The organism is Pseudomonas syringae CC1557 (assembly GCF_000452705.1).
GTDB lineage: Bacteria > Pseudomonadota > Gammaproteobacteria > Pseudomonadales > Pseudomonadaceae > Aquipseudomonas > Aquipseudomonas syringae_F.
On the sequence record NZ_CP007014.1, the window covers coordinates 3541891 to 3595000 of the forward strand.

At 57.5% G+C, this 53110-nt stretch carries 45 protein-coding genes, 2 tRNA genes, 2 rRNA genes and 1 pseudogene (1 of these 50 cut by a window edge); 30 read left to right on the forward strand and 20 right to left on the reverse strand.

What is annotated here, in order from left to right; all coding sequences use genetic code 11:
* Positions 1-147, forward strand: the final stretch of a protein-coding gene (locus N018_RS15575; RefSeq protein WP_025390170.1) for a glycosyl transferase family protein. It extends 855 nt beyond the left edge of the window; only the last 147 of its 1002 coding nucleotides appear in the window; its start codon lies off the left edge, out of view; the stop codon is at positions 145-147.
* Positions 148-255: 108 nt separating this feature from the next.
* Positions 256-1254 carry a glutathione S-transferase family protein gene (locus N018_RS15580; RefSeq protein WP_025390171.1) on the forward strand — a complete coding sequence of 333 codons (999 nt, stop codon included), beginning with the start codon at positions 256-258 and terminating at the stop codon, positions 1252-1254.
* Positions 1255-1307: 53 nt separating this feature from the next.
* On the opposite strand, the gene cysG is transcribed toward N018_RS15580, so the two are convergent.
* The 6 genes from cysG to ftsK form a co-directional block, all read right to left on the reverse strand.
* Positions 1308-2702 carry a siroheme synthase CysG gene (gene cysG, locus N018_RS15585; RefSeq protein WP_025390172.1) on the reverse strand — a complete coding sequence of 465 codons (1395 nt, stop codon included), beginning with the start codon at positions 2700-2702 and terminating at the stop codon, positions 1308-1310.
* Positions 2703-3983, reverse strand: coding sequence for a serine--tRNA ligase (gene serS / locus N018_RS15590; protein ID WP_024646600.1), 1281 nt, complete (start codon positions 3981-3983; stop codon positions 2703-2705). It abuts the gene before it with no gap.
* Between the two features lie 16 nt (positions 3984-3999).
* The gene (gene crcB, locus N018_RS15595) at positions 4000-4374 is read right to left on the reverse strand and encodes a fluoride efflux transporter CrcB (RefSeq protein WP_024646601.1); all 375 of its coding nucleotides are present in this window, start codon (positions 4372-4374) and stop codon (positions 4000-4002) included.
* Entirely contained in the window at positions 4374-5696 is a 1323-nt protein-coding gene (locus N018_RS15600) for a replication-associated recombination protein A (protein WP_024646602.1), read from the reverse strand. The genes crcB and N018_RS15600 overlap by 1 nt, the downstream gene beginning before the upstream one ends.
* A gap of 18 nt (positions 5697-5714) precedes the next feature.
* Positions 5715-6338 carry an outer membrane lipoprotein chaperone LolA gene (gene lolA / locus N018_RS15605; protein ID WP_024646603.1) on the reverse strand — a complete coding sequence of 208 codons (624 nt, stop codon included), beginning with the start codon at positions 6336-6338 and terminating at the stop codon, positions 5715-5717.
* Between the two features lie 75 nt (positions 6339-6413).
* Positions 6414-8819, reverse strand: coding sequence for a DNA translocase FtsK (gene ftsK, locus N018_RS15610; RefSeq protein WP_024646604.1), 2406 nt, complete (start codon positions 8817-8819; stop codon positions 6414-6416).
* A 467-nt stretch (positions 8820-9286) separates the two neighbouring features.
* Here ftsK and aat point away from each other — a divergent pair, with 467 nt between their 5' ends.
* The 3 genes from aat (at position 9287) to infA (ending at position 11054) form a co-directional block, all read left to right on the forward strand.
* The gene (gene aat, locus N018_RS15615) at positions 9287-9976 is read left to right on the forward strand and encodes a leucyl/phenylalanyl-tRNA--protein transferase (RefSeq protein WP_024646605.1); all 690 of its coding nucleotides are present in this window, start codon (positions 9287-9289) and stop codon (positions 9974-9976) included.
* A gap of 51 nt (positions 9977-10027) precedes the next feature.
* On the forward strand, positions 10028-10735 hold the full coding sequence (locus tag N018_RS15620; protein WP_024646606.1) for an arginyltransferase: 708 nt from the start codon (positions 10028-10030) through the stop codon (positions 10733-10735).
* Between the two features lie 100 nt (positions 10736-10835).
* Entirely contained in the window at positions 10836-11054 is a 219-nt protein-coding gene (gene infA, locus N018_RS15625; protein WP_002553999.1) for a translation initiation factor IF-1, read from the forward strand.
* A gap of 116 nt (positions 11055-11170) precedes the next feature.
* Here infA and clpA read toward each other — a convergent pair whose 3' ends face one another.
* Together clpA and clpS are read right to left on the reverse strand one after the other, a co-directional pair.
* The gene (gene clpA, locus N018_RS15630) at positions 11171-13444 is read right to left on the reverse strand and encodes an ATP-dependent Clp protease ATP-binding subunit ClpA (RefSeq protein WP_024646607.1); all 2274 of its coding nucleotides are present in this window, start codon (positions 13442-13444) and stop codon (positions 11171-11173) included.
* Positions 13445-13474: 30 nt separating this feature from the next.
* The gene (gene clpS, locus N018_RS15635; protein WP_004884680.1) at positions 13475-13837 is read right to left on the reverse strand and encodes an ATP-dependent Clp protease adapter ClpS; all 363 of its coding nucleotides are present in this window, start codon (positions 13835-13837) and stop codon (positions 13475-13477) included.
* Positions 13838-14057: 220 nt separating this feature from the next.
* Here clpS and cspD point away from each other — a divergent pair, with 220 nt between their 5' ends.
* Positions 14058-14336, forward strand: a complete 279-nt coding sequence (gene cspD, locus N018_RS15640) for a cold shock domain-containing protein CspD (protein WP_080265794.1) — start codon at positions 14058-14060, stop codon at positions 14334-14336.
* A 624-nt stretch (positions 14337-14960) separates the two neighbouring features.
* Positions 14961-17183, forward strand: coding sequence for an NADP-dependent isocitrate dehydrogenase (locus tag N018_RS15645; RefSeq protein ID WP_024646609.1), 2223 nt, complete (start codon positions 14961-14963; stop codon positions 17181-17183).
* Positions 17184-17337: 154 nt separating this feature from the next.
* On the opposite strand, the gene N018_RS15650 is transcribed toward N018_RS15645, so the two are convergent.
* Positions 17338-18219 (reverse strand): alpha/beta fold hydrolase, encoded by an 882-nt coding sequence (locus N018_RS15650; protein WP_024646610.1) that lies wholly within the window; start codon positions 18217-18219, stop codon positions 17338-17340.
* 297 nt (positions 18220-18516) lie between these two features.
* On the opposite strand from N018_RS15650, the gene N018_RS15655 reads away from it, so the two are divergent.
* The 22 genes from N018_RS15655 to nuoN all read left to right on the forward strand — a co-directional run bounded on the left by N018_RS15655 (position 18517) and on the right by nuoN (position 42826).
* The gene (locus tag N018_RS15655) at positions 18517-19422 is read left to right on the forward strand and encodes a LysR family transcriptional regulator (protein ID WP_024646611.1); all 906 of its coding nucleotides are present in this window, start codon (positions 18517-18519) and stop codon (positions 19420-19422) included.
* A gap of 73 nt (positions 19423-19495) precedes the next feature.
* Positions 19496-19942: an NUDIX hydrolase gene (locus N018_RS15660; protein ID WP_024646612.1), complete on the forward strand. Its 447-nt coding sequence runs from the start codon at positions 19496-19498 to the stop codon at positions 19940-19942.
* Between the two features lie 60 nt (positions 19943-20002).
* A complete protein-coding gene (gene mnmA / locus N018_RS15665; RefSeq protein ID WP_024646613.1) occupies positions 20003-21133 on the forward strand; it encodes a tRNA 2-thiouridine(34) synthase MnmA in 1131 nt (376 codons plus the stop codon).
* Positions 21133-21753, forward strand: coding sequence for a high frequency lysogenization protein HflD (gene hflD / locus N018_RS15670; RefSeq protein ID WP_025390173.1), 621 nt, complete (start codon positions 21133-21135; stop codon positions 21751-21753). Before mnmA ends, hflD begins: the two co-directional genes overlap by 1 nt.
* Positions 21754-21884: 131 nt before the next feature.
* A complete protein-coding gene (gene purB, locus N018_RS15675) occupies positions 21885-23255 on the forward strand; it encodes an adenylosuccinate lyase (protein WP_024646615.1) in 1371 nt (456 codons plus the stop codon).
* A 60-nt stretch (positions 23256-23315) separates the two neighbouring features.
* Positions 23316-24482: a ribosomal protein uL16 3-hydroxylase gene (locus tag N018_RS15680; RefSeq protein ID WP_025390174.1), complete on the forward strand. Its 1167-nt coding sequence runs from the start codon at positions 23316-23318 to the stop codon at positions 24480-24482.
* Positions 24475-24897: a GNAT family N-acetyltransferase gene (locus tag N018_RS15685; RefSeq protein ID WP_024646617.1), complete on the forward strand. Its 423-nt coding sequence runs from the start codon at positions 24475-24477 to the stop codon at positions 24895-24897. Before N018_RS15680 ends, N018_RS15685 begins: the two co-directional genes overlap by 8 nt.
* A 180-nt stretch (positions 24898-25077) precedes the next feature.
* Complete coding sequence (locus tag N018_RS15690; RefSeq protein WP_024646618.1) at positions 25078-25815, forward strand: secretin N-terminal domain-containing protein; 738 nt, start codon at positions 25078-25080, stop codon at positions 25813-25815.
* A 274-nt stretch (positions 25816-26089) separates the two neighbouring features.
* Positions 26090-27415: an isocitrate lyase gene (gene aceA, locus N018_RS15695; RefSeq protein ID WP_024646619.1), complete on the forward strand. Its 1326-nt coding sequence runs from the start codon at positions 26090-26092 to the stop codon at positions 27413-27415.
* 458 nt (positions 27416-27873) lie between these two features.
* Positions 27874-28287: an NADH-quinone oxidoreductase subunit A gene (locus tag N018_RS15700; RefSeq protein WP_005892671.1), complete on the forward strand. Its 414-nt coding sequence runs from the start codon at positions 27874-27876 to the stop codon at positions 28285-28287.
* Positions 28288-28297: 10 nt separating this feature from the next.
* Positions 28298-28972 carry a NuoB/complex I 20 kDa subunit family protein gene (locus N018_RS15705; RefSeq protein WP_024646620.1) on the forward strand — a complete coding sequence of 225 codons (675 nt, stop codon included), beginning with the start codon at positions 28298-28300 and terminating at the stop codon, positions 28970-28972.
* 74 nt (positions 28973-29046) lie between these two features.
* A complete protein-coding gene (nuoC, locus tag N018_RS15710) occupies positions 29047-30828 on the forward strand; it encodes an NADH-quinone oxidoreductase subunit C/D (protein WP_024646621.1) in 1782 nt (593 codons plus the stop codon).
* 2 nt (positions 30829-30830) lie between these two features.
* A complete protein-coding gene (gene nuoE / locus N018_RS15715; protein WP_024646622.1) occupies positions 30831-31328 on the forward strand; it encodes an NADH-quinone oxidoreductase subunit NuoE in 498 nt (165 codons plus the stop codon).
* On the forward strand, positions 31325-32683 hold the full coding sequence (gene nuoF, locus N018_RS15720; RefSeq protein ID WP_024646623.1) for an NADH-quinone oxidoreductase subunit NuoF: 1359 nt from the start codon (positions 31325-31327) through the stop codon (positions 32681-32683). Before nuoE ends, nuoF begins: the two co-directional genes overlap by 4 nt.
* A gap of 137 nt (positions 32684-32820) precedes the next feature.
* Complete coding sequence (gene nuoG / locus N018_RS15725) at positions 32821-35538, forward strand: NADH-quinone oxidoreductase subunit NuoG (RefSeq protein WP_024646624.1); 2718 nt, start codon at positions 32821-32823, stop codon at positions 35536-35538.
* Positions 35535-36542: an NADH-quinone oxidoreductase subunit NuoH gene (nuoH, locus tag N018_RS15730; RefSeq protein WP_003411662.1), complete on the forward strand. Its 1008-nt coding sequence runs from the start codon at positions 35535-35537 to the stop codon at positions 36540-36542. The genes nuoG and nuoH overlap by 4 nt, the downstream gene beginning before the upstream one ends.
* Before the next feature lie 11 nt (positions 36543-36553).
* A complete protein-coding gene (gene nuoI, locus N018_RS15735; protein ID WP_024646625.1) occupies positions 36554-37102 on the forward strand; it encodes an NADH-quinone oxidoreductase subunit NuoI in 549 nt (182 codons plus the stop codon).
* A 10-nt stretch (positions 37103-37112) separates the two neighbouring features.
* Positions 37113-37622, forward strand: a complete 510-nt coding sequence (gene nuoJ, locus N018_RS15740; protein WP_024646626.1) for an NADH-quinone oxidoreductase subunit J — start codon at positions 37113-37115, stop codon at positions 37620-37622.
* Positions 37619-37927, forward strand: coding sequence for an NADH-quinone oxidoreductase subunit NuoK (nuoK, locus tag N018_RS15745; RefSeq protein WP_003380111.1), 309 nt, complete (start codon positions 37619-37621; stop codon positions 37925-37927). The genes nuoJ and nuoK overlap by 4 nt, the downstream gene beginning before the upstream one ends.
* Entirely contained in the window at positions 37924-39777 is a 1854-nt protein-coding gene (gene nuoL, locus N018_RS15750) for an NADH-quinone oxidoreductase subunit L (protein WP_025390175.1), read from the forward strand. The genes nuoK and nuoL overlap by 4 nt, the downstream gene beginning before the upstream one ends.
* Before the next feature lie 39 nt (positions 39778-39816).
* Entirely contained in the window at positions 39817-41349 is a 1533-nt protein-coding gene (gene nuoM, locus N018_RS15755; RefSeq protein WP_024646628.1) for an NADH-quinone oxidoreductase subunit M, read from the forward strand.
* Between the two features lie 7 nt (positions 41350-41356).
* Positions 41357-42826 (forward strand): NADH-quinone oxidoreductase subunit NuoN, encoded by a 1470-nt coding sequence (gene nuoN, locus N018_RS15760; RefSeq protein ID WP_024646629.1) that lies wholly within the window; start codon positions 41357-41359, stop codon positions 42824-42826.
* Between the two features lie 56 nt (positions 42827-42882).
* Here the strand turns inward: nuoN and N018_RS15765 are convergent, their stop codons facing one another.
* The 7 genes and pseudogenes from N018_RS15765 to N018_RS15790 all read right to left on the reverse strand — a co-directional run bounded on the left by N018_RS15765 (position 42883) and on the right by N018_RS15790 (position 48511).
* Positions 42883-43947 carry an AI-2E family transporter gene (locus tag N018_RS15765; RefSeq protein WP_024646630.1) on the reverse strand — a complete coding sequence of 355 codons (1065 nt, stop codon included), beginning with the start codon at positions 43945-43947 and terminating at the stop codon, positions 42883-42885.
* Between the two features lie 157 nt (positions 43948-44104).
* Positions 44105-44947, reverse strand: coding sequence for a methyl-accepting chemotaxis protein (locus N018_RS28650; protein WP_418903484.1), 843 nt, complete (start codon positions 44945-44947; stop codon positions 44105-44107).
* A gap of 15 nt (positions 44948-44962) precedes the next feature.
* Positions 44963-45784, reverse strand: a pseudogene (locus N018_RS28655) (cache domain-containing protein); the annotation flags it as partial.
* A 126-nt stretch (positions 45785-45910) separates the two neighbouring features.
* Positions 45911-47230 (reverse strand): sensor histidine kinase, encoded by a 1320-nt coding sequence (locus tag N018_RS15775; RefSeq protein ID WP_024646632.1) that lies wholly within the window; start codon positions 47228-47230, stop codon positions 45911-45913.
* Positions 47227-47895 carry a response regulator transcription factor gene (locus N018_RS15780; protein WP_025390177.1) on the reverse strand — a complete coding sequence of 223 codons (669 nt, stop codon included), beginning with the start codon at positions 47893-47895 and terminating at the stop codon, positions 47227-47229. Before N018_RS15780 ends, N018_RS15775 begins: the two co-directional genes overlap by 4 nt.
* Positions 47895-48203 carry a PepSY domain-containing protein gene (locus N018_RS15785; RefSeq protein ID WP_024646634.1) on the reverse strand — a complete coding sequence of 103 codons (309 nt, stop codon included), beginning with the start codon at positions 48201-48203 and terminating at the stop codon, positions 47895-47897. The genes N018_RS15780 and N018_RS15785 overlap by 1 nt, the downstream gene beginning before the upstream one ends.
* Positions 48203-48511, reverse strand: coding sequence for a PepSY domain-containing protein (locus tag N018_RS15790; protein ID WP_024646635.1), 309 nt, complete (start codon positions 48509-48511; stop codon positions 48203-48205). The genes N018_RS15785 and N018_RS15790 overlap by 1 nt, the downstream gene beginning before the upstream one ends.
* 313 nt (positions 48512-48824) lie before the next feature.
* Here N018_RS15790 and queD point away from each other — a divergent pair, with 313 nt between their 5' ends.
* Positions 48825-49181, forward strand: coding sequence for a 6-carboxytetrahydropterin synthase QueD (gene queD, locus N018_RS15795; RefSeq protein WP_005886646.1), 357 nt, complete (start codon positions 48825-48827; stop codon positions 49179-49181).
* 237 nt (positions 49182-49418) lie between these two features.
* On the opposite strand, the gene rrf is transcribed toward queD, so the two are convergent.
* From rrf to N018_RS15815, 4 genes are all read right to left on the reverse strand, one after another.
* Positions 49419-49534: ribosomal RNA gene (gene rrf / locus N018_RS15800) — 5S ribosomal RNA — on the reverse strand.
* A gap of 156 nt (positions 49535-49690) precedes the next feature.
* Positions 49691-52584: ribosomal RNA gene (locus N018_RS15805) — 23S ribosomal RNA — on the reverse strand.
* Between the two features lie 242 nt (positions 52585-52826).
* Positions 52827-52902 (reverse strand) — tRNA-Ala (locus N018_RS15810).
* 128 nt (positions 52903-53030) lie between these two features.
* Positions 53031-53107, reverse strand: a tRNA-Ile gene (locus N018_RS15815).
* Between the last annotated feature and the right edge of the window lie 3 nt (positions 53108-53110).

Sequence of the window (53110 nt, forward strand, 5' to 3'; positions counted from 1 at the left end):
TTGTGGCGCGGCGAGCTTGAGGACAGCTATCCGCAACTGGCATTGATTTCAACCATGGCGCTTGCACTGCGCGGCCTGGGCGTCGCTCGCGACGAGGCTTTCCAGCAAGCTCAAACGTTCTGGGATCGCCGCGACAAGACCTTATGATCTATCGGCTGTGGCGATAACCAGCGTCCATAATCTTGCGCTTTTCAAATCGAACCGACGCGCCTGAACTGACCTCCAAGTTCTATCACTCAGCAACGGGAGTCAGACATGGGCCTTCTGGTCGAAGGACGCTGGCAAGACCAGTGGTACGAAAGCAGCAAAGACGGTGCATTCCAACGCGAGAGCGCACAGCGTCGCAACTGGGTCACGGTCGACGGGCAGCCTGGGCCATCCGGCGAGGGTGGTTTTACTGCTGAAGCAGGTCGCTACCACCTTTACGTGTCGCTGGCGTGCCCGTGGGCGCATCGCACGCTGATCCTGCGCAAGCTGAAAGGCCTGGAAGACCTGATCGATGTTTCAGTGGTCAGTTACCTGATGCTGGAGAACGGCTGGACTTTCGACCAGCAGAAAGGCTCTAGCGGGAATGCGCTGGATGGTCTGCAGTACCTTCACCAACGCTACACCGCGGATGACCCTGAATACACAGGGCGCGTAACGGTGCCGGTGCTATGGGACAAGCAACAGCAACGCATCGTCAGTAACGAGTCGGCGGAAATCATCCGTATGTTCAACTCTGCTTTTGACGAACTGACCGGCAACACGCTGGATTTCTATCCCAAGGCGTTAACACCGAGCATTGACGAGCTCAATGAGCAGATTTACCCGAACGTTAACAATGGTGTGTATCGGGCAGGATTTGCGACGTCGCAAGGCGCTTACGAAGAAGCATTCGACGATGTATTTACCGAGCTGGATGCGCTGGAAAAGCTCCTGGGAGAGAAGCGCTACCTGACTGGCGAACACCTGACCGAGGCCGATATACGCTTGTTCACCAGCATCGTGCGCTTTGATGCGGTTTATTACAGCCATTTCAAATGCAACCTGCGGCGTATTGCAGACTATCCAAACCTGAGCAACTGGCTGCGCGAGCTCTACCAATGGCCGGGCGTCGCCGAGACCGTGGATTTCGAGCACATCAAAGGTCACTACTACGGCAGCCATCGCACCATCAACCCGACCGGAATCATCCCCAAGGGGCCAGCGCTGAATCTGCACGCTTCTCACGATCGTGAGCGTCTGTCCGGCAAAGGCGTCTGGAAGCGGTAATCTGTTTGTTTGTAACGAGATGGATAGCCCGAGCGGGCTATCCGCCTTCAAACTCAGACTGTCGCCTGAGCGCCCTCGAACCATGCCAGTTTTTCACGCAGCTTGACCACTTCTCCGATGATCACCAGCGTCGGTGCATGCACCTCATGCTCGGCGACCATTTGCGGAAGGTTGGCCAGGGTGCCGGTGAACACTCGCTGATTGACAGTCGTACCCTGCTGGATCAACGCCGCTGGGGTATCGGCAGAGCGACCATGTTTGATCAGTTGCTCGCAAATGACCGGCAGACCGATCAGCCCCATGTAAAACACCAGCGTCTGAGCAGGCGCTACCAGATCAGACCAGGGCAGGTCTGTCGTGCCGTTTTTCAGATGGCCCGTGATGAAGCGCACGGATTGCGCATGATCACGGTGCGTCAGCGGGATGCCCGCGTAGGCGGCACAGCCACTGGCCGCGGTGATGCCCGGAACGACTTGAAACGGGATGCCGTGTGCCGCCAGTTCTTCGATTTCCTCGCCACCCCGGCCAAAGATAAACGGGTCGCCGCCTTTCAGACGCACCACCCGCTTGCCCTGTTTGGCCAGTGCAACCAGTTGCTGGTTGATCTGTTCCTGAGGAACCGCATGTTCCGCACGCCGCTTGCCGACATAGACACGCTCGGCATCGCGACGGCACAGATCAAGAATCGTCGGCGCAACCAGACGGTCGTAGAGCACCACATCCGCTTGCTGCATCAGGCGTAGCGCGCGGAAGGTCAACAGGTCAGGATCACCCGGACCGGCGCCCACCAGGTAAACCTCTCCGGTTTCCGCAGGCGGCTCGCCTGCGATCTTGGCGATCAGCATGCGCTCGGCCTCCGCGCCCTGCCCGGCCAGTTGGCGATCGGCGATGGCCCCCTGAAAAACTTCCTCCCAGAACGCCCGACGCTGCTGCACGTTCGGAAACAGGCCTTTGACCTGATTGCGAAAACGAGCGGCCAGCCCGGCAAGCTGGCCGTAAGAGGACGGAATCCAGGTTTCCAGCTTGGCACGGATCAGGCGCGCCAGCACCGGCGCATCGCCGCCACTGGAGACAGCAATGACCAAGGGTGAACGATCGACGATCGCCGGAAAGATCACCGTACACAGCGCAGGAGCATCCACCACATTGACCGGCACACAGCGCAGCCGGGCGTCGTGGGAAACTTGCGCGTTGAGCGGTTCGTCATCCGTTGCAGCAATGATCAGCACACAGCCGTCCAGATCACTTTCGCTGTAACCGCGCAAAATCAGCTCACCGCCGCTTTGAACGACCAGCTCGCGCAACTGGGTTTCGATTTCCGGCGCAACCACCCGCAGCACAGCGCCTGCGTCAGCGATCAGACGAGATTTGCGCAGGGCGATTTCACCGCCGCCGACCACCAGCACGCGGCTGCCACGCAGGTTATGGAACAGCGGCAGGAATTCCATTTAACCAATAACCTCAAGGCCGCCCATGTACGGCTTGAGCACTTCCGGCACGCGAATCGAACCATCCGCCTGCTGATAGTTTTCCAGCACCGCAACGAGTGTACGCCCCACCGCCAGACCCGAACCGTTGAGGGTATGGACCAGTTCCGGCTTGCCGGTTTCCGGATTGCGCCAGCGCGCCTGCATACGCCGCGCCTGGAAATCGCCACAGTTGGAGCACGAGGAGATTTCCCGGTACTTGTCCTGGCTCGGGATCCACACTTCCAGATCGTAGGTCTTCACTGCACTGAAACCCATGTCGCCGGTGCACAGAGCCAACGTACGGTAAGGCAGCTCGAGCAATTGCAGAACCCGCTCGGCGTTGCCGGTCAGCGACTCCAGAGCGGCCATGGACTCATCAGGTGCAACGATCTGGACCATCTCGACCTTGTCGAACTGATGCTGGCGAATCATGCCACGGGTATCGCGCCCCGAGGCACCGGCCTCACTGCGGAAGCACGGTGTGTGCGCCACAAACTTGAGCGGCAGCTGTTTGGCATCGAGAATTTCCCCCGACACAATATTGGTCAGCGACACTTCGGCAGTTGGAATCAGGTACAGATCAGCTTCGCCTTCGCGGGAAATCCTGAACAGATCCTCCTCGAACTTGGGCAACTGACCGGTGCCTTGCAGTGCAGGCGCCTGAACCAGGTACGGCGTGTAGGTTTCTTCGTAGCCGTGCTCGTTGATGTGCAGATTGATCATGAACTGCGCCAGCGCACGGTGCAGACGCGCGATCGGGCCACGCAACAGCGCGAAACGCGCACCGGACAGCTTGGCGGCGGTCTCGAAATCCAGCCAGCCGAATTTTTCGCCCAGCGCAACGTGGTCCTTGACCTCGAAATCGAACGCAGTCGGCGTGCCCCAGCGGCGAACTTCGACGTTGCCTTCTTCGTCGGCACCCACCGGCACCGACTCGTGCGGCAGGTTCGGGATGTTCAGCAGCAGCGCATCCAGTTCGGCCTGAATCGCGTCCAGTTCAACCTTGCCTTCGCTAAGCTCGTTACCCATACGCTCGACGTCTGCCATCAACGGCGCGATGTCTTCGCCGCGCTGCTTGGCCTGACCAATGGACTTGGAGCGGGCATTGCGTTCGGCCTGCAACTGCTCGGTGCGGGTCTGCACCACCTTGCGCTGGGCTTCCAGCGCTTCAATACGGGCCACATCCAGCGTAAAGCCACGGGAAGCCAGGCGATCCGCTACGTCCTGAAGTTGAGTACGTAACAGTTTGGAATCGAGCATATCGTTCTCTCGTCTATCAAAGTCTGGTCAGGGACAGGCCAACCCAGGTTGCGAGCAGCCCGCCGAATACACTGATACCTGCGTAGCCCAGCGCCAGCGGTAATTGCCCGCTTTCCAGCAGGCGCAGCGTATCCAGTGAAAAAGATGAAAAGGTCGTGAGACCCCCTACAAAACCGACGATCAGTCCGGCGCGAATTTCGATGGGCACTTCAGGGCGTAGCAGAAACAGACCGTACAACACACCGATGATCAGACAGCCGACAAGGTTGACGGCCAGCGTCGCCGCATAGAAATAGCGAGGCCAGTTAGCCGTGACCCACGTGCCTGTGGCGAAGCGCAATAATGTACCAGCGATCCCGGCAATCGACACCGCAAGAATGGTTTGAAACATCACTTTCTCCGTTTGCGCGGACTGGCATCGTCCAGTGCAGTCAAACGCCTGAGTTTCTCGCCGATTTTCAGCTCCAGGCCACGCGGGACGGGCTGGTAATACTGACGCGGCTCCAGTTCATCCGGGAAATAGTCCTCACCTGCGGCATAGGCTTCCGGCTCGTCGTGCGCATAGCGGTATTCTTCGCCATAACCAAGCTGCTTCATCAGCTTGGTCGGCGCATTGCGCAGATGCAGAGGAACCTCAAGCGAGCCATGCTCACCCGCTTCGCGCATCGCCGCCTTGAACGCCATGTACACCGCGTTGCTTTTAGGCGCGCAGGCCAGATAGACAATCGCCTGTGCGACTGCCAGCTCACCTTCAGGGCTGCCCAGGCGCTCTTGCACATCCCAGGCGGACATGCACAGCGGCAACGCACGCGGGTCGGCGTTGCCGATGTCTTCGCTGGCCATGCGCACCACACGGCGGGCCAGATACAGCGGGTCGCAACCACCGTCGATCATTCGGGCAAACCAGTACAGCGCCGCATCGGGGTTCGAGCCACGTATGGACTTGTGCAGGGCCGATATCTGGTCATAGAACGCCTCGCCGCCCTTGTCAAAGCGGCGTCGGCTATCACCCAGCAGGCTCTGCAACAATTCGACATCAATCTCGCTGCCATCCTCGGCCAGATCGGACGCGTTCTCCAGCAGGTTAAGCATGCGACGGCCATCGCCATCAGCGGCGGACATGAGGATCGCAAAGCCTTCATCACTCAGGGTCAGCTTGCGCTGGCCGAGGCCCCGGTCTTCAGTCAAGGCGCGATTGACCAGCTTGCGCAACGCTGCTTCGTCCAGGCTCTTGAGCACGTAGACACGCGCGCGTGAAAGCAGAGCATTGTTGAGTTCGAACGAAGGATTCTCGGTGGTGGCACCGATGAAAATCAATGTGCCGTCTTCTACGTAGGGCAGAAATGCATCCTGCTGCGACTTGTTGAAGCGGTGCACTTCATCGACGAACAGAATCGTGCGCTTGCCGTATTGTCCGGCCTGCTGCTTGGCAACCTCAACCGCCTGACGAATTTCCTTGACCCCGGCCAGCACCGCCGAAACAGTCTCGAAATGCGCGTCCGAAACCTTGGCCAGCAGCCTCGCCAACGTGGTCTTGCCGACCCCCGGAGGGCCCCAGAAAATCATCGAGTGCAACGCACCCTGCTCCAGCGCTTCACGCAAAGGCTTGCCATGCGCAAGCACATGCTCCTGCCCGACATACTCATCCAGATTGGTGGCACGCAGGCGTGCAGCCAGAGGCTGAGCTATCGGTTCGCGGCTGAACAGGTCCATGGTCGGAATTAAACCCTTTTACTCTTGAATGACATCAGCGCCCTTTGGCACGTCGAACTTGAACTTGCTCGCCGGGATCGGCTCGTTGGCCTTGACCCCGGTGAACAGGATGTTGGTGCGCTGACCCACGCTGTCGATCAACTGCATGTCGTTGATCACACCGTTGCGAAACGACAGACGCAGGCTGTCGAACAGCGTGTCCTTGGTCTTGGGCTTGAGCACAAAGTCGATCACGCCACCGGCTTCCTTGGCAGTGATATCGAAACTTTCGCTGATCTTCGACACGTCACCGGACAGCAGCAGTGCCGGGGTCTGGGTCAGGCGCTGATCGAGCTTCTTGATGGTGACCTGCTCCAGGTCAGGGTCCCACAAGGAAACCTTCTTGCCGTCGGAAACCATCAGCTGTTCTTGCGGAGCATCGGTGTGCCAGTTGAACAGGCCAGGACGCTGCAAGGCCATTTCGCCCGCTGTTTCCTGTAATTGCGTACCGCCACCATCAAGGGTCAGCTGTGAGAATCGTGCAGTCAGTGTCTGGGATTTTTCCAGCAACTGGGTCAGGCGTGCCACGTCCTTGCTGTCAGCGTGGGCGGAGATCACGGAAAAAGTCAGTGCGGTGGCCAACAGCATGCGGGTAAGGCGCATGGGATTCCTCATTGTGTCGAAGATGATGCGGCAACGTGCGTACACGCTGCCGCCGCAATCCTGGGGTGGTAAAGCTCAGTCGCGCATCGGCGCCGGCGCGATGACTTCGCGCGAGCCATTGGTGTTCATGGATGTCACGACGCCGGCCATTTCCATCGCCTCGATCATGCGTGCAGCGCGGTTGTAACCGATCTTGAGCTTGCGCTGAACGGCAGAAATAGAAGCACGACGGCTTTCGAGCACGAACTTCACGGCTTCATCGTAAAGGGCGTCGCTCTCGCTATCGTCGCTGCCCTCGCCACTGCCGCCGTCAAAGCCGCTACCGGCCTCTTCCACACCTGCAAGAATATCGTCGTTGTATTCCGGAGAGCCGCGCAGTTTCCACGCTTCTACGACACGATGCACTTCTTCGTCGGAAACAAACGCACCGTGGACACGAATGGGCAGACTGGTGCCGGGCGGCATGTACAGCATGTCACCGTGGCCCAGCAGCTGCTCGGCGCCGCCCTGGTCGATGATGGTTCGGGAGTCGATCTTGCTCGATACCTGAAACGCCATTCGCGTCGGGATGTTGGCCTTGATCAGACCGGTAATTACATCCACCGACGGACGCTGAGTCGCGAGGATCAGGTGAATACCGGCGGCACGGGCCTTCTGCGCAATACGGGCGATGAGTTCTTCGACCTTTTTGCCGACGATCATCATCATGTCGGCAAACTCGTCCACTACTACCACGATGGTCGGCAACTTGGTCAGTAATGGCGCTTCATCGTGAATGCTTTCGCGCTTGTACAGCGGATCGGCCAGTGGCTCGCCAGCGTCCTGGGCATCCTTGACTTTCTGGTTGAAGCCGGAAAGGTTACGCACGCCCATCTTCGCCATCAGCTTGTAGCGGCGCTCCATCTCGGCAACGCTCCAGCGCAAGGCGTTGGCGGCGTCTTTCATGTCGGTCACGACCGGACAGAGCAAATGCGGAATGCCTTCGTAGATTGAGAGCTCAAGCATTTTCGGGTCAATCATGATCAGTTTGGCGTCTTCCGGGCCAGACTTGAACAGGATCGACAGGATCATGGCGTTGACACCCACCGATTTACCGGAACCGGTCGTACCGGCCACCAGCAAGTGCGGCATTTTCGCCAGATCGGTGATAACCGGTTTGCCGCCGATATCGTGGCCCAGAGCCAGCGTCACAGGTGACTTGGCGTTATCGTATTCAGGCGTCGACAGCACTTCAGAGAAGCGCACGATCTGCCGGTCTTCGTTGGGAATCTCGATGCCGACGGTGGTCTTGCCGGGGATGACTTCCACGACCCGGACGCTGGTCACGGCCAACGAGCGCGCAAGGTCCTTGGCCAGGTTGGAAATGCGACTGACCTTGACGCCTGCAGCAGGCTGAATCTCGTAACGGGTGATGACCGGACCGGGGTGAATGGAGTCCACCGAGACTTCAACACCAAACTCCTTGAGCTTGATTTCCAACAGATGACCCACTGCGGCCAGCGATTCCGGCGAGTAATTAAGCTGTTTCTTTTCCGCCGGATCGAGGATCGAGATCGGCGGCAGCGTGCCTTCGACCGCGCTGTCGACGAACAATGGCGCCTGCTTTTCCTTTTGCACGCGTTTGCTAGGCTCGGCAGGCTTTGCAGGTGCTGGCGCGATGACCGCAGGCACGTGCTTTTCACGCTCGGTCATGTGTTTGCTCAGCGACACTTCGCGCTCGATCAGACGCTCGCGGGCCTTGGCCTGCTCGCGACGATCCGGGGCGACAGGCGCCACCACGTCGTTGACCTGCATATCGACCTCGCGCAATTGCGCAACCATCTGCTTGCGCTCGGCGCGGGCAGTCCACCACCGGTTGGCAGCGCCTTGAAACAGCTCGAACAGGTCCAGCGTGATCTTGCCGGTGATGTCCATCACCTTGAACCATGACAGGTCGGTAAACACCGTCAGGCCGAACAGAAACAGGGCGATGAACAGCAAGGTGCTGCCCTGAATATTCAGGGCCTTCTTGGCCAGATCGCCCAGTACTTCGCCCAGCACACCGCCCGCAGACCCGGGAAAGCCTGCCGAAAAATGGAAATGGATATGCGCCAGTGCCGCACCGGCCAGTATCAGGAACACCAGCCCGATCAGGCGCCAGGAGAACAGCCAGCCACTCCATTGCCACGGCTCGTGGCGGTGACGAAACACCTGCCAGGCCTTGATCGCCAGCAGCAACGGAAATATGTAGGCGAAATAGCCGAGCACCATGAACAGAATGTCGGCACAGAACGCGCCAGCACGCCCGGCAGCATTTTGAACCTGCGCGGCATTGCTGCTGGTATGGCTCCAGCCGGGATCGCTCTGATCGTAGGTCAACAAAGCCATCATCAGATACAGGCACAGGGCGCCAAAGGCGATCAGGGCCCCTTCCTTGAGCCTGTAGTGCAGTTGCTGTCGCCAAAGCGGAACAGCGCTGGGTGCTGGGGTGGATTTCTTCAAAACGCTTTATTTCCTGCGCTGTAGCGCGAACATCTCGTTGATTGACCAGAAACGGCTGTCGGACTGCACTGCCTGCTCCCGACTGAAAAAAGCAGACAGAACCGGTAAGACATGCGTGACAGACGCTTGAATGATAACGCCCGACGCGAGCATTGTACGGCTTTACACGCGCGGAGGTCTGTACGAAAACTCGTCAGATCGATCTGCAACCACTGAAATATCAGGCTAGCCTTGGTGTTCATCGATAACGCTCAATTTGAGCATGCATTCCGTTTTGTGACAAAGGCTTATGGTGTGATTTTATCAACTGCCCACAACTTCAAATGCGTAGACCGGGCTCTGGCGGGCGCACCCTACCGCAAGCTTCCGGTGCGCGCCATAATGGCAACCTTCTGTGACCACGCTTGTCGCACAGAGTTGCACTCGCAGGCACTGAGCGCCCTCCCCTTCCGAAAAGTCGTGATGCCATGCTGACCTGGTTACAACGCAACAGTCTTGATTTCCCGCCGCTGGAAAAGGCCCTTCGTGAACCCAACGGGCTGCTTGCGGCAGGCGGCGATCTGTCTGCCGATCGTCTGATCCAGGCGTATCGTCATGGCTGCTTCCCTTGGTTTCAGGATGGCCAGCCCATTCTCTGGTGGTCACCCGACCCACGGACTGTACTGTTTCCCGACGAGCTGCATGTCTCACGCAGCCTTGCCAAACTTCTGCGCCAGGCTCGCTACACAGTGACCTTCGATCAGGATTTTGCTCGCGTGATAGAGGCCTGCGCTGCGCCGCGCAGCTACGCTGACGGCACCTGGATCACCGACTCGATGCAGAACGCCTATCTGGAACTGCACCAACGCGGTCATGCGCACAGTGTTGAAGTCTGGGATCAGGGCGAACTGGTCGGGGGGTTGTACGGCTTGGCAATGGGTCAGTTGTTCTTCGGTGAATCCATGTTCAGCCGCGCCGACAACGCTTCCAAATTCGGTTTTGCCACGCTGGTCGAACGCCTTACAGCCTGGGGCTTTGTGCTGATCGACTGCCAGATGCCCACTCAGCACCTGCACAGCTTCGGTGCCCGCTCGATTCCGCGCCAGACGTTTGCCGATTATCTCGCGCAATATCTGGACCAGCCGACTGATGCCGACTGGTTACCTAGGCGAGTTTGAAAGGCTGGCATACACTCATGGCTATGGACTCACCAACAAAGGGGGGCGACGATGACAGAGCTGGCCAGGCTTAAGTTTTATGCCACCCAACCCCACACGTGCAGTTACCTGCCCGAAGAGCAGGCGACTACGCTGTTCCTGGACCCCAGCCAGCCAATGGATGTTCAGGTCTACGCCGACCTGTCCGACATGGGCTTTCGTCGCAGCGGCGACCATCTTTATCGCCCTCACTGCCAGAATTGCAGTGCCTGCGTGCCTGCGCGCATTCCGGTCAACCTGTTTGCGCCTGACAGACAGCAAAAACGCATCCTGAAACGCAACGCAGATCTTCAGGTCAGCAGTGCAAAGCCGGTATTCACCCACGAATACTTCGACCTTTATCAGCGCTATATCGAGCAACGCCACGCCGACGGCGATATGTTTCCGCCCAGTCGGGAGCAGTTTTCGACATTTCTGGTACGCGACCTGCCCTTCTCACGCTTTTATGAGTTTCGCCTTGCTCAGCGCCTGGTGGCGGTGGCGGTCACCGACCTGTTACCGAACGGGCTTTCTGCGGTCTACACCTTTTACGAACCCGAGGAAGAACGCCGCAGTCTGGGCCGCTACGCCATTCTCTGGCAAATCGCCGAAGCTGCGCGGCTTCAGCTGCAAGCGGTCTATCTGGGTTACTGGATAAAGAACTGCAAAAAGATGAATTACAAGACTCAATATCGACCCATCGAACTGCTCACCAATCAAAGATGGGTCACTCTGTACTGAACCCTTGGCTTAAACATGTTTTTTCGGGCACAATGCACGCCGCTTTTGCCTGGCGCCACTTGCACCGGGCCACTCATTTGTATACCGAGGGCTTTACTGCATGTCGAAAGAAGACAGCTTCGAAATGGAAGGCACTGTCGTCGACACCCTGCCCAACACCATGTTTCGTGTGGAGTTGGAAAACGGGCACGTCGTAACCGCGCATATCTCCGGCAAGATGCGCAAGAATTACATCCGTATTCTGACCGGCGACAAAGTGCGTGTAGAACTGACGCCCTATGACCTGAGCAAAGGGCGCATCACCTACCGCGCCCGTTAATCAGTCATTGACAAAAACGCCCGGCATAAGCCGGGCGTTTTTGTTCGTCTGCCTGATGAGTTTTCCTCGATGACCTTGCTCCGCATCAATCAACGATGCGGGCAAGGTTTCGAACGTCAGGCCATCTCTGCCGTGGTCTCGAAATCAAAGGTGATTTCGCCATCCTTGATGTCGATATGCACCACACCGCCGTGCTCAGACAATTCGCCGAACAGAATCTCCTCAGCCAACGGCCGCTTGATCTTGTCCTGAATCAGGCGAGCCATCGGCCTGGCACCCATCGCTGCATCGTAACCACCCTGCGCCAGCCAGCTTCTCGCCGCCTCGGACACTTCGAGCAATACGCGCTTGTCTTCCAGTTGGGCTTGAAGCTCGGTAAGGAACTTGTCGACCACGCTCTTGATGACTTCGTGGCTGAGACGGCCAAACTGGATGATGGTGTCCAGACGGTTGCGGAACTCTGGCGTGAAGCTCTTCTTGATAACTTCCATCGCATCAGACGAGTGATCCTGATGCGTAAAGCCAATTGAAGCCCGCGCAGCCGACTCGGCACCGGCGTTGGTGGTCATGATCACGATCACATTGCGGAAGTCCGCCTTGCGCCCGTTGTTATCGGTGAGCGTACCGTGATCCATCACCTGCAACAGCAGGTTGAAGACTTCAGGATGCGCCTTCTCGATTTCATCGAGCAGTAGTACGCAATGAGGCTGGCGAGTGATGGCCTCCGTCAGCAAACCGCCCTGATCGAAACCGACATAGCCAGGAGGCGCGCCGATCAGACGGGACACGGTATGCCGCTCCATGTACTCCGACATGTCGAAACGGATCAGCTCGACACCCAGTGCCTTGGCCAGCTGACGTGCCGCTTCCGTCTTGCCGACACCCGTAGGACCGGCAAAAAGGAACGAACCGACCGGCTTGTCAGGCGACTTGAGGCCTGCACGCGACAGTTTGATGGCCGTCGACAACGAATCGATCGCCGCATCCTGACCGAACACAGTGAGCTTCAGATCGCGCTCCAGGTTACGCAATAGCTCCTTGTCGGAACTGTTGACGTGCTTCGGAGGAATACGCGCGATCTTGGCGACGATATCTTCAACCTGCGGCACATCGATGCGCTTGACGCGCTTCTCGACCGGCTGCAAGCGCTGGTAGGCACCCGCCTCGTCAATCACGTCGATGGCCTTGTCAGGCATGTGGCGGTCATTGATGTAACGCGAGGCCAACTCGGCCGCTGCGCGCAATGCCTCGTCACTGTATTCGATGCTGTGATGCTGCTCGAAACGGCTTTTCAGGCCGCGCAGGATGCCAATGGTGTCTTCAACCGAAGGCTCGGACACATCGACTTTCTGGAAACGACGCGCCAAGGCGCGATCCTTTTCGAAAATCCCGCGAAACTCCTGAAACGTGGTCGAGCCGATGCAGCGGATATCACCGGAAGAAAGCAACGGCTTGAGCAGGTTCGACGCATCCATAACGCCGCCGGAAGCTGCACCGGCGCCAATGATAGTGTGAATCTCATCGATGAACAGGATTGCCTGAGGTCGCTTGCGCAGTTCATTGAGCAACGCTTTGAAACGCTTCTCGAAATCGCCACGGTATTTCGTCCCGGCCAGCAATGCGCCCAGATCGAGCGAGTACACAACGCTGTTGGCAAGCAGATCAGGGACCTGATTATCGACGATGCGTTTGGCCAGACCTTCGGCGATGGCCGTTTTACCGACCCCTGCCTCGCCGACCAGCAAAGGATTGTTCTTGCGACGACGAGCCAGAATCTGCGCCACGCGCTCGACTTCGCTTTCGCGGCCGACAAGCGGATCGATGCGTCCCTGACGCGCCAATTCGTTCAGATTGCTGGCATAGGCATCCAGTGGATTGCCTGAGGAAGATGCTTCACCGCCCTCGTCATCCTGCATATCCTGCTCACCTTCAGAAGAGTGTTCGCCGTGCCCCGGGACCTTGGAGATACCGTGGGCGATGTAGTTGACGACATCAATCCGGGCCACACTCTGCTGTTTGAGCAAAAATACGGCCTGGCTTTCCTGCTCACTGAAAATCGCAACCAGCACGTTGGCGCCAGTCACTTCCCGCTTGCCGGAGCTCTGCACGTGGAAGACTGCGCGTTGCAACACGCGCTGAAAGCCCAGCGTCGGCTGGGTCTCGCGATCCTCGTCATGAACGGGGATCAGCGGAGTGGTGGAGTCGATGAACTCCTGCAGATCATGCTTGAGTTTATCGAGGTTTGCGCCGCAGGCACGCAAGACAGTGGCTGCAGCCTCATTGTCCAATAGAGCCAGCAGGAGATGTTCGACCGTCATGAACTCATGACGCTTCGAACGTGCCTCCTTGAAGGCAAGATTGAGGGTGACTTCGAGTTCACGGTTCAACATAGCTTCACCTCATACCCAAGTGGTCGGCGTTTAACCGTCCTTCTCGATCTCACAGAGTAGCGGATGCTGGCTCTCCCTGGCGTATTGATTGACCTGCATTGCCTTGGTCTCGGCGATGTCGCGGGTAAACAATCCGCAGACTGCCCGTCCCTCTGTATGGACGGCCAGCATGACTTTGGTGGCCAGCTCACGATTCAGGTTAAAAAACACCTCGAGCACTTCTACGACGAAATCCATCGGGGTGTAGTCATCATTGAACAAAACCACCTTGTACATCGGTGGCGCCTGCAGGGTCGGTTTGGCATCCTGCACCGCAATGCCTGCCGAGTCGTCCTCGTGTGACTGCGGACCATCCTGATTGAATGTTAGTCGAATCTTGCTAAATGCATGCATGGAAAGAAACGTTCGTGTGAGGGCGGATTGAGCAGTTAGTCACGGTCTGGCCGGTTTTCAAATGGAATGCCGCATGACCTTGACTATCAGCTAAACGGTGTTACAAACAATAGAGTCCACATTGGGTAAAAAGGGTCCGCGCAGTCAACCTAAATTTTTTGGGTTGGCGGGCTGAAGTGGATGATACTCCTGACGGAGTCCTGTGGAGAGGGAGATGGTGATGATCGAAGGAAAAGTCAAGTGGTTCAACAACGCAAAAGGCTTTGGATTCATAAACGCTGAAGGCAAGGATGACGAAGATCTGTTCGCTCATTTTTCGGCAATCCAGATGGACGGCTACAAAACGCTCAAAGCTGGTCAGAAAGTCAACTTTGATATCCTCCAGGGTCCAAAAGGGCTGCACGCTGTGAACATTAAGGCATCGGGGGTTAAAGAAGAGGATGCGTTAAAGGGCATGCACTCTGCACATCCACACGAACACATTCACGCACATGCCTGACATTTGTCAGTGCAATTCTCTGTGACGTGACAGCGGCCACCGAACTCAGCGGGGCAGTTGGTTGCCAGAAGCACGCAATGAGCGTGTGCCGGACACACAAGGAGACAGAAAATTGCACCTCCTGTTATCCGTCACGACTCAACAGGGTATCGAATTAGCGGTTATTGCACCGCTGATGCCCAGACTCCAATAGCCCCCGGCTGGGCTACCATTCGCTGATCTGCACGACCGAACACGTCCCTCCCCCGTTGAATTGTCTGGCCTCTCGGTCAATCAAACCCGTCGTCAATGCCTGCCTGAATGCCTGATCCGCAAGCTGATCGTTCGACCAACGGCGGATATTCATTTTTTGATAGCTCGCATAGCATTAATGCTTGGCGCCAATGGTTTGATATACTCGCGCCGTGACCGCAGAGTCATCAAGGCTGACCCGTCTCATTTCTGACCCTCGGCCTTCCTTATGCGTCGGGCCGCTACCTGACCCGACAGCTTGACGCTCGACTGATGCACCCAACATCACCGCGAATAAACCTCGACCTGGCTCATGGCCGAACCGTGGGCAAACGCGCATAGAATGCGCGTATCGAGATTTTGTGCATGCTCAGCAAAAGAGAGTTAATACGAATGTCCAACCGCTCGAAGATCATCTACACCTTCACCGACGAAGCTCCGGCCCTCGCCACCTACTCCCTTCTGCCTGTCATTGAAGCGTTCACGGCAACCTCCGATATTGACGTGGAAACACGCGACATCTCTCTGGCGGGCCGTGTTCTTTCCAGCTTCCCGGAGTTGCTTGCCGACAAAAAAGTGCCGGATCATCTCGCCGAGCTGGGCAAACTGGCCACCACGCCAGAAGCCAACATCATCAAGCTGCCCAACATCAGCGCCTCGGTCCCGCAGTTGAAGGCGACCATCAAGGAGCTTCAGAATCAGGGCTACAACATCCCTGACTACCCTGAGAACCCTGCCACTGATGCGGAAAAAGAAACCCGTGCCCGCTACGACAAGACCAAGGGCAGCGCCGTAAACCCGGTGCTGCGTGAAGGTAACTCTGACCGCCGTGCGCCGTTGTCGGTCAAGAACTACGCCCGCAAGCACCCGCACAAAATGGGCGCCTGGTCCGCCGATTCGAAAGCGCACGTTGCACACATGAGCAACGGTGACTTCTACGGCAGCGAGAAAGCCACCCAGATCGAAGCCGACAACACCGTCAAGATCGAACTGGTCGCCCAGGATGGCACCACCACCGTCCTGAAAGAAAAAACCGCCGTCAAGGCAGGCGAAGTCGTCGATTGCTCGGTGATGAGCGCCAAGGCACTGCGTAGCTTCATCGCTGCTGAAATCGAAGACGCCCGCAAACAAGGCGTGCTGTTTTCGGTGCACTTGAAAGCCACCATGATGAAGATCTCCGATCCGATCATGTTCGGCCAGATTGTCGACGAGTTCTACAAGGACGCGCTGACCAAGCACGCTGATACGTTGAAACAGATCGGCTTCAGCCTGAACAACGGCATTGGTGACCTGTACGAGCGCATTGGTGTTCTGCCAGCGGAAAAGCAGGCGGAAATCAAGGCCGACATCGAGGCGGTCTACGCCGTCCGTCCGCAACTGGCGATGGTCAACTCCGACAAGGGCATCACCAACCTGCACGTACCGAGCGACGTGATCGTCGACGCATCGATGCCAGCCATGATCCGTGACTCCGGCAAAATGTGGGGCACAGACGGTCAGTTGCACGATGCCAAGGCCGTCATTCCGGACCGTTGCTACGCCACTATTTATCAAGCCGTCATCGAAGACTGCAAGAAAAACGGTGCCTTCGATCCGACTACCATGGGCAGCGTGCCAAACGTCGGCCTGATGGCTCAGAAAGCCGAAGAGTACGGGTCCCACGACAAGACCTTCCATATCCAGGCCAACGGTGTGGTTCGCGTGACCGACAGCCAAGGCAACCTGCTGATGGAGCAGAACGTCGAAGCTGGCGATATCTGGCGCATGTGCCAGGCCAAGGACGCGCCGATTCAGGACTGGGTGAAACTGGCCGTCAACCGCGCTCGCGCAAGCAACACGCCAGCGATTTTCTGGCTGGATGCGTCTCGCGCCCATGACAGCGTGATGATCGAGAAAGTCCAGAAGTACCTGGGCGACCACGATACGACGGGGCTGGACATCCAGATCCTGTCGCCGGTCGACGCCATGAAGCTGACCCTGCAGCGCACTCGCGCCGGCAAGGACACCATCTCGGTGACCGGTAACGTGCTGCGCGACTACCTCACCGACCTGTTCCCGATCATGGAACTGGGTACCAGCGCGAAAATGCTGTCGATCGTTCCGCTGATGAATGGTGGCGGCCTGTTCGAAACCGGCGCTGGCGGTTCGGCTCCGAAGCATGTTCAGCAGTTCGTCGAAGAGAACTTCCTGCGCTGGGATTCGCTGGGCGAGTTCCTCGCCCTGGCAGCCTCGCTGGAGCATCTGGGTAACGTTTATAACAACCCGAAAGCGCTGGTTCTTTCCAAAACCCTGGACCAAGCCACTGGCGAGTTCCTGGATCGCAACAAGTCACCTTCGCGCAAGGTTGGCGGTATTGACAACCGTGGCAGTCACTTCTACCTGACCCTGTTCTGGGCACAGGCACTGGCCGCCCAGAATGACGATGCAGCCCTCAAGGCGCAGTTCACACCTCTGGCCAAAACCCTGACCGACAACGAGGAAAAAATCGTTGCCGAGCTGAACGCTGTTCAGGGCAAGCCAGTGGACATCGGCGGCTACTACTTCCCTAACCCGGAAGTAACCAGCAAAGCCATGCGCCCAAGTGCAACATTCAACGCAGCCATCGCAGCGTTGTAAGAGGCAGAACGAAGCGGCGCATTAATAATGCGCTGCCTCTTAAAGAAATCCCCGGCCTGGTGCCGGGGATTTTTTTATTCGCGGATAGATTTCAGTTATCAGCCTGGCTCCAGGCGCTCAACAAATACCCTATGAAGCACCTGACGCAGATTTTCTAGCCTTTCAGGGTGCGCGAAAGAAACTCGCGAATGTACTCGGCGACTTCCGGCGCATGCGTTTCAAGTGCGAAGTGGCCTGCGTCCAGAAGATGCACCTCGGCAGCTGGAACGTCCTTGCGGAACGCCTGCGCGCCTGGTGGTATGAACGCCGGATCATGCTTGCCCCAGACTGCCTGCAGGGGTGGCTGGTACTTTCGCAGGTAAGCCTGAAATGAGGGGTACGCTGCTACGTTGGTGCGGTAATCCAGAATCAGGTCCAGCTGGATTTCTTCTGCGCCCGGCCGCGCCATGTACAGGATGTCCAGGTTGTAGCCGTCGGGCGACAGTTTTTCAGGATCGGCGCCAGTACCGTACTGCCAGTCACGGATGGTTTCCGGCGATAGCGAAGCACGGCAGGCTTCGCGATTGGCTGCTGAAGGTTCACGCCAGTAGGCCTGCCAGGGGCCCCATTGATCACTGAACCCTTCCAGGTAGGCGTTACCGTTCTGACTGATGATTGCAGTGACCTTTTCCGGGTTCGCTGCGGCAAGTCGAAAGCCGGTCGGTGCGCCGTAATCAAATACGTATAACGCATACTTCTTCAGGCCAAGCACTTCGGTAAACCCCTCAACTACTTTGTAGAGGTTTTCGAAGCTGTAATCGAACTGCCCGCGCGGCGGCGCTTTTGTGTTGCCGAAACCGGGCAGATCGGGGGCGATCAGGCGGTACTGACTTGCCAACAATGGCATCAGATCGCGAAACATGTGGCTGGAACTCGGAAAACCATGCAGCAACAGCAGCACTGGAGCATCCCTGCGGCCTACTTCGCGATAAAAGACCTCTACATCGCCGACTTTACAAGTGTGATACGTCACGCGGAAGGCATCATCAGGATTCATTGTATTTCCCTTGGGAACAGGTTTCTGGCTGGAAGAGGCAGCACTTGCCAACGAAGCACCAAGTGCAGATGCAGCACCTAGCGCAGACGCTTGTAAAACCTTGCGTCGACTGACGCCATACACAGCGTTTTCAGCGCTGGGTGGATCGAAGCTGCTCATAAAAGAACCCGACTGGATGAATTGACCTCAAGCCTAATTGTTGCGTCTCACATACAGAATCACCATAAAACTCAATTGACTATTTCAATTTCTGAAATACTGACGAGACTCCTAAAAATCAGAGTGCTCAAGAGAGATATGGACCGTATTCAGGAGATGACGCTTTTTGCCGCTTTGGCCGAGCACACCAGCTTTGCTGGTGTAGCCCGCCATGCTGGATTGTCGACCGCCACGGTGACTCGGGCAGTTGCCAGCCTGGAGAGTCGCCTGGGAATCCTGTTGGTAGTGCGCACCACACGTAATATGCGGCTCACCGAAGCAGGCCAACGCTTTGCCATTGACTGCCGCCGGCTGCTTGCCGACCTTGATGAAGCTGAAAACGCGGCGGGCGGATTGCACGCACGTCCTGCCGGCCAGCTGACGATAACCGCCCCGCAGATGTTCGGCGCGCTGCATGTCGTGCCTGTACTGACGAGTTTTCTCGACCAATTCCCGTCGGTGGAGGTACGCGCCATCCTTGTTGATCGGGTTGTGTCCATGCTCGATGAAGGTGTCGATGTGGCAGTCAGGATCGGTGCCCTGCCCGACTCATCCCTTACCGCAATACCGACAGGCAGCGTGCGGCGCATGGTGTGCGCGTCGCCCGCTTACCTGGCAGAGCACGGCGTCCCGCAACATCCTGATGACCTGCGACGACACTCCACGGTTTCGACAACCACCTTCGAACGAGCACCGCAGTGGCTTTTCCGGGTTGATCACAAAGATTATTCGGTGGACGTTGGCTCCAGACTCAGCCTGACGTCCTACCAGGCGGCAATCCGCGCAGCGTTACAGGGCTGGGGGCTGACCCAGGTGCCGTTTTACCAGATACGCGAGCACTTGCAGGACGGCAGACTTGAATGCGTGCTGGACACGTTCGAAATCGCACCAGAGCCGGTTCACGTCGTTTACCTGGAGGGCCGCCGCGGTTCCTCCAAGGTGCGTGCCTTTGTAGACTTCTGCGTCAGCGCCCTGAGACGCGATCTGAAGTTTGAACAAAAATAGCGCGCAAGGCTTTTTCCGCCCTGTCTGTTACGGTTGACCGAATCCCTTTTCCACACTCAAAGAGACCCTTCTCATGACCTGGCAAGCCCACGTTACCGTCGCCACCATCGTCGAAGACCAAGGCCGCTTTCTTTTCGTCGAGGAAATGAAAGGCGGTCGTACTGTACTCAATCAACCTGCCGGGCATCTCGACCCGAACGAAAGCCTGCAACGTGCCGCCATCCGCGAAACCCTCGAAGAAACCGGCTGGGACGTCGAACTCACCAGTGTGACCGGCATTTATCTGTACACCGCCCCCAGTAATGGGGTGACTTACCAGCGCATCTGCTTCGCCGCCAGAGCCTTGCGGCACAACCCGGACTATGTGCTGGATGACGGCATCGTCGGCCCTGTCTGGCTGACGCGCGACGAACTGCTGGCTGAACAGCCACGCTGGCGCAGTGAGCTGGTCATGCGTTGCCTGGACGATTACCTGAATGCCGAACATTTCAGTCTCGACCTGCTGCGCGACAAGCCGTGAGACTCAACGCCTTCAGCCTGTTAGAATCGCGTCCTTTTACAGGTCAGCCGTTGAATCCCCATGCGTGATCCAGCCCCCTCGAACTTAGAAATGAAGCGCGTCATAGTCGGCATGTCCGGCGGCGTGGACTCTTCCGTTTCCGCCGTACTGCTCATGGAGCAGGGTTATCAGGTGGAAGGCTTGTTCATGAAGAACTGGGAAGAAGACGACGGAACGGAATACTGCACCGCCCGCGAGGACCTGGCAGATGCCCAGGCCGTGTGCGACAAGATCGGCATCAAACTGCACACCGCCAACTTCGCGGCCGAGTACTGGGACAATGTGTTCGAACACTTTCTCGAAGAGTACAAGGCCGGGCGCACCCCTAATCCGGACATCCTGTGCAACCGGGAAATCAAGTTCAAGGCCTTTCTCGACTACGCCCTGATGTTGGGTGCAGATTTGATTGCCACCGGCCACTATGTGCGCCGCCGTGACATCGACGGGCGCACCGAGCTGCTCAAAGGCCTGGATCCGAACAAGGACCAGAGCTATTTCCTGCATGCCGTCGGCGGCGAGCAGATCGCCCGCACGCTGTTCCCGGTCGGCGAACTGGAAAAACCCGAAGTACGCGCGATTGCCGAAAAGCACGGGCTGGCAACAGCCAAGAAGAAGGATTCCACCGGTATCTGCTTCATTGGCGAGCGGCGCTTCACCGATTTCCTGCGCCAGTACCTGCCAGCCCAACCCGGCGAGATCAAGACCACCGAAGGTGAAGTGATCGGTCGCCACAGCGGCCTGATGTATCACACTATCGGTCAGCGTCAGGGCCTGGGAATTGGCGGCCTCAAGGACGCCAGCGACGACCCGTGGTACGTGCTGGTCAAGGACTTGCAGAACAACGAGCTGATCGTCGGCCAGGGCAATGACCATCCGTGGTTGTTTTCCCGCGCACTGGTCAGTTCGGAAATCTATTGGGTCAACCCGATCGACCTGAGCAGCCCGCGCAGGCTCACCGCAAAAGTCCGTTATCGCCAGGGCGACCAGCCATGCACGCTGGAAAAGACCGCCGAGGGTTACCGGGCCGTATTTGATGATCCACAGCGAGCTGTTACGCCCGGCCAGTCTGTCGTGTTCTACGATGGCGAAATATGCCTGGGTGGCGGCGTGATCGAAGTTGCCGAACCCTGGACCAGCAAGGACAAGCGTTGATGACCCCGATTCAGGAACAACTGGTCGCTCTGGGTGCTGTATTCCAGGCTGCCGTACTGGTCGACCGGATCGCCAAGACCGGCCAGATCAGCGAGGCGGCGCTGAGCTGCATGCTGGGCAGTGTGCTGGTGGTCGATCCGAAGGATACGCTGGACGTCTACGGCGGCGACGACCTCAATCTGCATGAGGGTTATCGCGCCATGGCCAGCGCTCTGGAACGCGATCCGGCCACGCTGCAACGCGAACCGTTGCGCTACGCCTTGTCGATGCTTGGCCTTGAACGCCAGCTGTCAAAGCGCGAAGACATGCTGGAAGTCATCGGCAAGCGCATTCCTGTGATTCAGTCCCAGGTCGAGCATTTTGGCGTGGCCCACGAAAACGTGATTGCCGCGACCGGCGCGCTGTATCAGGACACCCTGAGCACCCTGCGTCAGCGCATTCAGGTGCAAGGCGACATGCGCAACCTGCAGCAACCCAACAACGCGTCGAAGATCCGCGCCATCCTGCTGGCAGGCATCCGCTCTGCCCGCCTGTGGCGACAAGTTGGCGGGCACCGCTGGCAGTTGGTCTTCAGCCGGCGCAAGTTATTGAAAGAACTGTATCCATTGCTGCACGGCTGATCCGCCGCGCACCAATGTTCCTCACCACCACAGGCACAGCGCCGTCTACGCTGGTCGGCGGGCTCCGGTCCGACCGACTTTTCATGTATGATACGCGCCCCTTTTCGTGCCCGACTGTCCGAGAGCATCCCATGCAGCTTTCTTCGCTCACCGCGGTTTCCCCTGTTGATGGCCGCTACGCCGGCAAAACCCAGGCCTTGCGCCCGATTTTCAGCGAGTACGGCCTGATCCGTTTTCGCGTGATGGTTGAAGTCCGCTGGCTCCAGCGTCTGGCGGCGCACCCGCAGATCACTGAAGTCCCTGCGTTCTCCGCGCAAGCCAACGCCATCCTCAACACGCTGGCTGAAGACTTCTCTGTAGAGCACGCCGAACGCGTCAAGGAAATCGAGCGGACCACCAACCACGACGTCAAGGCCGTGGAATATCTGCTCAAGGAACAGGCTGCCAAGCTGCCTGAGCTGGACAAGGTCAGCGAATTCATCCACTTCGCCTGCACCAGCGAGGACATCAACAACCTGTCCCACGCCCTGATGCTGCGCGAAGGCCGCGACACGGTGATGCTGCCGCTGATGCGCCAGATCGCAGACGCCATCCGCGAACTGGCGATTCGTTTCGCCGACGTGCCAATGCTCTCACGCACGCACGGCCAACCGGCCTCCCCGACCACTTTGGGCAAGGAACTGGCAAACGTCGTCTATCGCCTGGAGCGTCAGATCAGCCAGGTCGCTGCCGTACCATTGCTGGGCAAGATCAACGGCGCAGTCGGCAACTACAACGCACACCTGTCTGCGTATGCCGACATCGACTGGGAAGCCAACGCGCGCGCGTTCATCGAAGACGAACTGGGTCTGGGCTTCAACCCTTACACCACGCAGATCGAACCGCACGACTACATTGCCGAACTGTTCGATGCAGTCGCTCGCTTCAACACCATCCTGATCGACTTCGATCGTGATATCTGGGGTTACATCTCCCTCGGCTATTTCAAACAGCGCACCATCGCTGGCGAAATCGGCTCGTCGACCATGCCACACAAGGTCAACCCGATCGACTTCGAAAACTCCGAAGGCAACCTGGGTATCGCCAACGCACTGTTCCAGCATCTGGCCAGCAAACTGCCTGTCTCTCGCTGGCAGCGCGACCTGACCGACTCCACCGTGCTGCGCAACCTGGGCGTCGGTTTCGCTCACAGCGTCATTGCCTACGAGGCCAGCCTCAAGGGCATCAGCAAACTGGAACTGAACGAGCAACGCATCGCCGCTGACCTGGATGCCTGCTGGGAAGTACTGGCCGAACCGATCCAGACCGTGATGCGTCGTTACAACATCGAAAACCCGTACGAAAAACTGAAAGAACTGACACGCGGCAAGGGCATCGGCCCGGAAGCGTTGCAGACTTTCATCGACGGACTGGAGATGCCCGCCGAAGCGAAGGCTGAACTGAAGAAGCTTACGCCTGCCAATTACATCGGCAACGCGGCAGCCCAGGCCAAGCGCATCTGACACGCAAAAACATTGCACACGCCCGGCTGTGCCGGGCGTTTTTATTTCAAGGGCTTACACATGAATCCTGATATTCCTCTTCAACTTCTGGGCGGCATCAGCGCGCGCGTTTTCATGCGCGACTACTGGCAGAAAAAACCACTGCTGATCCGTCAGGCACTGCCGGACTTCCAAAGTCCGATCGATGCCGACGAACTTGCCGGGCTGGCCCTGGAAGAAGAAGTCGAGTCGCGTTTGGTCATCGAAAACGGCGAACGCCCTTGGGAGCTGCGTCGCGGTCCTTTCGCCGAAGACGAGTTCAGCAAACTGCCTGAGCGTGACTGGACCCTGCTGGTGCAGGCTGTCGACCAGTTTGTTCCGGAAGTCAGCGAGCTGCTGGAAAATTTCCGCTTTCTGCCGAGCTGGCGCATCGACGACGTGATGATCAGTTACGCAGCGCCGGGTGGCAGCGTTGGCCCGCATTTCGACAACTATGATGTGTTCCTGCTTCAGGGCCACGGCAAACGTCACTGGCAGATCGGCCAGATGTGCGACGCCGAAAGTCCGCTGCTGGAGCATGCCGACCTGCGCATTCTTGCCGGGTTTGAAAAGACCGAAGAATGGACCCTGGAGCCAGGCGACATGCTCTACCTGCCACCGCGACTGGCTCATTGCGGCGTTGCCGTGGATGACTGCCTGACCTACTCGGTCGGCTTCCGGGCACCCGGCGCGGCGGAAGTACTCACTCATTTCACCGACTTCCTCGCCCAGTTCATTACCGATGAAGAGCGCTACACTGATGCCGACGCGCAACCGGCCAGCGATCCTCATCAGATTCAGCGTGACGCCCTTGATCGCCTGAAAGCCTTGCTCGCAGAGCACATGAGCGACGAGCGCCTGCTACTGACCTGGTTTGGCCAGTTCATGACCGAACCGCGCTACCCGGAACTGGTCACCGGACCGGACCTGGGCGAAGAGGAATTGCTCGACAGCCTCGAACAAGGCGCCGTACTGATTCGCAACCCGGCCGCCCGACTGGCCTGGTCCGAGGTTGATGACGACCTCCTGCTGTTCGCCAGCGGCCAGAGTCGCCTGCTGCCCGGCAGCCTGCGTGAACTGCTCAAACTGATCTGTGCAGCAGACGCTCTGCACAGTGAAAACCTCGGCCAATGGTTGGCCGATGATGAGGGTCGCAATCTGCTTTGCGAACTCGTAAAACAAGGAAGCCTGGGATTTGCCGATGAATAAAATCACTGTATCTGTCGCACAATGGCAGAAGAACAATGCTGATATCCGGCGCATACGCGACTCGGTGTTCATCGCCGAACAGTCGGTGCCCCCGGAACTGGAGTGGGACGCCGAAGACGCAGATGCCGTGCATTTTCTGGCCCGTGAAGGTGACTATGCAGTCGGGACTGCGCGCCTCTTGGCGGACGGTGAAATCGGTCGCCTCTCGGTGCTCAAGGACTGGCGTGGCCTGAAGGTGGGTGAGGCCTTGCTGAGCGCCGTCATTGATGAAGCTGAAAAACGCGGGCTCGAACCACTGAAGCTCAGCGCTCAGGTACAAGCTGTCGATTTCTACCAGCGTTTCGGTTTCGTGGTCACCAGCAAAGAGTTTCTTGAAGCAGGTCTGCCGCATGTCGATATGCTTCGACAGGTGTAACAGATCTGAATATGTAGGCACTTTCAAGAGCACTACATAATTGACGCCCTGCCCTTTGCAGGCTGGTATCACTGATACCGGACTGAAAAAAGCAGGGCGTTTTTGTGTCCGCCCATTCAGCTAGTGTCTACAGCGGCCGACACAATGGCACACTCATGCTTTACGCGCCCATCGCGGAGAATGAACATGGTTATACGAATTCTGCTTACCTCGCTGCTCATCGCATTCAGTGTGAATACACTGGCGGCAACCGAAGTGGTCCCACTCAACTACCGCACCAGCGCCGACCTGCTGCCGGTGGCCAAATCCTTTCTAGGGACCGATGGCACCGTCAGTGCGTATGGCAACCAACTGATCGTCAATGCCGAGTCGCGCAAGATCGAAGAACTTCGCACCCTGATCTCGCAATTGGACACTGCGCCAAAACGCCTGCTGATCAGCGTCGATACCAGCGATACCGCCACCCGCAGCAGCAACGGCTCACAGGTCATCGAATACGGCACCACCAGCCGCGACGGCGGCGTGCAGCAGGTACAGACCAGCGAAGGCACGCCGGCGCTGATTCAGGTCGGACAGAGCGTTCCGCTGACCTCCTCTTCGACTGACTCCTACGGCTACTCGCAGAACAACACTGAATACCGAAACGTGACTCAGGGTTTTTACGTCACCGCCAGTGTGACCGGCGATACCGTTCACCTGAGTATCAGCACCAACCATGACCGTATGAGCCAGGAACGGCCTGACGCTATCAACGTGCAGAGCACCGACAGCCAAGTCAGCGGTCGACTGGGCGAATGGATCACTTTGGCGAGCAACAGCGACCAGTCCGTTGCCGATCAGAGAGGTATCGCACAACGCTATTCGACGCAGGGTCGGAGCGACATGGTTTTACGCGTAAAGGTTGAAGCGCTGGAATAACATGGGCTGGCGCAAAGGCCAGTACCTGCGGGCCTTTTAGTGACTAATCAGTCTGACCCCACAAAAATGTAGTGAATCTAAAAAAGCACTACAAAACGTTTGACGCCCTTCCAGACCCCGAGGCATGATTGCCTCGCTCCCGCTGTTCAGAGACTGCGTGAAAAGCTTTTGAATCGTCACCTTCTGCACAGCGAGCAGCCATTCACAGTGCCGTTACGCAAGGTATTTGGCGGAGCAGGACTTTAATCGAGACCTACTTCCTGGGGTTTATAAAATGGCACTGACACGCGAACAACAAATAGCGGCTCTCGAAAAAGACTGGGCTGAAAATCCGCGCTGGAAAAACGTGACCCGTACTTATTCTGCAGCTGATGTAGTCCGTCTGCGTGGCTCGGTTCAACCCGAACACACCTTTGCAAGACTGGGTGCCGACAAGCTGTGGAATCTGGTGACCCAAGGTGCCAAACCTTCATTTCGCCCCGACAAGGACTTCGTCAACTGCATGGGTGCGTTGACTGGCGGCCAGGCCGTCCAGCAGGTCAAAGCCGGAATTCAGGCCATCTACTTGTCCGGCTGGCAGGTCGCGGCCGACAACAACTCGGCCGAGTCTATGTACCCGGACCAGTCGCTGTACCCGGTCGACTCGGTGCCCACGGTCGTGAAGCGCATCAACAACTCGTTCCGCCGTGCCGACCAGATCCAGTGGAAAGCCGGCAAAACGCCGGGCGACGAAGGCTATATCGACTACTTCGCGCCCATCGTCGCCGACGCAGAAGCAGGCTTTGGTGGCGTGCTCAATGCCTACGAGCTGATGAAGAGCATGATCGAAGCTGGAGCCGCAGGCGTTCACTTCGAGGATCAGCTGGCGTCGGTGAAAAAATGCGGGCACATGGGCGGCAAGGTATTGGTGCCTACTCAGGAAGCGATACAGAAACTGGTGGCTGCGCGTCTCGCCGCTGACGTTGCCGGTGTACCCACGATTATCCTGGCGCGTACCGATGCCAACGCCGCAGATCTGCTGACCTCCGACTGCGACCCTTACGACCAGCCGTTCGTGACCGGCCAGCGCACTCATGAGGGGTTCTACAAGGTCCGCGCGGGTCTGGATCAGGCAATTTCACGCGGTTTGGCTTACGCGCCCTATGCCGATCTGATCTGGTGCGAAACCGCGAAACCTGATCTCGACGAGGCACGTCGCTTTGCCGAAGCGATCAAGAAAGAGTACCCGGATCAGTTGCTGTCGTATAACTGCTCGCCCTCTTTCAACTGGAAGAAAAATCTGGACGACGCGACCATCGCCAAATTCCAGCGTGAACTCTCGGCCATGGGCTACAAGCATCAGTTCATCACCCTGGCCGGTATTCATAACATGTGGCACAGCATGTTCAACCTGGCGCATGACTATGCTCGCAATGACATGACCGCCTACGTCAAATTGCAGGAGCAGGAGTTCGCCGACGCTGCAAAGGGCTACACGTTCGTTGCCCATCAGCAGGAAGTGGGCACTGGCTATTTCGATGACATGACGACAGTGATCCAGGGCGGCGTGTCTTCGGTCACCGCGCTGACCGGTTCGACAGAGGAAGAGCAGTTCCACTAAGCCGTTTTACGCAGCGCGCAAGACAGACCGTCCGTAGGGGCGGTCTTTTTTTGCGTCGGACTTTGCCTGTATTGATCCCGGACAAATGGCGATACCGTTCAAAGTGTTACAAAGCTGCCATTGATAGAGGCAATCGGCTTTAACTACGCGTTGACTTAACCGGCAGCAAGAATAAATGGCGCTTGAATGATATCAATTATCATTCAAATTCCCTTTCATTCCTTTTCACCTCCGGCGGACATAATTAAACAAAAGACTTCTAATGCCCGCCTGGCAAGCCCTCCAGGCACTTTGCAGGGCTTTCCATGATTGATTAAGTGAATAAATTTGATGTAGAAAATTTACTTGCCAACTGTTTGCACATAAAATCAATCCGTTGACCGCGCTGCGACATTTCGTCACTGCCTCGACTCTTTATCAAGCACAGAGACCTTTGCTCTCTAACAAGGACTGCCAGCATGCCCGAATCGACAGGTCTGATTGCCCACAACTGGGGCTTCGCCATTTTCCTTTTGGGTGTAGTAGGCCTTTGCGCCTTCATGCTCGGCCTCTCCAGCCTGCTCGGAAGCAAGGCCTGGGGCCGCAGCAAGAACGAACCGTTCGAGTCCGGCATGCTGCCTACCGGCAGTGCGCGCCTGCGACTCTCCGCCAAATTCTATCTGGTCGCGATGCTGTTCGTGATCTTTGACATCGAAGCCCTCTTTCTCTTTGCCTGGTCTGTGTCCGTCCGCGAAAGCGGCTGGACCGGATTCGCCGAAGCTCTCGTTTTCATAGCAATTCTGTTGGCAGGTCTTGTCTACCTATGGCGGGTTGGAGCACTTGACTGGGCTCCTGAAGGTCGCCGTAATCGGCAAGCGAAGCTGAAACAATGAGGCTTTGGCGATGCAATATAATCTCACCAGGATCGACCCGGATGCTCCTAACGAGCAGTACCCCATCGGCAAACGGGAAACCGTTTCCGATCCGTTAGAAGACCAAGTCCACAAAAACATCTACATGGGCAAGCTGGAAGACGTGCTGAATGGCGCGGTCAACTGGGGGCGCAAAAACTCCCTGTGGCCGTACAATTTCGGTTTGTCATGCTGCTATGTAGAAATGACCACTGCCTTTACGGCTCCCCACGATATCGCCCGCTTCGGCGCCGAGGTTATCCGTGCATCGCCGCGTCAGGCGGACTTCATGGTAATCGCCGGTACGCCGTTCCTGAAGATGGCTCCCATCATTCAGCGTCTGTATGAACAGATGCTCGAACCGAAATGGGTCATCTCGATGGGCGCCTGTGCCAACTCCGGTGGCATGTACGACATCTATTCCGTTGTTCAGGGCGTGGACAAGTTCCTCCCCGTGGATGTTTACGTGCCCGGCTGCCCGCCCCGCCCCGAAGCATTCCTGCAAGGCCTGATGCTGCTGCAGGAGTCCATCGGACAGGAGCGTCGCCCGCTTTCCTGGGTCGTCGGCGATCAAGGCGTGTACCGCGCCGACATGCCGTCGCAAAAGGAACAGCGTCGTGAACAGCGTATCCAGGTCACCAACCTGCGCAGCCCCGACGAAGTCTGATCCAGCCCGTTCTTCTTATAAAAAAGACAGGAACCGGGGTTGATTCTGTACGTTGACCGAAGTGATTGAGACCTATGACTGCAGACAACGCTCTGTACATCCCGCCTTACAAGGCTGACGACCAAGATGTCGTCGTTGAACTGAACAACCGTTTTGGCGCCGAGGCTTTCACTGCCCAGTCGACACGCACCGGCATGCCTGTGCTGTGGGTCGACCGCGCCAGACTGGTTGAAATACTGACGTTCCTGCGTCAGGTGCCCAAGCCGTATTCGATGCTCTATGACCTGCATGGTGTCGACGAGCGCCTGCGTACCCATCGCCGCGATCTGCCTGCCGCCGATTTCACTGTGTTCTACCACCTGCTGTCGGTAGAACGTAACAGCGACGTCATGATCAAGGTAGCGCTGTCAGAACGTGACCTGAGCGTGCCGACCATTACCGGTATCTGGCCCAATGCCAACTGGTACGAGCGTGAAGTGTGGGACATGTTCGGGATCGACTTCCCGGGCCACCCACACCTGACCCGGATCATGATGCCGCCGACCTGGGAAGGTCACCCGCTGCGCAAGGACTTCCCTGCCCGCGCAACAGAATTCGATCCGTACAGCCTGACCCTGGCCAAGCAGCAACTGGAAGAAGAAGCAGCACGCTTCGATCCGGAAGCCTGGGGCATGAAGCGCTCCGGCAAGAACGAAGACTACATGTTCCTCAACCTGGGCCCGAACCATCCTTCGGCTCACGGTGCGTTCCGTATCATTCTGCAACTGGACGGCGAAGAAATCGTCGACTGCGTTCCGGATATCGGCTACCACCACCGTGGTGCCGAGAAAATGGGCGAACGCCAGTCCTGGCACAGCTACATTCCCTACACCGACCGTATTGATTACCTCGGCGGGGTGATGAACAACCTGCCATATGTGCTTTCGGTAGAGAAGCTGGCGGGCATTACGGTGCCGGACCGCGTCAACGTGATTCGCATCATGATGGCCGAGTTCTTCCGCATCACCAGCCATCTGCTGTTCCTGGGGACCTACATCCAGGACGTGGGCGCCATGACGCCGGTGTTCTTCACCTTCACTGACCGCCAGAAAGCCTACACCGTGATTGAAGCCATTACCGGCTTCCGTCTGCACCCGGCCTGGTATCGGATTGGCGGGGTTGCACACGACCTGCCACGCGGCTGGGAAAAACTGGTCAAGGATTTCGTCGACTGGCTGCCAAAGCGTCTCGACGAGTACAACAAGGCAGCTCTGCAGAACAGTATTCTCAAGGGTCGCACAGTCGGCGTTGCCGCTTACAACACCAAGGAAGCTCTCGATTGGGGTGTTACCGGCCCGAGCCTGCGCGCTACCGGTCTGGACTTCGACCTGCGCAAGGCGCGTCCGTATTCCGGCTACGAGAATTTCGAGTTCGAAGTGCCTCTTGCCGTGCATGGTGATGCCTACGACCGCTGCATGGTACGCGTCGAAGAAATGCGCCAGAGCATCAAGATCATCGACCAATGCATGCGCAACATGCCGGCCGGCCCGTACAAGGCAGATCACCCGCTGACGACGCCGCCGCCGAAAGAGCGCACCTTGCAGCACATCGAAACCCTGATCACGCACTTTCTGCAAGTATCGTGGGGCCCGGTCATGCCGGCCAACGAAGCCTTCCAGATGATCGAAGCGACCAAGGGTATCAACAGCTATTACCTGACGAGCGACGGCGGCACCATGAGCTACCGTACCCGGATCCGCACCCCAAGCTTCCCGCACCTGCAACAGATCCCTTCGGTGATCAAAGGCAGCATGGTCGCGGACTTGATCGCGTACCTGGGTAGTATCGATTTCGTTATGGCCGACGTGGACCGCTAAGCATGAACAGCCCGCTAATCCAGACAGACCGTTTCGCCCTGAGCGAAACAGAGCGCTCGGCCATCGAGCACGAGCTGCATCACTACGAGGACCCGCGCGCGGCGTCCATCGAAGCCCTGAAGATCGTTCAGAAGGAACGCGGCTGGGTGCCGGACGGCGCGATTTACGCCATCGGCGAAATGCTGGGGATTCCTGCCAGCGACGTTGAAGGCGTGGCCACGTTCTACAGCCAGATTTTTCGTCAGCCGGTTGGCCGCCACATCATTCGTGTCTGCAACAGCATGGTGTGCTTCATCGGCGGTCACGAGAACGTCGTGGACGAGATCAAGAGTTCACTGGGCATCGGCCTGGGCCAGACCACAACCGATGGCCGTTTCACCTTGTTGCCAGTCTGCTGCCTCGGCAACTGCGACAAGGCCCCGGCCGTCATGGTCGACGATGACACTTTCGGCGACGTACAGCCTGCTGGCGTAGCCAAGATGCTGGAGGGTTACCTATGACCATTACGTCCTTCGGCCCTGCCAATCGCATTGCGCGCACGGCAGAAACCCACCCTCTGACGTGGCGTCTGCGCGATGATGGCGAGCCGGTCTGGCTTGAGGAATATCAAGCTAAAGATGGCTATGCCGCAGCGCGCAAGGCACTGACCCAGCAGGCACCTGACGACATCGTCCAGTCGGTCAAGGACTCCGGTCTCAAGGGCCGTGGCGGTGCGGGTTTCCCCACCGGGGTCAAGTGGGGCCTGATGCCCAAAGACGAATCCATGAACATCCGCTACCTGCTGTGCAACGCGGACGAAATGGAACCCAACACCTGGAAAGACCGCATGCTGATGGAGCAACTGCCCCATCTGCTGGTAGAAGGCATGCTGATCAGTGCTCGCGCCCTGAAGGCCTATCGCGGCTATATCTTTCTGCGCGGCGAATACGTGACCGCTGCCAAACACCTGAACCGTGCCGTGGCTGAAGCCAAGGCCGCCGGCCTGCTGGGCAAGAACATTCTCGGCACTGGCTTCGACTTCGAGCTGTTTGTCCACACCGGCGCTGGTCGTTACATCTGTGGCGAAGAAACCGCCCTGATCAACTCGCTGGAAGGCCGTCGTGCCAATCCACGTTCCAAGCCGCCCTTCCCTGCTGCAGTAGGCGTGTGGGGCAAGCCGACCTGTGTGAACAACGTCGAAACGCTGTGCAACGTGCCAGCCATCGTCAACAACGGTAACGACTGGTACAAGTCGCTGGCTCGTGAAGGCAGCGAAGACCACGGCACCAAGTTGATGGGTTTCTCCGGCAAGGTAAAAAATCCTGGCCTGTGGGAGCTGCCGTTCGGTGTTCAGGCTCGCGAGCTTTTCGAAGACTACGCCGGTGGCATGCGCGACGGTTTCAAACTCAAGTGCTGGCAACCAGGCGGTGCCGGTACAGGCTTTCTGCTGCCCGAACACCTGGACGCACAGATGTACGCGGGCGGCATCGCCAAGGTCGGCACCCGGATGGGTACCGGTCTGGCGATGGCTGTCGACGACTCGGTCAACATGGTTTCGCTGCTGCGCAACATGGAAGAGTTCTTCGCCCAGGAATCCTGTGGCTTTTGCACTCCTTGCCGAGACGGTTTGCCCTGGAGCGTGAAAGTGCTGCGGGCCATCGAGAAGGGACAGGGTCAGCCGGGGGATATCGAAACCCTGCTGGGCCTGGTCAATTTCCTCGGCCCTGGCAAGACCTTCTGCGCGCATGCACCGGGCGCAGTAGAGCCGCTGGGCAGTGCGATCAAGTATTTCCGCTCGGAGTTCGAAGCAGGTATAACGCCATCCAGCACCGACACGCTTGTACCGGGTAAAAGCCCGACCATGGCCGGCGCATAACAAGACTGACCGGTCGGCGGTTGTTCGAGCCGCCGACTTCGTACCTGCTGGCGCCCTAAAGGGCTGAACGATGCAGGTGCTACCGAGATTCCATTAGCCACGCCCGCTGACAACGGGCCAACGAAGACCTTTGAACCATGGCTACTATTCACGTAGACGGCAAAGCGCTCGAAGTCGATGGTGCAGACAACCTGTTACAGGCATGTCTGTCGCTGGGCCTCGATATCCCTTATTTCTGCTGGCACCCCGCCCTTGGCAGCGTTGGCGCCTGTCGCCAGTGCGCGGTCAAGCAGTACACCGACGAGAACGACACCCGTGGTCGTATCGTCATGTCCTGCATGACGCCAGCCACCGACAACACCTGGATTTCCATCGAAGATGATGAGTCCAAGGCCTTCCGTGCCAGTGTCGTCGAATGGCTGATGACCAACCACCCGCACGACTGCCCTGTCTGCGAAGAAGGCGGTCACTGCCACCTGCAAGACATGACCGTAATGACCGGTCACAACGAACGTCGCTATCGCTTTACCAAGCGTACCCACCAGAATCAGGAACTGGGGCCGTTCATCGCACATGAGATGAACCGTTGCATCGCCTGCTATCGCTGCGTGCGCTTCTATAAAGACTACGCGGGCGGTACCGATCTGGGCGTTTATGGCGCTCATGACAACGTCTATTTCGGCCGCGTCGAAGACGGCACACTGGAAAGCGAGTTTTCCGGCAACCTGACCGAGGTCTGCCCGACCGGTGTGTTCACCGACAAGACTCACTCCGAGCGCTACAACCGCAAGTGGGACATGCAGTTCTCGCCGAGCATCTGTCACGGCTGTTCCAGCGGCTGCAACATCAGCCCGGGCGAGCGTTACGGTGAGCTGCGCCGTATCGAAAACCGCTACAACGGCTCGGTCAACCAGTATTTCCTCTGCGACCGTGGTCGTTTCGGTTACGGCTATGTCAACCGCAAAGACCGTCCACGTCAGCCGCTATTGGCTGCCGGCCAGGTCAAACTGAGCCTGGACGAAGCGTTGGACAAAGCCGCTGACCTGTTGCGCGGACGTAACATTGTCGGTATCGGCTCGCCTCGCGCCAGCCTGGAAAGCAACTATGCGTTGCGTGAGCTGGTCGGCGCCGAGCATTTCTACAGTGGTATCGAAGCCGGTGAACTGGAGCGCTTACGCCTGATCCTCAAGGTCCTGAACGACAGCCCGCTGCCGATCCCGACCCTGCGCGACATCGAAGATCACGACGCCATATTCGTCCTTGGCGAAGACCTGACCCAGACCGCTGCGCGCATGGCCCTTGGCCTGCGTCAGGCGGTCAAGGGCAAGGCCGAGGACATGGCAGCCGCAATGAAAGTCCAGCCATGGCTCGACGCCGCAGTGAAGAATATCGGTCAGCACGAGCTGAACCCGCTGTTCATCGCCAGCCTGGCTGAAACCCGTCTGGATGACATCGCAGAAGAATGCGTACATGCCGCACCGGATGATCTGGCGCGTATCGGCTTCGCCGTGGCACACGCGCTGGACGCCAGCGCTCCTGCTGTTGAAGGTCTGGACAGCGAAGCGCTGGAACTGGCGCAACGTATTGCAGACGCGCTGCTAGCGGCCAAGCGTCCACTGATCATCTCCGGCAGCTCGCTGGGTTCGACAGCGCTGATCGAAGCGGCGGCCAACATCGCCAAGGCGTTGAAGCTGCGCGACAAGCAAGGCTCAATCAGCCTGATTGTGCCGGAAGCCAACAGCATGGGTCTGGCGATGTTCGGCGGCGAGTCTGTCGATGCCGCCCTGCAAGCCGTGATCTCCGGTCAGGCCGACGCCATCGTCGTGCTGGAAAACGATCTGTATCGTCGTGTTGACGCGAAAATCGTCGATGCTGCACTGAGCGCAGCGAAAGTCGTTATCGTTGCCGATCACCAGAAAACGCCGACTGTCGATCGTGCGCATCTGGTGCTGCCAGCGGCCAGCTTTGCTGAAGGTGATGGCACGCTCGTCAGCCAGGAAGGCCGCGCCCAGCGTTTCTTCCAGGTGTTCGATCCAACTTATCTGGACCCGGGCATTCTGGTTCACGAAGGCTGGCGCTGGATGCACGCCTTGCGCGCCACGCTGCTGAATCAACCTGTGGACTGGACGCAGCTCGATCACGTGACCGAAGCCTGTGCCGGCAGCTCTGCGCAACTGGCAGGCATCATCAACGCCGCGCCATCTGCCTCGTTCCGGATCAAGGGTCTGAAGCTGGCGCGCGAGCCGCTGCGTTACAGCGGCCGGACGTCTATGCGCGCCAACATCAGCGTGCATGAACCGCGTACTCCGCAAGATAAAGACACCGCCTTCTCGTTTTCCATGGAAGGCTATTCGGGTTCTGCCGAACCGCGCCAGCAGGTGCCATTCGCCTGGTCTCCAGGCTGGAACTCGCCGCAAGCCTGGAACAAGTTCCAGGACGAAGTCGGTGGTCATCTGCGTGCTGGCGATCCGGGCACACGCCTGATCGAAAGCCAGGGTGACGGCCTGTCGTGGTACTCCAATGTTCCGCGTGCATTCTCACCAGAGCGCGGCACCTGGCAGGTTGTGCCGTTCTTCCACCTGTTCGGCAGCGACGAAACCTCGTCACTGGCCGCGCCGGTTCAGGAACGCATTCCGCAACCTTACGTGGCACTGGCCAAATCCGAAGCCGACCGCCTGGGCGTCAACGAAGGCGCCCTGCTCTCGCTGAGCATTGCGGGTCAGTCGCTGACGCTGCCGTTGCGTATCAATGAAGAACTGGGCGCAGGTCTGGTGGCATTGCCTGCAGGGCTGCCGGGTATTCCTCCAGCGATTTTCGGCAAATCCGTTGACGGTCTGCAGGAGGCAGCGCAATGACCTGGTTCACACCTGATGTGATTGACGCAATCATTGCGGTCGTCAAGGCAATCGTTGTGCTGCTGGCTGTTGTGGTCTGCGGCGCGTTGCTGAGTTTCGTGGAACGTCGTCTGCTGGGCTGGTGGCAGGACCGTTATGGCCCGAACCGCGTGGGTCCGTTCGGCATGTTCCAGATCGCAGCCGACATGCTCAAAATGTTCTTCAAGGAAGACTGGACACCGCCGTTCGCCGACAAGGTGATCTTCACCCTGGCGCCGGTAGTGGCCATGAGTGCCCTGCTGATCGCCTTCGCAGTCATCCCGATCACGCCGACCTGGGGCGTTGCAGACCTGAACATCGGTCTGTTGTTCTTCTTCGCCATGGCTGGTCTATCGGTATATGCGGTGCTGTTCGCTGGCTGGTCCAGCAACAACAAGTTTGCACTGCTCGGCAGCCTGCGTGCTTCGGCACAGACCGTTTCCTATGAAGTGTTCATGGGTCTGGCGCTGATGGGGATCGTGGTTCAGGTTGGTTCGTTCAACATGCGCGATATCGTTGAATATCAGGCGCAGAATCTGTGGTTTATCATTCCGCAGTTCTTCGGCTTCTGTACATTCTTCATCGCAGGCGTGGCAGTGACTCACCGTCACCCATTCGACCAGCCGGAAGCCGAGCAGGAACTGGCCGACGGTTACCACATTGAATATGCCGGCATGAAATGGGGCATGTTCTTCGTTGGTGAATACATCGGGATCATTCTGATCTCGGCGTTACTGGTCACGCTGTTCTTCGGTGGCTGGCACGGTCCGTTCGATATTCTGCCATCGCTGGCGTTCTTCTGGTTTGCCTTGAAAACCGCGTTTTTCATCATGCTGTTCATTCTGCTGCGCGCTTCCATCCCGCGTCCGCGTTATGACCAGGTCATGGATTTCAGCTGGAAGTTCTGTCTGCCGCTGACCCTGATCAATTTGCTGGTGACTGCTGCGATTGTGTTGTTGAACACACCGGCAGGCTCGGTTCAGTGAGGATTTGACCCATGTTCAAATATATTGGTGACATCGTTAAGGGTACGGGTACCCAGTTGCGCAGCATGGTGATGGTATTCGGTCACGGCTTCCGCAAACGCGACACCCTGCAATACCCCGAAGAACAGGTGTATCTGCCACCGCGCTACCGTGGCCGTATCGTCCTGACCCGTGATCCTGACGGAGAAGAACGCTGCGTGGCCTGTAACCTGTGCGCCGTGGCCTGTCCGGTCGGTTGCATTTCGTTGCAGAAGGCTGAAACGGAAGACGGTCGCTGGTATCCGGACTTTTTCCGTATCAACTTCTCGCGCTGCATCTTCTGCGGCCTGTGCGAAGAAGCCTGCCCGACCACCGCGATCCAGCTCACGCCGGACTTCGAAATGGCCGACTTCAAGCGTCAGGATCTGGTCTACGAAAAGGAAGATCTGTTGATCTCCGGTCCCGGCAAGAACCCTGAATACAACTTCTATCGCGTTGCCGGTATGGCTATTGGCGGCAAGCCCAAGGGCGCTGCGCAGAATGAAGCCGAGCCGATCAACGTCAAGAGCTTGCTGCCTTAAGGAAGTAAAGATGGAATTCGCTTTCTATTTCGCATCCGGTATCGCTGTTGTGTCCACCCTGCGGGTGGTCACCAACACGAATCCGGTGCATGCCCTGCTCTACCTGATCATTTCGCTGATCGCCGTAGCCATGACCTTCTTCAGCCTGGGCGCACCGTTTGCCGGGGTTCTGGAAGTCATTGCCTATGCTGGTGCGATCATGGTCCTGTTTGTGTTCGTGGTGATGATGTTGAACCTTGGCCCGGCCTCGGTTCAGCAGGAACGCGCCTGGCTCAAGCCCGGCATCTGGATTGGCCCGGTCATTCTCGGCGCGCTGCTGCTCGCCGAGTTGCTGTATGTCCTGTTTGCCAACCCGACCGGCGCTGCCATCGGCCACACCACAGTCGACGCCAAGGCGGTCGGCATCAGCCTGTTCGGGCCTTATCTGCTGGTAGTGGAACTCGCCTCGATGCTGCTGCTTGCTGCAGCCATCACGGCATTCCATCTGGGCCGCAACGAGGCCAAGGAGCCAAGCCAATGAATGCTATTCCTCTTGAACATGGTCTGGCCGTCGCCGGGGTCCTGTTCTGCCTGGGTCTGGTCGGCCTGATGGTGCGCCGCAACATTCTGTTCGTGTTGATGAGCCTGGAAATCATGATGAACGCGGCTGCGCTGGCGTTCGTAGTTGCCGGCAGTCGCTGGGCTCAACCGGATGGGCAAGTTATGTTCATTCTGGTGATCAGCCTTGCGGCGGCCGAGGCCAGTATTGGCCTGGCGATCCTGATGCAACTGTATCGCCGCTTCCACACTCTCGATATCGATGCTGCCAGCGAGATGCGCGGATGAATCTTCTCTTTCTGACTTTCGTATTTCCCCTCATCGGTTTTCTGCTGCTGTCGTTCTCTCGTGGACGCATCTCGGAAAACCTCGCGGCGCTGATAGGCGTCGGCTCGATTGGTTTATCAGCCATCGTCACGGCCTGGATCATCTGGCAGTTCAACGTCGCTCCGCCAGAGGGTGGTCATTACACTCAGGTGCTGTGGCGCTGGATGGACGTCGCGGGCTTCCAGCCAAACTTCGCGCTGTATCTGGACGGTCTGTCCGTCACGATGCTGGGCGTGGTGGTTGGCGTCGGCTTCCTGATTCACCTGTTCGCGTCCTGGTACATGCGCGGTGAAGCAGGTTATTCGCGCTTCTTCGCTTACACCAACCTGTTCATCGCGAGCATGCTGTTCCTGATTCTGGGCGACAACCTGCTGTTCATCTACTTTGGTTGGGAAGGCGTGGGCCTGTGCAGTTACCTGCTGATCGGTTTCTATTACAGCAACCGCAACAACGGTAATGCAGCGCTCAAGGCCTTTATCGTCACCCGTATCGGTGACGTGTTCATGGCCATCGGCATGTTCATCCTGTTCCAGCAACTGGGTACGCTCAATGTGCAGGAACTGCTGGTCAAGGCACCTGAGCACTTCAAGGTCGGCGATTTCTGGATTGTGCTGGCGACGCTGATGCTGTTGGGTGGCGCCGTCGGTAAATCCGCACAGCTGCCGCTGCAAACCTGGCTGGCAGATGCGATGGCCGGTCCTACTCCGGTTTCGGCGCTGATCCACGCTGCCACCATGGTTACCGCAGGTGTCTACCTGATCGCACGGACCCACGGCCTGTTCGTGCTGGCACCGGATATTCTGCATCTTGTGGGCATCGTCGGTGGTGTGACCCTGGTTCTGGCAGGGTTTGCAGCACTGGTGCAGACCGACATCAAACGTATCCTCGCCTACTCGACCATGAGCCAGATCGGCTACATGTTCCTGGCGCTGGGCGTGGGTGCCTGGGACGGCGCGATCTTCCACCTGATGACACACGCCTTCTTCAAGGCGCTGCTGTTTCTTGCGTCCGGTGCGGTCATCGTTGCCTGCCACCACGAGCAGAACATCTTCAAGATGGGCGGCCTGTGGAAGAAACTGCCGTTGGCCTATGCCAGCTTCATTGTCGGCGGTGCGGCACTGTCTGCCCTGCCACTGTTGACGGCCGGTTTCTACTCCAAGGACGAAATCCTCTGGGAAGCGTTCGCCAGCGGCAACAATGCCTTGCTGTATGCCAGTCTGGTCGGCGCGTTCATGACCTCGCTGTACACCTTCCGCCTGATCTTCATCGCATTCCACGGTGAAGCCAAGACCGAAGCGCATGCGGGCCATGGCGTCGCTCACTGGCTGCCACTGTCGGTGCTGATCGTGTTGTCGACATTCATCGGCGCACTGATCACCCCGCCACTGGCCGGCGTTCTGCCGCAAAGCGTGGGCCATGCCGGTGGCGAAGCCAAGCACAGCCTGGAGATCGCCTCGGGGGCCATTGCTCTGGCCGGTATTCTGCTGGCAGCGCTGCTGTTTCTCGGCAAGCGCCGTCTGGCAACGGCTATCGCCAACAGCGGTCCGGGTCGCTTCCTTTCAGCCTGGTGGTTCGCCGCCTGGGGCTTCGACTGGATCTACGACAAGCTGTTCGTCAAACCTTATCTGGCGATCAGTCACCTGCTGCGTAGCGATCCGTTCGACCGCACCATCGGCTTGATCCCACGTCTGGTCAAAGGCGGTCATGACACCATGAGCCGCACCGAGACCGGCCAGTTGCGTTGGTATGCTGCCTCGATTGCCATAGGTGCCGTTCTGGTACTCGGTGCCGTCGTTCTGGTTGCGGTCTGACATGAACCTTGCGAATTTGCGAAAGGAATTGAGCCCGTCATGATTCTGCCTTGGCTAATCCTGATCCCCTTTATCGGCGGCCTGCTGTGCTGGCTGGGTGAGCGCTTCGGCCCTACCCTGCCGCGCTGGATCGCGCTGCTGACAATGACCCTCGAACTGGTTCTCGGCCTTTGGCTGTGGGCAACCGGCAACTTTGGCTATGCGCCAGTGCCCGGTGCCGATCCGACCTGGACCCTGGAGTTCCACCACCCGTGGATCACCCGCTTCGGCATCGACGTGCACCTGGCACTCGATGGCCTGTCGCTGCTGATGATCCTGCTGACCGGCCTGCTCGGCGTGTTGTCGGTGCTGTGCTCGTGGAAGGAAATCCAGCGCAAGGTGGGTTTCTTCCACCTTAACCTGATGTGGATTCTGGGCGGTGTCGTCGGCGTGTTCCTGGCCATCGACCTGTTCATGTTCTTCTTCTTCTGGGAAATGATGCTGGTGCCGATGTATTTCCTCATCGCGCTCTGGGGTCATAGCTCTTCGGACGGCAAGAAGACCCGGATCTACGCGGCGACCAAGTTCTTCATCTTCACTCAGGCCAGCGGCCTGATCATGCTGGTGGCGATCCTGGGTCTGGTGCTGGTGCACTTCAATCAGACCGGCGTAATCACCTTTGCTTACGCTGATCTGCTGAAGACCAAACTGGCGCCGGGTACCGAGTACATCCTGATGCTGGGCTTCTTCATCGCCTTCGCGGTGAAGTTGCCGGTCGTGCCACTGCACTCCTGGCTGCCGGATGCGCATGCACAGGCACCGACTGCCGGTTCCGTCGACCTCGCCGGTATCCTGCTGAAAACCGCTGCCTACGGCCTGCTGCGCTTCGCCCTGCCACTGTTCCCCAATGCATCGGCCGAATTCGCGCCGATTGCGATGGGCCTGGGTCTGGTCGGTATCTTCTACGGTGCATTCCTGGCGTTCGCCCAGACCGACATCAAACGCCTCATCGCGTTCTCCAGTGTGTCGCACATGGGCTTCGTGCTGATCGGCATCTACTCCGGCAGTCAGCAAGCGCTGCAAGGCGTGCTGATCCAGATGATCGCGCACGGTCTGTCGGCCGCCGCACTGTTCATTCTCAGCGGTCAGTTGTATGAGCGTCTGCACACTCGGGACATGCGTGAAATGGGTGGCCTGTGGTCGCGCATCGCTTACATACCGGCGATCAGCCTGTTCTTCGCAGCCGCCTCTCTGGGCCTGCCGGGCACCGGCAACTTCGTCGGCGAGTTCCTGATTCTGATGGGCAGTTTCGCCAGCTCGCCATGGATCACGGCGATTGCCACTTCTGGTCTGGTGTTTGGTTCTGTCTACTCGCTGATCATGATCCACCGCGCCTATTTCGGCCCGTCGAAATCCGACGAGGTTCTGAAAGGCATGGACGGACGGGAAATGATCATGGTGCTGGGCCTTGCCGTGTTGCTGATCGTGCTCGGGGTTTTCCCGCAGCCGTTCCTCGACACCTCGGCAGCGACCATGCACGGCGTGCAGCAATGGCTAGGCACTGCCTTCACTCAACTCGCTTCGGCCCGGTAAGAGCGCTATGGACCTGACGATTCAACACTTTATTGCGCTTGCGCCACTGCTGATCACCAGCCTCACCGTTGTCGTGGTGATGTTGGCGATTGCATGGCGCCGCAATCACTCGCAAACATTCCTGCTGTCGGTAGCAGGCCTCAACCTGGCACTCCTGTCGATTTACCCCGCACTGAAAGTTGCCCCATTGGTGGTAACACCGCTGCTGCACATCGACAACTTCGCTTGCCTGTACATGGCGATCATCCTTGCCTCTACTTTGGCGTGCGTGACCATGGCGCACGCCTATCTGGGTGACGGCAAGGTGGGTTATCCAGGCAATCGCGAAGAACTTTACCTGCTCATCCTGCTGGCCGCCGCCGGTGGCCTGGTGCTGGTCAGCGCGCAGCACCTCGCTGGACTGTTCATCGGTCTGGAACTGCTGTCGGTGCCGGTATACGGTCTGGTGGCTTATGCCTTCTTCAATAAGCGTTCATTGGAAGGCGGCATCAAGTACATGGTGCTGTCGGCAGCCGGTTCGGCATTTCTGCTGTTCGGCATGGCGCTGTTGTACGCAGAAGCAGGTTCGCTGAGTTTTGAAGGGATCGGCAAAGCCATTGCAGCCACCGGCATGCCAAGCCCGATTGCCAGCCTGGGTCTGGGCATGATGGTTGTGGGGCTCGCCTTCAAACTGTCACTGGTCCCCTTCCACCTGTGGACGCCGGACGTTTACGAAGGTGCGCCTGCTCCTGTTGCAGCGTTTCTGGCAACAGCCAGCAAGGTTGCGGTGTTCGCGGTGCTGGTGCGTCTGTTCCAGATCTCCCCGGCAGCAAGCAGCGGCGTGCTGCACGACGTACTGGCAGTGATTGCCGTGGCGTCGATCCTGGTCGGCAACCTGTTGGCACTGACTCAAACCAACCTCAAGCGTCTGCTGGGTTACTCGTCCATCGCGCACTTCGGTTACCTGATGATCGCGCTGGTGGCCAGCAAGGGCATGGCGGTTGAGGCGATTGGCGTCTATCTGGTGACCTACGTCCTGACCTCGCTGGGCAGTTTCGGTGTAATCACCATGATGTCCTCGCCTTACAGCGGGCGTGATGCAGATGCGATGTTCGAATACCGCGGCCTGTTCTGGCGCCGTCCTTATCTGACTGCGGTCATGACCCTGATGATGTTGTCGCTGGCCGGCATTCCGCTGACCGCAGGCTTCATCGGCAAGTTCTACATCATGGCCACTGGCGTTGAGTCGCAGCTGTGGTGGCTGGTCGGTGCGCTGGTAATCGGCAGCGCCATCGGCCTGTTCTACTACCTGCGGGTGATGGTCACCATGTACCTAGTCGACAACAAGATGCCGCGTCACGACGCAGCAATCAACTGGGCACAGCGCACGGGTGGCGTCATGCTGCTGGCCGTTGCGATCCTGACTTTCGTGCTGGGTGTATACCCGCAACCGCTGCTGGATCTGGTGGTCAATGCGGGTCTGCACGTAGCAGGCTGATCATCCGCAAATAAAAAACCCTGCCGTCGAGCAGGGTTTTTTTTGCCTTGGAAAAACTAGCCCGGCAGCTTTACCGGCTTCTTGGCACCGCTGAACAGTCCCCAACTGGAGATGAACAGCGCCGCCACCAGAGGCCCGATCACAAAGCCATTCAGACCAAAGACCGACATACCGCCCAGAGTAGAAATCAGGATCAGGTAATCCGGCATTTTGGTGTCCTTACCGACCAGAATCGGACGCAGCACATTGTCCACCAGTCCGATCACAAACACACCGAACAAGCCCAGTACCACGCCCTGCCAGATCATTCCGCTGAGCAGGAAGTAAGCGGCCACCGGTGCCCAGACGATCCCTGCGCCGACTGCCGGCAACAGCGACAGGAAGGCCATGATCACGGCCCAGAGCAAGGCGCTCGGGATGTCCAGCGCCCAAAAGATGAAACCACCCAGCGCACCTTGCGTCACCGCGACGACTACGTTGCCTTTGACTGTGGCGCGTACCACGCGGGTGAACTTGAGCTGCAAACGGCGTTTTTGCTGTTCGCCCAGTGGCACCGCAGTACGTATCTTGCGAACCAGTTCCTGGCCATCGCGCAAGAAGAAGTACAGCAGGTACAGCATGATAAAGACGCTTACCACGAAATCGAAGGTGCCTTGCCCAAAGCTGAATGCCTGAGTCGCCAGGTATTGGCTGCCTTGCATCGCGCCTTTGGTAATCTTGTCGCGCAGCCCTTCAAGGTCGCCCATGCCCAGACGATCGAGCAATGCCTGAATCGAGTGCGGCAATAGATTTTTGAACTCGGCCAGATAGCCAGCGATATCCAGCTGCCCGGTTTCGACGTTCTTGTACAGCGTGGTGCCCTCCTGAACCAGCAAAGCGCTGATAACGATTACTGGAAGAATCGCGATGACCAGACAGATCGTCAGGGTACACAGGGAGGTGAGATTGCGGGACCAGTTGAACTTGATCTGCAGCCTGCGCTGCACCGGCGCAAAAATAATCCCGAGGATGACTGCCCAGAACACCGCGCCGTAGAATGGCAGCAAAATCCATATGAAGGCGATGGTCACCAGCACTAACAGCAGAATGAGGGTTTTATATTGCAACGTGGTTTCGTTCATGTCCTGTCCATGTGAGTAAACCGCACCTTGCGCGCGGTCTAGAGCTTAGTCAGCACATGGGCGTACGAGTGCCATCAGATGAAGGCCATATGACGTCAACTTTTCTGGAAGCGACACCGCAGGCATCTACAGGGTCTCTCGACCCTGCCAGTCAACGTCACACCCGGAATTGACCTACCAGCCTGTCGAGGCTGGCGCCCAGCTCGGCGAGGCTGCGTGAAGTCTGGGCACTCTGCCGCGTCTCATCGGCCACGCTTTCAACTGCGCCAGCGATCTGGTGAACGCTGCGATTGATTTCTTCAGCCACTGCCGTCTGTTCTTCGGCGGCGCTGGCGATCTGCGCGTTCATGGCATTGATGGTCGCGATCAGCTCGCCGATGGTCACCAGCGACAGGCCCGCTTCGTTGGCTTGCGTCGACGTACCGTCGCCGGCCTCGCTGGATCGGCGCATGGCCGTGACCGCCTCCTGAGTACCCTGTTGCAGGCGATCGATCATGCCCTGGATTTCCTGAGTGCTTTGCTGGGTACGACTGGCCAGCGCCCGAACCTCATCGGCAACTACGGCAAAGCCCCGTCCCGCCTCCCCCGCCCTCGCGGCCTCGATAGCGGCGTTGAGTGCCAGCAGGTTGGTCTGTTCGGCAATCGAGCGAATGACTCCCAACACACTGACGATCGAAGAAACATCCTTCTGCAGGACGTCCAGAGACGAGCCGCTTTTACGAATGTCATCCACCAGCGCATGAATCTGCCTGATACTGCCATCTACCACACGTTTGGCGGCTCGCCCTTGCTCATCGGTCTGCTGAGCAGCCACCGAAGCACCTTGAGCACTCTTGGCGACTTCCTGCGCAGCTGCCGACATTTCGTTGATCGCGGTGGCCACCTGATCGGTTTCATGGCGTTGACGATCCATGGCGGTCTCTGAACGTTGCGCCTGTGCCGAGACCTCACCCACCAAGCCGCTGAGCTGCCTGGTCATATCACTGACCTGGCGGACCATGCCGTGAATCTTGTCGACAAAACGGTTGAACGAGCCTGCCAGATCACCCAGCTCATCGTTGCTGGTAATGGCAAGACGCCGAGTCAGGTCGCCCTCGCCTGCTGCAATGTCGTCCAGGTTGTTTTTCATCAAACCCAACGGACGCAGCAAGGTGCCGGTCATCAACATCCCGATCACACTGATGATGACGAGCACCAGAACTGTAATTCCCAGAATGCTGTAAAGCATCTCCTGCAAACGTGCTTCGACGTTCTGCCTGACTAAGGCCACCTGAGCGTCGATGCCGTCAAGGTTGACGGCAGAGCCAATGACCAGATCCCACTTGGGCAGGTAATCCGTGTAGCCGATTTTGGGCACAGGTTCGGTCTTGCCAGGCAGCGCCGAGGAATACATCACGTAGTGAGTGCCAGCCTTGCCGACCGCTACCAACTCCCGGTTGATGTAAACCCCATTTGCATCGCGGGCGTCATTGAAGCTCTTCCCCACACCATCCGGACTGGTGCTGCGAAAAATGCGGATTACCTGTGAGTCATAGCCAAAGACGTAACCGTCCTTGCCATAACTGACTGCAGAAAGCAGCTTGATGGCATTGGCGCGCGCGGTTTCGTCACCCGGCGCTGCGGCGTCGTAGAGGGGTTTGATGACCGTCATGGCAATCGCAACGTAGTTCTGCAACGTTGCCTTGGCCTCGGAGAGCAGGCGCTCTCGCGTATCGCTGACCTCTCGCTCAGCCTGCTTGTGCAGCATGAACACCGTTGTGGCACTGATCACCAGCGCAAACATCAGGACCGGCAACACGGCCAGTGACAGAACCTTGGCTTTCAGACTGAGACGCATGGGATTAGCCTTATGGTTATTTTTATAAAGACAGAGGTGCCCATCAGGATATCGGCATCATCAGACCTACATTAAGACTTATCCCGTTTTTTTATGAAAACCCATGGATATGAAAGCTCTGGGAGTTTACGGAGCGGTGCGCTCAGGCAGATCAATCCGCACCCGAAGACCGCCAGTCGGGCTTTCCAGCAATTGCAGCTGACCGCCCCACGCTTCAACGATGTCGCGCACGATCCCCAGACCCAATCCGTGTCCGGTGATCTGCTCATCCAGGCGAGCGCCTCGGCTGAAGACCTCTGCGCGTCGAGATTCGGGTATGCCTGGACCGTCGTCGTCGACCAGCAGGCAATAACCCTGCGCTTCGCGAAGAATACCCAAGCGCACTTCGCTATCGGCCCATTTGCAGGCGTTATCCAGCAAATTGCCTAATAGCTCGAGGATGTCCTCACGATCCCAAGGCAGGTACATGCCGGTTTCGACGTCGTTGACGAGATCGAGGTGACCGCCATGAATCATCCCCAACGTGGAAAACAGGCCCGGCAGCTCGGCGTCGCAATCAAAGCGGGCGCCGGGCAAGGCATCCCCGGACAAGCGGGCACGATTGAGTTCGCGCTCCAGACGCTGACGGATGTTTTCCAGTTGTTCCTGAAGGATTTTGCGCAGCGACGGGTTGGCATCCAGTTGGCCACTGAGGGCCAGACTGAGCAGGACTGCAAGCGGAGTTTTCAACGCGTGCCCCAGATTGCCCAGCGCATTGCGCGAGCGCTTGAGGCTGTCTTCGGTGTGTGCGAGCAAGTGATTGATCTGGGCAACCAGTGGCTCAAGTTCCAGCGGAACCTGATTATCGAGCTGAGAACGCTGACCCTGTTGCAACTGGAAGATCTGTTCGCGAACAGTCTCAAGCGGCCGCAGCGCCCTGCGCACCGTCACGCGTTGCAGGACAAGCACCAGAATCAATGCAGCAAGCCCAAGGCCCAGACCAATCTGTTGCATACGCCGGAAGCTGGCTCTTACCGGGGTGTAATCCTGCGCCACGGTGATGGAAATATGCTGGCCGAACTTGCGGTACTCCGTTGTCAGAAGCAGCAGCGACTGCCCGGTCTTGCCCAGCTCAAGATTGGCATGCAAACCCGTACCTGGCTGAGGCAACTCGAAATCCCACAAGGAGCGCGATCGCCAGTGCCCCTGCGGCAGGTCAACACGAAAATAGTGGCCGGACAGCGGACGTTGATAAGCACCCGAGAGGCGATGATCATCCAGCTGGAGTCCCGATGGCCCGCGAATCAGCGCCACCAGCAGGTTCTCACTTTCATTGCGCAGCCCGGACTCCAGATAGCGCTGCAAGCCCACTTCAAACAACCAGAGGCTGGTCTGCGCCATTACCAGACCGACTACCACCATGACGGCAATCAGGCCCAGGCTCAGACGCCTCTGTATGGACTTCAACCCCCGGCTCCAGCATAGAGATAGCCTTGACCGCGACGGGTTTCGACAACCGCACGACCCAGCTTGCGTCTCAGATGGTTGACATGAACCTCGATAACATTGGAGTCACGCTCGTTCTCGCCATCATACAAATGCTCGGACAAATGGCTTTTGGAAAGAATCTGACCGGGGTGAAGCATGAAGTAACGTAACAACCGAAACTCCGCGGAGGTCAGCTGGATATCGACGCCGTCCCGGCTGACGCACTGGCGACTTTCATCCAGGTTCAGGCCAGCGGACTCCAGGGTTGGCTGGTTGGCCTTGCCATGTGAACGACGCAGCAGTGCCTGAATGCGCAGTTGCAGCTCTTCAGGATGGAAAGGTTTGGTCAGGTAGTCATCGGCACCGGCTTTCAACCCCTCGATACGTTCAGACCAGGAGCCTCGCGCCGTCAGGATCAGCACTGGAGTCGCCAGACCCTCGCTGCGCCATTGCTGAAGGACTTCAAGCCCCGACATGCCAGGCAACCCCAGATCCAGCACGATGAGGTCGTAGGGCTCAGTTGCACCCTGATGGACGGCATCGCGCCCGTCAGCCAGCCAGTCGACTGCATAGCCCTGTCGTCCCAGTGCTGCAAGCAACTCATCCGCGAGGGGGACATGGTCTTCCACCAGTAGCAGGCGCATCAGTCATCATCCTCGTCTTTCAATAATCGGCTGTCCCGCGCATCGAACTTGAGCTCGCGGACAACGCCTTGCGGCGTCAGCAATTCGAATTCATATACGTACATATTATTTTTTTCTTCAAGCTCGGCCTCCAGCAAACGCGACCCCGGGTGAAGCCCGAGCGCCCGCTCGATGAATTGTTCGAGGGGCAGGATTACACCGCGCTGCCGCAAACTGAGCGCTTCATCCTGATTCAGATCTCTGGCATACGCAAAGGAGCAGGTCAGACTCAAACCGAGGATGGCACAGAGACGCTTGTCGACATTCATTAGTTATCCTGACGATTCCTGTAGACCCGGCCCGTGGCAGCGTCTATTTCGAGATCCCACTCAATCCCCTGCGCATCACGCAGCTCGACATTGTAAACGTAGCGGCCGTATATGTTCTTGAGCTGTGTGCCTATTATTCTGGCGCCGGGGTGCTCGCTCAAGGCTTTGGCATCAAGCCTTTCGCTTGTGTGGAGAGTGCCCTCATCGCTTAAACGCGACACCTCGTGCGGATCAATGCCACTCGCCTGAGTGACGCACGTCATCAGAACCAGTGGCAAGGCTGTCAGCAGAGTTGTTCGCGTTTTCATCAGCGAGTAGATCCATGGCAGTAGGTGTTTTTATGGTGATTACCTTAACCATTGCAACTTAACTCAAGCTGAATAGTTCTGGCCGAGTGCCATCAAACGCCCTTAAAAATGAGTGAATAGCGCTTAAGTCTGTTTTCGCGCAAGACGGCAGCGCTGGGAGGCTGACCGTCCTCATGCGCAGGCCACCACGAGCACAGTCATTTGGAATCGGTACAACGATAAGGGCCCGTGTGGAGTTTCGGGTCATTGCTGTTAAACTCGCCGCCTGCATTTATCGCGTGTGCGATCGCCATTTTTCCGGGGCCTATACACAGTGGAAATTTTCAAAGAGTTTACGTTCGAGTCAGCACACCTTCTGCCCAATGTTCCAGAGGGGCACAAGTGTGGACGCCTGCACGGGCATTCGTTTCGTGTCGGCATTCATCTGGCTGGCAAGGTAGACCCTCACACCGGCTGGATTCGGGATTTTTCCGAAATCAAAGCTATTTTCAAACCGCTTTACGAGCGTCTTGATCATCACTACCTGAACGATATTCCAGGCCTTGAGAATCCAACCAGCGAAAACCTGGCGAAGTGGATCTGGGATGAGTTGAAACCATTGCTGCCCGAGCTGTCGGCCATCCGTATTCACGAGACCTGCACCAGCGGCTGTGAATACCGCGGGGACTGATATATTCGGTCGTAAAAAAACCACCTTGTTGAGGGTGGTTTTTTTATGTCTGGCATTAGCTCGCCTTCATCCATTCGCTCTTGGCGGGTGAGCTTTGTCCAACCTGGGAGCCGATGCTCCAGACATGACATGTTGATCTGGAAGACTGTGAGGATGTAAGGGACGAGATGGTTTTTTTTAAACGCCAAAAAAACAAAAACCCTCAACGCGTAAGCGATGAGGGTTTTTGGAATTTAATCTTGACGATGACCTACTCTCACATGGGGAAACCCCACACTACCATCGGCGATACATCGTTTCACTGCTGAGTTCGGGATGGGATCAGGTGGTTCCAATGTTCTATGGTCGTCAAGAAATTCGGGTACCGAGTCGTGCCTTGCGGCGCGCTTCAGCAAATCGGGTATGTGATAGTCAGTCGTTCAGGTGTCGTTCGTGACGCAAACCTTCGGTTCGTGTCATCTCCACAGTCACCGCAATCTGGCCTTTCGAACAAATTGCTTGGGTGTTATATGGTCAAGCCTCACGGGCAATTAGTATTGGTTAGCTCAACGCCTCACAGCGCTTACACACCCAACCTATCAACGTCGTAGTCTTCGACGGCCCTTCAGGGAACTCAAGGTTCCAGTGAGATCTCATCTTGAGGCAAGTTTCCCGCTTAGATGCTTTCAGCGGTTATCTTTTCCGAACATAGCTACCCGGCAATGCCACTGGCGTGACAACCGGAACACCAGAGGTTCGTCCACTCCGGTCCTCTCGTACTAGGAGCAGCCCCTCTCAAATCTCAAACGTCCACGGCAGATAGGGACCGAACTGTCTCACGACGTTCTAAACCCAGCTCGCGTACCACTTTAAATGGCGAACAGCCATACCCTTGGGACCGGCTTCAGCCCCAGGATGTGATGAGCCGACATCGAGGTGCCAAACACCGCCGTCGATATGAACTCTTGGGCGGTATCAGCCTGTTATCCCCGGAGTACCTTTTATCCGTTGAGCGATGGCCCTTCCATACAGAACCACCGGATCACTAAGACCTACTTTCGTACCTGCTCGACGTGTCTGTCTCGCAGTCAAGCGCGCTTTTGCCTTTATACTCTACGACCGATTTCCGACCGGTCTGAGCGCACCTTCGTACTCCTCCGTTACTCTTTAGGAGGAGACCGCCCCAGTCAAACTACCCACCATACACTGTCCTCGATCCGGATAACGGACCTGAGTTAGAACCTCAAAGTTGCCAGGGTGGTATTTCAAGGTTGGCTCCACGCAGACTGGCGTCCACGCTTCAAAGCCTCCCACCTATCCTACACAAGCAAATTCAAAGTCCAGTGCAAAGCTATAGTAAAGGTTCACGGGGTCTTTCCGTCTAGCCGCGGATACACTGCATCTTCACAGCGATTTCAATTTCACTGAGTCTCGGGTGGAGACAGCGCCGCCATCGTTACGCCATTCGTGCAGGTCGGAACTTACCCGACAAGGAATTTCGCTACCTTAGGACCGTTATAGTTACGGCCGCCGTTTACCGGGGCTTCGATCAAGAGCTTCGCTTGCGCTAACCCCATCAATTAACCTTCCGGCACCGGGCAGGCGTCACACCCTATACGTCCACTTTCGTGTTTGCAGAGTGCTGTGTTTTTAATAAACAGTCGCAGCGGCCTGGTATCTTCGACCGGCGTGGGCTTACGCAGTAAATGCTTCACCCTCACCGGCGCACCTTCTCCCGAAGTTACGGTGCCATTTTGCCTAGTTCCTTCACCCGAGTTCTCTCAAGCGCCTTGGTATTCTCTACCCAACCACCTGTGTCGGTTTGGGGTACGGTTCCTGGTTACCTGAAGCTTAGAAGCTTTTCTTGGAAGCATGGCATCAACCACTTCATGTTCTAAAAGAACACTCGTCATCAGCTCTCGGCCTTAAGATCCCGGATTTACCTAAGATCTCAGCCTACCACCTTAAACCTGGACTACCAACGCCAGGCTGGCCTAGCCTTCTCCGTCCCTCCATCGCAATAACCAGAAGTACAGGAATATTAACCTGTTTTCCATCGACTACGCTTTTCAGCCTCGCCTTAGGGACCGACTAACCCTGCGTCGATTAACGTTGCGCAGGAAACCTTGGTCTTTCGGCGTGGGTGTTTTTCACACCCATTGTCGTTACTCATGTCAGCATTCGCACTTCTGATACCTCCAGCAAGCTTCTCAACTCACCTTCACAGGCTTACAGAACGCTCCTCTACCGCATCATCAAAAGATGATACCCGTAGCTTCGGTGCATGGTTTGAGCCCCGTTACATCTTCCGCGCAGGCCGACTCGACTAGTGAGCTATTACGCTTTCTTTAAAGGGTGGCTGCTTCTAAGCCAACCTCCTAGCTGTCTAAGCCTTCCCACATCGTTTCCCACTTAACCATGACTTTGGGACCTTAGCTGACGGTCTGGGTTGTTTCCCTTTTCACGACGGACGTTAGCACCCGCCGTGTGTCTCCCATGCTCGGCACTTGTAGGTATTCGGAGTTTGCATCGGTTTGGTAAGTCGGGATGACCCCCTAGCCGAAACAGTGCTCTACCCCCTACAGTGATACATGAGGCGCTACCTAAATAGCTTTCGAGGAGAACCAGCTATCTCCGAGCTTGATTAGCCTTTCACTCCGATCCACAGGTCATCCGCTAACTTTTCAACGGTAGTCGGTTCGGTCCTCCAGTTAGTGTTACCCAACCTTCAACCTGCCCATGGATAGATCGCCCGGTTTCGGGTCTATTCCCAGCGACTAGACGCCCTATTAAGACTCGCTTTCGCTACGCCTCCCCTATTCGGTTAAGCTCGCCACTGAAAATAAGTCGCTGACCCATTATACAAAAGGTACGCAGTCACCCAACAAAGTGGGCTCCCACTGCTTGTACGCATACGGTTTCAGGATCTATTTCACTCCGCTCTCCGCGGTTCTTTTCGCCTTTCCCTCACGGTACTGGTTCACTATCGGTCAGTCAGTAGTATTTAGCCTTGGAGGATGGTCCCCCCATATTCAGACAAGGTTTCTCGTGCCCCGTCCTACTCGATTTCATTGCAAAGGGATTTTCGCGTACAGGGCTATCACCCACTATGGCCGTCCTTTCCAGAACGTTCCGCTAATCTCAATACAACTTAAGGGCTGGTCCCCGTTCGCTCGCCACTACTAAGGGAATCTCGGTTGATTTCTTTTCCTCAGGGTACTTAGATGTTTCAGTTCCCCTGGTTCGCCTCTTACACCTATGTATTCAGTGTAAGATAACCATCTTATGATGGCTGGGTTCCCCCATTCAGACATCTCCGGATCACAGTCTGTTTGCCGACTCCCCGAAGCTTTTCGCAGGCTACCACGTCTTTCATCGCCTCTGACTGCCAAGGCATCCACCGTATGCGCTTCTTCACTTGACCATATAACCCCAAGCAATCTGGTTATACTGTGAAGACGACATTCGCCGAAAGTTTGCATTTCACAAACTTTACCTTAGCCCGGACACACACCAGTGAAAGAGGTGCCCGGTCTATATTTCTTTCTATCACATACCCAAATTTTTAAAGAACGATCTAATCAAAGACTAGAAATCAACATTCACGCATCAATCCTCAGGACCGATGGAATGCTCATTTCTAAGCTTTCAAACAGAAGCAGTAAGTGGTGGAGCCAAGCGGGATCGAACCGCTGACCTCCTGCGTGCAAGGCAGGCGCTCTCCCAGCTGAGCTATGGCCCCGTATTTCTACAGGCGTTTCCCACACAAAATTGGTGGGTCTGGGCAGATTCGAACTGCAAAACATCCGAACTCACCGTTTTTTACCTTGAAGGCAGGGTGCGCTCTGACCAGCTATCTCACCAGTAAACTGGTGGGTCTGGGCAGATTCGAACTGCCGACCTCACCCTTATCAGGGGTGCGCTCTAACCAACTGAGCTACAGACCCAGA

What these genes read in the sequence shown, in the direction of transcription:
- aat (WP_024646605.1), top strand. Translation starts at nt 9,287, where the DNA reads ATGCTGACCTGGTTACAACGCAACAGTCTTGATTTCCCGCCGCTGGAA.
- N018_RS28650 (WP_418903484.1), bottom strand. Translation starts at nt 44,947, where the DNA reads ATGGTCCGCCAGGTCAGTGATATGACCAGGCAGCTCAGCGGCTTGGTG.
- nuoM (WP_024646628.1), top strand. Translation starts at nt 39,817, where the DNA reads ATGATTCTGCCTTGGCTAATCCTGATCCCCTTTATCGGCGGCCTGCTG.
- nuoJ (WP_024646626.1), top strand. Translation starts at nt 37,113, where the DNA reads ATGGAATTCGCTTTCTATTTCGCATCCGGTATCGCTGTTGTGTCCACC.
- N018_RS15700 (WP_005892671.1), top strand. Translation starts at nt 27,874, where the DNA reads ATGCCCGAATCGACAGGTCTGATTGCCCACAACTGGGGCTTCGCCATT.
- N018_RS15655 (WP_024646611.1), top strand. Translation starts at nt 18,517, where the DNA reads ATGGACCGTATTCAGGAGATGACGCTTTTTGCCGCTTTGGCCGAGCAC.
- N018_RS15685 (WP_024646617.1), top strand. Translation starts at nt 24,475, where the DNA reads ATGAATAAAATCACTGTATCTGTCGCACAATGGCAGAAGAACAATGCT.
- N018_RS15680 (WP_025390174.1), top strand. Translation starts at nt 23,316, where the DNA reads ATGAATCCTGATATTCCTCTTCAACTTCTGGGCGGCATCAGCGCGCGC.
- nuoG (WP_024646624.1), top strand. Translation starts at nt 32,821, where the DNA reads ATGGCTACTATTCACGTAGACGGCAAAGCGCTCGAAGTCGATGGTGCA.
- hflD (WP_025390173.1), top strand. Translation starts at nt 21,133, where the DNA reads ATGACCCCGATTCAGGAACAACTGGTCGCTCTGGGTGCTGTATTCCAG.
- N018_RS15620 (WP_024646606.1), top strand. Translation starts at nt 10,028, where the DNA reads ATGACAGAGCTGGCCAGGCTTAAGTTTTATGCCACCCAACCCCACACG.
- nuoN (WP_024646629.1), top strand. Translation starts at nt 41,357, where the DNA reads ATGGACCTGACGATTCAACACTTTATTGCGCTTGCGCCACTGCTGATC.
- nuoK (WP_003380111.1), top strand. Translation starts at nt 37,619, where the DNA reads ATGAATGCTATTCCTCTTGAACATGGTCTGGCCGTCGCCGGGGTCCTG.
- cysG (WP_025390172.1), bottom strand. Translation starts at nt 2,702, where the DNA reads ATGGAATTCCTGCCGCTGTTCCATAACCTGCGTGGCAGCCGCGTGCTG.
- crcB (WP_024646601.1), bottom strand. Translation starts at nt 4,374, where the DNA reads ATGTTTCAAACCATTCTTGCGGTGTCGATTGCCGGGATCGCTGGTACA.
- N018_RS15645 (WP_024646609.1), top strand. Translation starts at nt 14,961, where the DNA reads ATGTCCAACCGCTCGAAGATCATCTACACCTTCACCGACGAAGCTCCG.
- cspD (WP_080265794.1), top strand. Translation starts at nt 14,058, where the DNA reads ATGATCGAAGGAAAAGTCAAGTGGTTCAACAACGCAAAAGGCTTTGGA.
- lolA (WP_024646603.1), bottom strand. Translation starts at nt 6,338, where the DNA reads ATGCGCCTTACCCGCATGCTGTTGGCCACCGCACTGACTTTTTCCGTG.
- N018_RS15580 (WP_025390171.1), top strand. Translation starts at nt 256, where the DNA reads ATGGGCCTTCTGGTCGAAGGACGCTGGCAAGACCAGTGGTACGAAAGC.
- N018_RS15790 (WP_024646635.1), bottom strand. Translation starts at nt 48,511, where the DNA reads ATGAAAACGCGAACAACTCTGCTGACAGCCTTGCCACTGGTTCTGATG.
- N018_RS15600 (WP_024646602.1), bottom strand. Translation starts at nt 5,696, where the DNA reads ATGGACCTGTTCAGCCGCGAACCGATAGCTCAGCCTCTGGCTGCACGC.
- nuoH (WP_003411662.1), top strand. Translation starts at nt 35,535, where the DNA reads ATGACCTGGTTCACACCTGATGTGATTGACGCAATCATTGCGGTCGTC.
- mnmA (WP_024646613.1), top strand. Translation starts at nt 20,003, where the DNA reads ATGCGTGATCCAGCCCCCTCGAACTTAGAAATGAAGCGCGTCATAGTC.
- N018_RS15780 (WP_025390177.1), bottom strand. Translation starts at nt 47,895, where the DNA reads ATGCGCCTGCTACTGGTGGAAGACCATGTCCCCCTCGCGGATGAGTTG.
- N018_RS15765 (WP_024646630.1), bottom strand. Translation starts at nt 43,947, where the DNA reads ATGAACGAAACCACGTTGCAATATAAAACCCTCATTCTGCTGTTAGTG.
- nuoF (WP_024646623.1), top strand. Translation starts at nt 31,325, where the DNA reads ATGACCATTACGTCCTTCGGCCCTGCCAATCGCATTGCGCGCACGGCA.
- aceA (WP_024646619.1), top strand. Translation starts at nt 26,090, where the DNA reads ATGGCACTGACACGCGAACAACAAATAGCGGCTCTCGAAAAAGACTGG.
- N018_RS15785 (WP_024646634.1), bottom strand. Translation starts at nt 48,203, where the DNA reads ATGAATGTCGACAAGCGTCTCTGTGCCATCCTCGGTTTGAGTCTGACC.
- N018_RS15650 (WP_024646610.1), bottom strand. Translation starts at nt 18,219, where the DNA reads ATGAATCCTGATGATGCCTTCCGCGTGACGTATCACACTTGTAAAGTC.
- N018_RS15660 (WP_024646612.1), top strand. Translation starts at nt 19,496, where the DNA reads ATGACCTGGCAAGCCCACGTTACCGTCGCCACCATCGTCGAAGACCAA.
- infA (WP_002553999.1), top strand. Translation starts at nt 10,836, where the DNA reads ATGTCGAAAGAAGACAGCTTCGAAATGGAAGGCACTGTCGTCGACACC.
- nuoL (WP_025390175.1), top strand. Translation starts at nt 37,924, where the DNA reads ATGAATCTTCTCTTTCTGACTTTCGTATTTCCCCTCATCGGTTTTCTG.
- nuoE (WP_024646622.1), top strand. Translation starts at nt 30,831, where the DNA reads ATGAACAGCCCGCTAATCCAGACAGACCGTTTCGCCCTGAGCGAAACA.
- N018_RS15705 (WP_024646620.1), top strand. Translation starts at nt 28,298, where the DNA reads ATGCAATATAATCTCACCAGGATCGACCCGGATGCTCCTAACGAGCAG.
- serS (WP_024646600.1), bottom strand. Translation starts at nt 3,983, where the DNA reads ATGCTCGATTCCAAACTGTTACGTACTCAACTTCAGGACGTAGCGGAT.
- clpS (WP_004884680.1), bottom strand. Translation starts at nt 13,837, where the DNA reads ATGCATGCATTTAGCAAGATTCGACTAACATTCAATCAGGATGGTCCG.
- nuoI (WP_024646625.1), top strand. Translation starts at nt 36,554, where the DNA reads ATGTTCAAATATATTGGTGACATCGTTAAGGGTACGGGTACCCAGTTG.
- nuoC (WP_024646621.1), top strand. Translation starts at nt 29,047, where the DNA reads ATGACTGCAGACAACGCTCTGTACATCCCGCCTTACAAGGCTGACGAC.
- clpA (WP_024646607.1), bottom strand. Translation starts at nt 13,444, where the DNA reads ATGTTGAACCGTGAACTCGAAGTCACCCTCAATCTTGCCTTCAAGGAG.
- N018_RS15690 (WP_024646618.1), top strand. Translation starts at nt 25,078, where the DNA reads ATGAACATGGTTATACGAATTCTGCTTACCTCGCTGCTCATCGCATTC.
- purB (WP_024646615.1), top strand. Translation starts at nt 21,885, where the DNA reads ATGCAGCTTTCTTCGCTCACCGCGGTTTCCCCTGTTGATGGCCGCTAC.